We start from the raw sequence: 55213 nt of genomic DNA on the forward strand, positions 1-55213 counted from the left end.
TTCTCGGCCACCGTCCGGGTAGGTGGCGAATGTTCAGGCGGTGCAGCCCGTGAACGGCGGGTCAGCCGCGGTCCGGGTCGGTGAGGAACGCGATCAGCCGCCGCTGGCGGCGGCTGGCCAGGCGAGGCCCGTACCAGTGCCCGAGCGGCCATGCGGCCACGGCGACGGCGGCGGCCAGCAGCAGGCCCGAGCCGAAGCGGGCGTCGCTGATGCGGCTGCCCCGGGCTCCGGGGGTGGCGGTCCCCCAGAGCAGCAGGCCCGGCATGGTCAGCACCACCGCAAGCAGCGGCACCAGACTGATCGGGATCAGCCGGAGGATCATCCACCGTACGAGCATTCGCCACCAGCGGCGCCGCCGCGCCCACCGGTACCGGAGTGGCAGCACGTGGAACGGGAACCACACCCCGACCCAGCTGGCGAATCCGAGGGCACCCAGGGGCACCGTCGCGATCCACAGTACGGTCAGTGCGGCCGCGACCAGCTCGTGCGAGTAGACGCCGACCGCGATGGCGGTCACGGCGCACAGGGGAGTGGCCAGGAGCCACAACACGATGTTCCTCGCATACCACAGGCGCCGTAGGGCGGCCGGGTCGTCGAGGGCTGCGATGCTGCGCGCCGGGTCGTCGCCGAGCACGTTGGTCGTCAGCACGTCGGAGTAGATCCAGAGACTCATGACCATCGCGAACGCGACCGGCCCGTGGAACCGGAACAGCCAGTTGACCACGCCGGTCGGCAGCAGCGTCCAACACGCCGTCACCAGCAGACCGCTGGACAGCACGACGCCGGGGATCTCGTACGGCCGGCGCAGTGCCCGGCGCAGCTCCTCCCGTACCGCCTGAGGCAGGGTCGCGGGCAGCGAAACAGGTTTCCCAGCGCTCACCGCCACTCCCACCGGCATTGCGCCCACTGTCGCCGGTGATGTCCAGTATCGCCCGGTCACCTGCCGCGATCGCTATGGTGCCGCCGCGAGCCGGCGCAGCTGGAACGCGAAGGCGGCCTCGCCGATACCGATGATGACTCCGCTGATCCCCGTCATGATCACGATCGTGGTGAGGGACAGGCCCGGCCAGAACAGGAACACGAATCCGATCGCGATCGAGACAATGGCGAGGATGATCAGCCATGCTCTGGCCGCGGTGGGGGCTTGCAAGGCGATCGTGAGCTCGGCCACGCCGCTGAGGATCCAGGCGAAAGCGATGATGAAGGCGAGGACGAGGACGCCCTTCGCGACATTCCGCAGGCATGCCACGCCGCCGACCACGAAGATGATGCCGATGGCGGCCGACAGCACCTGCCGCCCGATCGCCCGGCCAGACAGGAACGCACCGACGATGCGCGCGGCGCCCACGACCAGCAGCCAGATTCCGACCAGGACGCCGATGGTGCGCAGTGTCGCCGCCGGCCAGGTCAGGACGGCGACCCCGAACAGCAGGGTCGCGAGGCCGAGCACCAGGACCTGCCAGAACGGCACGGCGGGTTGCTCCTCGGTGACCGGGGGCCCCGCGTTTCCCTGGGCCGCCGCGGCCCCGTCGCGGTGCAGAGGATGCTTGGTCATCGTCCACTCTCCTGGGCCGTATCTGGCCGGGTGGCACTACCCGCGGGCCGGAAGACCCAACATGCCGGTGAGGTGGAGCGGGACAGCGCGATCTCTCACCCTTCGCGGGGGAGGCGGGTCACCCCCGGAACGGCCACAATTACAAATGGGTCATAGGGCCCGTACAGGGCGCCTCGGTCAAGGAGGGCGATCAAATGTCGGCTTATCCGCTGTTGAACGTGTTCTTGACGATGCTCTGGTTCTTTCTGTGGGTCCTCTGGATCTTTCTGGTGTGCTCGGTCATCTTCGACATCTTCCGCAGTCGTGATCTCGGTGGGTGGGCGAAGGCCGGCTGGACGATCTTCGTGATCGTGCTGCCGCTCCTGGGAGTGCTCAGCTATCTGGTCGCGCGAGGCGACAAGATGTACGCCCGGCAGGCCCGCGACGTGCAGGCCCGCGACGAGCAGGCCCGCGCTTTCATCAAGGACGCGGCAGGCGCCGGAACCGCCGACGAGCTGGCGAAGCTCGTCGAGCTGAAGCAGCGTGGAGCCATCAGCGAGGCCGAGTTCGAGCGGGGAAAGACGAAGGTTCTCGCCGCCTGACCCGCATCGGGCCGGATCCGTCTGTTCTGCGGAGAACTCGATGCGCGAAGCGTGTCGCGGTCACTCCACTGACGCGGCAACCAGCGACGTACCGCCGGCGGACGGACACCGGCGGTACGCCCGGGTGGGTACTTACGTGTCCTCACGCCGGCGGGCACGGACATGACACCTGTGCCTTCCCACGCCGCTGCCCCTTCTCCACGCCGCTGCGGCGCTCTGGCGCCCGTCCGGCGCCGTACTGACATGTCCGAGCGAGTCTGGGAGTCCGCTGGTGACGAGGATGCTGATCCACCCCGGTCACACACAACCACGACGGTCGGACCGGCTACGGGCCGCGGGCTCGGTGGCCTGGTCGCTCATCGGGGTGGCGCTGCTGGTCGTCGCGGCGATGCTCGTGCTCATGGTGCTCCGGCCGATCGTGCTGCCGCTGCTGGTCGCGCTGTTCCTGGCGATCGCGTTTCTGCCGGTCGTCGACGCCCTTGCCCGGCGCCGCGTGCCCCGGGTGATCGGTGCCGCCGCCGCCCTGCTCATCGTGGTCCTGCTGGGTGCCGGCGCGACCCTGCTCGTCGTCTGGGGGATAGCGAGCCAGCAGTTTCAGGTCAGCCAGGACCTGAGCGACGCCGTCGGCGGGCTGCACGGCATCCTCGCCTCGAAGGGAGTAGACGGCAACGTCGCCGAGGCGGCCCAGCAGTCCGTACGCCACGTGGCCGGCACCCTCGTCGCCGGCCTGCTGCCCGCAGTGGGCAACCTGCTCGGTGCCACCGTCAACGTCGTACTCGGCATGTTCGTCGCGCTGTTCGTCTGCTTCTTCCTGCTCAGAGACGGTCATGCCCTCGCGGCCCACGTCGCCGGGTGGATCCCGCTGCCCGCGCCCCTGGGCCGGAGCCTGCTCTCCCAGTCGGCCACCGCGATCCGGCGCTACCTGCTCGGGCTGACCCTGTTGGGCGTCTTCAACGCCGTCCTCGTCGCGGCCGGCGCCCTGATCCTGCATGTCCCACTCGTGGGCGCGATCGCGGTGACCACCCTTCTCGGCACGTACGTGCCGTACGTCGGCGCCGCGGTCGCGGGCGCCTTTGCGGTGCTGATAGCGCTGGGCGCCGGCGGGCAGTCGACCGCCCTGTGGATGACGCTGGTCGTCTTCCTCGCCAACGGCCTGCTCCAGAACCTCGTGACCCCGATCGCCTACGGCGCCACGCTGCACATCAGCCCGCTCGTCGTCCTGCTCGCCACGGTGCTGGGCGGTGCGCTGGCGGGAGTGGTCGGGCTCGCGCTCGCCACCCCGGTGGCCGCGGTCGTGGCCCGCGGCATCGACCTGCTGAGGGAGTCGCGCCGGGTGGCGGTCACGGGGGACGGGCCACCACCGGCCGACTCCCGTCCGGCCGCGCCATCGGGCTCGCAGGAGTGATCAGCCCGCTTGTGGAGTTCTCGCTCTGCCGTACGCGTCGGTGCGCCCCCAGCGCCCCGGAATGTCGAGCAGGGCCAGGTACGGGATTGTCGCGGGTACGGTCGGCGCCACGGCAAGGCTCTCGTCCTTGGGTTCCAAGCCCAGCATGGTCCGGATCAGCAGCAGCGGGGCGCCGGTCGACCAGGCCTGCGGACTGCACGCGGTCGGGTACTGCACCGGGTACTTGGTGCGCTCCCGCTCGTACCCGCCGAACGCCTCCGGCAGTCGGCCCTCGAAGAACGTCGCGGCGTCCAGGATGCCGGCGGCGATGCGCGCGGCTTCGTCGCGGTAGCCGTAGCGCCGAAGTCCCCAGGCGATGAACGAACAGTCGAACGGCCAGACCGTGCCCACGTGGTAGCCGATCGGGTTGTACCGCCCCTCGCCCTGGGCGAGCGTGCGGACTCCCCAGCCGGAGAACAGCCGCGGGCCGAGCAGGTGCGCGACCACCGCGTCGGCCTTCTCCTCGTCGACGATTCCGCTCCACAGCAGGTGGCCGATGTTCGACGACAGCGCGTCGACCTGGCGGCCGTCGGCGTCGAGCGCCAGCGCGAAGTACTCCCCGTCGGCCACCCAGAAGTCGGAGTTGAACCGGCGCTTCAGGTCGGCCGCATCACGTTCCAGCTTGTCGGCGAGCGTCGGATCGCCCCAGAATTTCCGGGCCAGGCGGGCGCCGCGCAGCTTCGCGTCGTAGGCGTAGCCCTGCAGTTCGCACGTGGCGCGGGGGAAGCCGGGAATCCGCCCGTCATGGTAGGAGATCGAGTCCCACGAGTCCTTCCAGCACTGGTTCTCCAGGCCCGTCTCCTCATTGCGCCGCTGGTAGGAGATGTAGCCGTTGCCCATCAGGTCCGCGTACTCGTCGATCCAGCGCAGCGCCGCCCGCGCCTCGAACTCCAGGTCGCGCACCAGGTCGGCGTCGCCGGTCCAGCGTTCGTACTCGTCGAGCAGCACCACGAACAGCGGCGTGGCGTCGGCGGTGCCGAAGTACGGCGAGTGCGGCCGCTCGTTGAAGGCGATCGTCTCGCTGTACCGGATCTCGTGCAGGATTCGGCCGGGGTCTTCGTCGCGGAAGTCGTCCACCCGGCTGCCCTGACGTGAGCCGAGTTCCTTCAGCGTCGTCGCCGCGAGCTCCGGTGTGAACGGCAGCGTCTGCAGGCTGGTCAAGATGCTGTCGCGGCCGAACATGGTCATGAACCAGGGAAGGCCGGCCGCCGGAAGGCTGCGACCGGAGGAAGTCAGCGGGGTGAAGCGAAGCGCGGCAAGATCGACGAGGCTGCGCCGGTAGGTCCGGATCACGTCCATCGAGCCGCACTCCAGCTGCGGCGCGTCGCGTAGCCACGCCTCCACGTTCTCCCGCCGTTCGGCGGCGGACGACTTCGGGTCACCGTCCTCGCGCAGCTGAAGGGCCCGTCCCCGGAAAGCGATCAACTTTGGTACGACCTGCAGTTCGGTCGCCCATTCCTGGTCGGGCTCGAGGTGCACGGTGAAAGTCAATCCCCGCTCGTCGAGCTGGGCGGGGGCACTGGCGGAGATGACCGTCTCCCGGCGGTACGTCTCGCGCTCGTAACTCAGCGTCAGCCGCTGGTCCTCGACCTTGGCGTGGCAGACGCCCTTCTTCGGTATCGCGTCCTTGACCTCGAAGATGCCGGCGAAATCGCAGGCCGCCTCCAGGCGGATGGTGAGGTCGACCGGGCACTCGTCGTGGTTGATGACCGCGAGGTTCTCCCAGAAGCCCAGCGACACCCAGCGGTGACGGATCACCGAGAGCTTGGCGTCGACATAGACGGTGCCCGTGCCGGGCACCAGGAAGAAGCGTGACTCGTAGTACTGCAGGTCGTCGACGGACAGCGGATTGAGCCGCTCGCCGTCGACGGTCAACACCCACGTCGACAGGAAACGCGTGTCGTACGAGAAGAATCCGGTCGGATCGGTGAGCGACGCCTCGATGTCGCCGCGCCCGTCGCTGATGATGAACGTGTTTCCACTCAGGATCCGCACCTGGTCATCACTCATCGCTGCCACCAATCCCGGCGGTCGCCCGCCGTTGCCCCAAGCCCTGCGGCCCCGGCAGGAGCCGCTCGATCAGCACGACCAACTCAAGGTCGCCGTCGGCGGCCAGCACGCCCCGCAACAGCGCCGACAGCACGTAGTCGTCACCGACCGCGATCCGGTCGAACAGCTCCCGGTCCGCACGCAGATAGCAGTCGGCCTCGGTCATGTCCCGGGAAACCGAGACGTCGCCATCCGAGATGGACAGCAGCCAGTGCTCGCTGCACGCGCCCTGCATCAGATCGAAGCGGATCGTCCCGTTCGCTCTCTTGAGCAGCGGTATGTGCGTGCGCTGGACGAGGTCGTCGAAGAACTCCTCGGTGGGACTTGTCATGGCAACAAGCTGACCTGGTCAGGTTATGTCCGGCATCACCCGAGGAGGAGGAAAAGCAGTCCCACCCGTGGGAGCGTCATCCGGTGACGATGCTCGACACGGTCATGGCCGCGAAGTACAGGATCACCGCCTCGCTGACGATCCACGAGTGCGTGTTCGTCCAGTCGCGGATCCTGGACTGTACGGCGAGCGCCCGGTCGCCCAGCAGGAGCAGCATGAGCAGCGGCAGTGCGACCAGCAGCAGCGTGAGCAGGATGAACGGGGCGGAATGCCACAGCGGACGAGCCTGTGCGGCGAGCGTGCCGGCGACCGTGAACATCGTGGCGATGTCGGTCGGCATCAGCAGGAACAGGAGGAAACCGAGCCCGAACGCGAACCCCGGGGACGCCGTCTGCAACGTGCCCATCCAGCGCGGCGGATCGGTGCGGGTCCGGCGCCCGTACACGAGAACCGCCAGGATGGCGAGTAGGGCGAGGACCACCCAGTCGACGACCCGCCTCGCACCACCGCCGCCCCCGGAGGCTGAGTCGATCACGAGTCGCGCCAGCCAGTACGCGACCGAAAGGCCGATCACGACGGCGAGGGCGACTCCGGAGAGGAACGCCGACGAGGCCGGCTTCGGGTTCTTGCCGGTCGCCAGGAGGAGGGCGCTCACCAGCTGTGGCCCGGCGACCATCACCACGGCCATCGGTAGGAGCGTCAGGAGACTCACGTCACCGTCCATTGGACTCCAGGTAAACCGGCGGCGAGCCGCTCCTCGGCGGCCTGAGGCGCCGTGTCGCGCCCGGCCGGGTCGCCACCGACCGCCGCCGTCGCGTCGCAGCGCACAGGATGGTTGGTCATGTGGCTCGGCACTACCCGCCGGACCGGACGGCGAACATGCCGAGGGAGGCGGCTGACCTGCCGGGCCGCCCGAGGGTCAGGCGGCCGAGCCGCGGCGCTCCTGCTGGGCGTCGTAGCGGGACCGGGCGGCGAGTACGTCGCCGAGGTGGGTGGTCGCCCACGCTTCGAGCCCGGCGACCAGGTCGAGCACGCTGCGGCCGAGGTCGGTCAGGTCGTAGTCGACCCTCGGGGGCACCGTGGCGTGCACGGTACGCGTCACCAGCCCGTCGCGTTCCAGTCCGCGCAGCGTCTGGGTGAGCATCTTCTGGCTCACCCCTTCGATGCGCTGCGCGAGTTCGCTGTACCGCTTCAGCCCGTCGGCGAGCATGAGGACGACGAGGACGCTCCACCGGTCGCCGATCCGGTCGAGGACCTGCCGGCTTCCACAATTCTTGGCGTACGGACTAGGTTCCACCTGTTTACTCTCCATCAGAAAGTAACAAACTTCAAGGTGCCTACTCTCCAACGGGAAGTAGATCGGACGGGTTCCCGTTGCTGCCAGACGCAAGCTCGTTCAACAGACCGTGAGGGAGTTCCCATGTCCATCGTCGTCACCGGCGCGACCGGTCACCTCGGCCGTCTCATCGTGGAGTCGCTGCTGCGCCGCGGCGTCCCGGCCGACCAGATCGTGGCGCTCGGCCGGGACGTGGCCAAGATCGACGACCTCGCCGCGCGCGGCGTGGTGGTGAAGCGCGCCGACTACAACGACGTCGAGTCGCTGCGGGCGGCGTTCGCCGGCGCCGACAAGCTGGCGTTCGTCTCCGGCAGCGAGGCCGGGCAGCGGGTGCCGCAGCACCGCAACGTCGTCGCCGCGGCCAAGGACGCCGGCGTCGGGCTGGTCGCCTACACCAGCATCGCCAACGCCGACACCTCGAGCCTGCTGCTGGCCGTCGAGCACAAGGCCACCGAGCAGGAGATCATCGCCTCCGGCCTGCCGTACGTGTTCCTGCGCAACAGCTGGTACATCGAGAACTACACCCCGCAGCTGCCGACCTACCTGGAGCACGGCATCGTCGGCGCGGCCGGCGACGGCAAGGTCAGCGCCGCCACCCGCGCCGACTACGCCGAGGCCACCGCGGCCGTTCTCACCACCGACGGCCACGCCGGCAAGGTGTACGAGCTGGGCGGCGCGCCGTTCACCATGGCCGACCTGGCCGCCGAGGTGTCCCGGCAGAGCGGTAAGCAGGTCGGCTACACCGACCTGCCGGTGGAGAAGTACACCGAGGTGCTGGTGAGCCTCGGTCTGCCGGAGCAGTTCGCCGCCGTCCTCGCCGACGGCGACCGCGGCCTCGCCAAGGGCGAGCTGTACGTGGCGGGCGACGACCTCGAGAAGCTCATCGGCCGGGCGCCGACGTCCCTCGCCGACGCCATCCGCGCCGCGCTCTGATCTCCATCGCCCGTGCCCTCTCCAGCTCGGGGAGGGCGCGGGCGGGAGGGCGCGGGCCGGACCGGCTCAGAAGCCGAACAGTCCGGCCGGGTTGGTGACCATCAGCTTGTGCCGGCGGTCCTCGTCCGGTGCGATCTCGGCGATCAGGTCCACGAGTACGCCGTCGTCCGGTGCCGCACCCCTGATGTTCGGGTGGGGGAAGTCCGTACCCCAGACGACCCGGTCGGGCGCGTGCGCCGCGAGCAGCCGGGCGAGCGCCACGGCGTCCGCGTACGGCGCCCCGGGCTCGGCCGACAGCTGAGCCGACAGCCGGTCGGCGCCGCTCAGCTTGACCCACACGCCGCCGGTGTCGAGCAGTCCGAGCAGCGATGCGACGTGCTCGCCGTCGAGCCCGTCACGGAGGTCGACGCGGGCCATGTGGTCGATGACGACCGGCGCGTCGATCGACCTGATGAAGTCGGCGTGGTCGGTGATCCCCGTGCCGGCGACATGCACGGACACGTGCCATCCGTACGGTCCGACGAGGCGGAGGATGGCGTCCATGGTCTCGCGCGACGGCGCGCCCCCGAGATGCGGCAGGAAGTTCAGGCGTACGCCGCACACGCCGGTCGCGTCCAGCCGGGCGATCTCGTCGGGGTGGGTCGCGGGCGTCACCAGGGCGACCCCCCGGTAGCGCCCGTCGGACGTCTCCAGAGCGTCGAGCAGAGCCGAGTGGTCCGTACCGTGGCAGGCGGACTGCACGATGAGCGCCCGGTCGAGGCCGAGGAAGTCGTGCAACCGCCGCAGCCGCTGGCGGGGGACGTCCACCGGCGTGAAGGTGCGGTCGGGGGCGAACGGGAAGAGCTCCGCCGGGCCGAAGACGTGGCAGTGCGAGTCACAGCTCAGCGCCGGCAGCGTGACGTCCGGCCGCTTCGGGCTGTCGACGGGCGGCGGGCAGTTGGGGCTTGTCTCGTTCATGCGGTTCCCTTTCAGTCGCACCGGGCGGTCATGCCGCCGTCGACCACGATCTCCGTACCGGTGACGAACCGGGCCTCGTCGGAGGCGAGGAAGAGCGCGGCATAGGCGGTGTCCCGGCCGTCGCCGGCGAAGCCCAGCGGAATGCGGGCCAGACGCTGCTCCAGCAGAGCCGTCACATCCCCGCCGGCCCGCTGATGCGCGAGCCGGGCCTCGACCATCGGGGTGTGCAACTGTCCGGGCACCACGGTGTTCACGCGGATCCCGTCGGGGGCGTACTGCACCGCGACCACGCGGGAGAGCTGGATGACCGCGGCCTTGGCGGCGGCGTAGCCCACCTGCGCGGAGCCGGTCCAGCGCAGGCCCGAGGTCGAGGCGATGTTGACGATCGCCCCGGACCGCTGCTCCTGCATCACCGGGAGGACGTGCCGGCAGGTGAGGTACGCGGTGGTGAGGTTGACGTCCAGCTGGGCCGCCCAGGCCTCCTCGGTGAGTTGGGTCGGGCCGCCGGGACGCGAACCACCGACGTTGTTGACGAGCACGTCGACGTGCCCGAGGTCGCGCCGGGCCTCCTCGACCAGCGCGGCGACCGAGTCGCTGTCCGTCACGTCGCAGACGTGGGGCTGGACCCGGCCACCCTCGCCCCGGATCGCCTCGACCGTCGGGGCGAGGGCGCCCGCGTCACGGTCCACCGCCACGACGGTCGCGCCCTCCCGGGCGAAGATGACGGCGATCGCGCGACCGTTCCCCCAACCGGGGCCGACGCTGCCGGCCCCGGTGACGATGGCGATCTTGCCCGCGAGCCGGCCCCCGCTCATGCCCGTACCTCCGCCGCCGGTGCCCCCGCCGCCGGTGCCGTTGTTTCCCGGTCGGCGGGCGTGAGCCGCATGGCGACGAGGAACCGCGAGACCAGGTTGTAGGCGCCCACGGTCGCCGTCAGCTCCAGGATCTGTCGCTGGTCGAAGTGCTCGCCCAAGGCGTCGAAGACCGGGTCGGGAACCTCCACGTCGCGGGTCATGGAGTCGGCGTACGCGGCGGCCGCCCGCTGTGCGGGGGAGAGGACGCCTGAGTCGCCGCCGTCCCGCAGTGCAGCCGACCGCAGGACCGCCAGGTGCTCGTCGCCCAGCCCGCCGCGGCGCGCCAACGGCTCGTGGGCCGCCCACTCGTACTCCGCGCCGTTGATCACGGCGACCCGCAGGATCACGAGTTCTCTGATGTCGTCGGGCAGGGTCGACTCGGTACGGATCGCGCCGAGGAGCGTGTTCCAGCCGTCGGCCACCGGCGGGCTGTGCAGCAACAGCCGGTCGAGCGGGGTCAGGGTGCCACCCCGCCGCGCTCGCATCCGGTCGGCGGTCTCGCTGTCATCTGCTGCGTAGGGCAGCCGGGGCATGTCTCTCTCCTGCTGAATCGGTGAACGGGGCTACTGGGGCGGGCCGCTATGCCGCGGCGCCGACCGGGGCCTTCTCGGGGAGCGCCACCGTGGCCTCGCCGTTCAGTTCGGCGCGGGCGTGGGGCACGTCCAGGACGCCTTCCCAGCGGCTGACCACGAGGCTGCCGAGGATCTGGCCACCGAGGCTGACCAGACCGCGCATGGTCGACAGGAACCGGTCGATGCCGAGGATGAGCATGATCCCCACGACCGGGACCGCCCCGGTGGTCGACAGGGTCGCGGCCAGGATGATGAAGCCGGATCCGGCGACGCCGGCGCTGCCCTTCGACGTGATGAGGAAGACGGCGAGCAGCCCGATCTGCTGCCACAGCGAGAGGTCCACGCCGAACGCCTGCGCGATGAACAGGGACGCGAAACCGAGGTACAGGCAGACGCCGTCGCCGTTGAAGGCGTACCCGGAGGGGACGACCAGGCTGACGATGGGCTTGGGGCAGCCCAGCCGCTCGAGCTTCTCGATCAGCCGGGGCATGACGGCCTCGTAGTTCGCCGTACCCAGCGTGATGAGGAGTTCGTCCTTGAAGTACGCGTACAGCTTGAGGATGCGCAGGCCGCAGAGGCGGGCGACGGCGCCGAAGACGATCAGCATGAAGAGGATCCCCACCGCCCAGAACAGCCCGATGAAGGCGCCCAGGCTCGACAGCGTCCTGCCGCCGAATTTGCCGACCGCGTACGCCATGGCGCCGAAGGCGCCGATCGGCGAGAAGTACATGACCATCTTCACGATGCCGAAGAAGACCTCGCCGACGCGCTCGACCGCCCCGATGATCGGCGCGCCGCGTTCGCCGAGGAGCTTCACGGCGATCGCGAACAGGACGGCCACGAACAGCACCTGCAGCACGTTGCCCTCGACGAAGGCGCTGACGACGGTCTTGGGGACGATGTTGACCAGGAAGTCGTACCAGTGTTCGTTGCCCGCGGCGCTGACGTAGCCCTTCGCGCTGCCGGTCAGGTGCAGATCGGACGGGTGGGCGTGGATCCCTCGGCCGGGGCCGACGAGGTCCATCGCCACCAGCCCGACGATCAGGGCGAGCGTGGTGACCACCTCGAAGTAGACCAGCGCCTTGATCCCGATCCGGCCGACGCTCGTCAGGTGCCCGGCGGAGGCGATACCGGTGACGATCGTGCAGAAGACCACCGGGCCGATGAGCATGCGGATCATTGCGATGAACGTGTCGCCGAGCGGTTGCAGCGACTCACCCGTCTTCGGGAAGGCGAGGCCCACCGCCGTTCCCAGCGCGATCGCCACGAGCACCGTGATGTACAGCCGGGAGGTGAATGCCTGCCTGGCCACACGGGCGGCCGCAGATGCCATGAGCTACCATCCTTGTGTTCGTCCTACGTACATTAGTTCGTCCGTCGCACATAGTGACATGGAACGCACCACGGCTGTCAAGAGCCGATCGGCGTACCCCTCAGGCGGTACGGACTGTGGAGGTGGGAAATGGCAGAGGGTTTGCTCCTCGTCCTGTCGGAGCAAGGCTCCGTCCCGGACGCGGAGTTCCACGACTGGTACGACGGCGAGCACGGCCCGGCCCGCATGGCGCTGAGCGGCATCCACACCGGGAGGCGGTTCCGCGCCACGGACGGGCAGACACCGACCTGGATGGCCGCGTACGACATCGATCTCGACGTCCTGGCCACCCCGGCCTACCGGGCGCTGCGTGACCGGCGGAGCCCGCGGGAGCAGGGCGTCATCGACCGGCTCGCGGTCCTGGACCGGCGAGTCTACGAACTGATCGACGAGCACGGTACGGCCGGGGGAGCGCCGCCGGTCGTCGTGTGCACCTCCATGTCGGTGCCCGCAGAGCGGGAGCCCGACCTGCACTCGTGGTACCTCGAAGAGCACATCCCGCTGCTGCACGCGATCCCCGGCTGGCTGCGCACGCGCCGGTACCGACTGGTCGAGGGGGACGCCCCGAGGTTCCTGGCGCTCCACGAACTGGCCGACCCCGCGCCGATGGCGACCGCCGCGTACCGCCACGCCACCAGTACGCCCAGGCGCGAAGAGCTGATCCGGTCGGTCACGGCGCGCGAGCGCCGCGTCTTCGCCTTCCACCGTGATTTCGGCGCAGCGTGACGTCGACGCAGCGTGATGTCGGCGCGCCGACCCCGGCCGTACTCGACCACGGTCGGCGGACCGGATAATGGCGTGAGCCCGGGGCGCCTCGGGCCGGAGCAGGCGGAGAAAGCGGGGGCGATGTCGCGAGAGGATCCGGACGTCATCGATTCGGTGGAGAAGGCATTCCGGCTTCTCCAGGCGTTCTCGGCGGAGCATCCCACGGTTACGGTCAGCGAGGCGGCCCAGCTCACGGGGCTCACCCGGGCCACCGCGCGCCGGATCCTGCTCACGTTCGTCCGGCTCGGCTTCGCCGAGGCCGTCGGGCGTGAGTTCCGGCTCACTCCGCACGTCCTGCGGCTCGGGTACGGGTACCTGAACTCGCAGCCGGTGGCAGAGCGGGCCCAGCCGCACATGCGGGCCCTCGCCGACAAGGTGCTGGAGTCGTGCTCGATGGCGACCCTCGACGAGGGCGAGATCGTCTATCTGGCTCGCGTACCGGCCGCCCGCAGCATGTCGATCACGCTGAGCGTCGGGTCCCGGCTGCCCGCGTACCCGACGTCGATGGGGCGGGTCCTGCTCGCGGCGCTCCCGCCGGAGCAGCTCCAGGCCTACCTCGACGGCTCCGAACTGCGAAAGCTCACCCCCCACACGATCGACGACGCCGACGCCCTGCGCGTGGAACTCGACCAGGTGCGGCAGCAGGGGTACGCGGTGGTCGACGGCGAGCGCGAGGAGGGGGTACGGTCGGCCGCCGCTCCGGTCCGCGACGCCTCGGGCGCCGTCATCGCGGCGATCAACGTGTCGGCGAACGCGGCGAGGGTGTCGTTGCGGAGCCTCCGCGAGGAGGTCGTCCCGCACGTGGTGGCGACCGCCGACGCCATCTCGCGGGACATCGGCTTCGGCGGTACCCGGGTGGTGTCATGACCGACAAGCCGGCGCGCGTCGCGGTTCTCGACGACTACCAGGGGGTGGCGCTGGACAGCGCCGACTGGTCGCCGCTGGCCGGTTCGGCCGACGTGACCGTGTTCCGGGAACACCTGCCGACCGAGGACGAGGTCGTCGAGGCGCTCCAGGAGTACCCCGTGGTGGTCGCGATGCGGGAGCGCACGCCGTTCCCACGCTCCACTCTGGAGCGGCTGCCGCGGCTGCGGTTGCTCGTGACGACGGGGGCCCGCAACGCCGCCATCGATCTCGAGGCGTGCCCGGAGCTGGGTATCACCGTGTGTGGTACCGGCGGGTCCGGCCTGGCGACCGCCGAGCTCACGTGGGCGCTGCTGCTGGCCTGCGCCCGGCGGCTCGACGTCGAGCTCGCGAACGTCCGCGCCGGTGGCTGGATGACGACCCTCGGTACTGAGCTTCGGGGCCGCACGCTCGGCGTACTCGGCCTGGGCCGGCTCGGCACGCAGGTCGCGCGGGTGGCCCAGGCGTTCGGCATGCGGGTCCTCGCCTGGAGCCAGCACCTCACCGACGTGCGCTGCCGAGAGGCGGGCGCCGAACGTGCCGCGTCCCTCGACCAGCTGCTCGCCGAGGCCGACTTCGTCACGATCCACCTCGTACTGTCCGAGCGCACCCGCGGGCTGATCGGGGCGGATCAGCTGCGGCGGATGAAGCCCACCGCCTGGCTGGTCAACACCAGCCGCGGTCCGATCTGCGACGAGGCGGCCCTGGAGCGCGCCTGTGCCGAGCGGTGGATCGCCGGCGCGGCCCTCGACGTCTTCGCCGACGAGCCGCTGCCGCCCGACCACCCGCTCCGTCGCCTGGACAACGTCCTGGCCACCCCGCACATCGGGTACGTCACGCAGGACACGTACCGGATCTGGTTCGAGCACGCCGTCGAGGACATCGCCGCCTTCCTCGCCGGAGAGCCGGTACGCGTACTCGCCGGCCCGTCGCGCTGAGGCATCAGTGGCAGATGTGGTACCGGCAGCCCCCGGCATCCGTGGTGGCGATGAGCCGGTGCGTCGGCCAGACTGGCGCAATGATCTCGGTCGAGGACTACCTGTTCTATGTCGACGAGGCGCTCGACGGAATGGTCGCCATCGTGACCGAACTCGGCGACGACCTGGCGAACCGGCGGCCCGCCCTGCCGGGCGCCAACTCTCCCTACGCGGTGCTCACCCACTGCCTCGGCGTGATGGAGTACTGGGCCGGCCAGGTGGTCGCGGGGCGCCGGATCACGCGCGACCGGGACGCCGAGTTCCGCGCCGCCGGTACGGTGGCGGACCTGGTGGATCGCACCCGCCGCGCCCGGCAGCAGCTTGAGATGGACCTGGCGGAGCTCGAACCGTTCGCCGCGCCGAGGGGAGCCCCGTCGGAGGATCTCGGCGCGTTGACGAGGACCCAGGGCGGGGCGCTGATCCACGTGTACGAGGAGCTGGCTCAGCACCGGGGCCAGCTGGAGGTTACCCGCGACGTGCTGCTCGGGCCGTGGGTGAAGCTCGCCTGACCCGCCGGATGATCAGCCGTGGTCCAATGTCGACATGGACATACTGTGGATCTTGGCGCAGGTGTTGTTGCCGGTACTGGCACTGGCGGTGTTGTTGCCGTTGCTGACACACCGGCGACCGGACCCGCAGCAGGCTCGGCAACTGGCCTCGATCGAACGCCAGCTTCAACTCATCATGGACCACCTGGACATCGCCGAGCCGCCGCCGACCTTTCCCGAGGTGGTGCGGCACCTGGAGGCCGGCAACAAGATCCGGGCCATCAAGTGTTACCGGGACGCCACCGGCGCCGACCTCAAGGGCGCCAAGGACGCGGTCGAGGAGATCGCCAGCCAGCGGGGTTTGTGAGTCGCGGAGCCTGTGCCCAGCGGCGCGAGTGCGCCACCCGTCAGTTTCCCAGCGCCGCGGCGACCGCGGCGGCGTTCTTCTCCCACCAGGCTTCCGCGCGCGGCATCCGGTCCTTGACCCCCTCGTCCCAGAGCCGCCGGAACACCGGGTCGGTCGCTGCCGCGGCCCGGGCGCCGGCGTGGCTGTCGCGTGCGCGCCTCACCGCGTACGGGACGAACTCGGCTCGCTGTTGCGCGGTCATCCCGTAGGCGTCGGCGAAGACCGCGACCCGGGCGGGATCTCAATGTGGAGGTGTCCCGACAGTACGGCCGCTTCGGCTCGTAGCCGCTCGGCGTGCTCCGGCCGACCGGCCCGGTCGTAGTCGCGCGCGGCGGCCTCACGCTCGGCCACCTCGGTGCGCACGATCTCTTCCACCTCTGCCTGCGTCAGCACCCGGCGCGGGGTCTCGGCCGCGCCGACGCCCACCGGGGTCTGCTCGATCGCCAGCCCCCGGACCGCGGGTGCCGCCACCGCTTCGGCGTTGTCGATCGCCGCCAGTGCCGAGCGCAGCGCCGCTACGGCGACGCGGTCGCGCGCCTTCATCGCGGCCGGCAGCGCCGCCCGTAACCGATCCCGCAGCGGTACCTCGATCGACATGGCCGTGACCTTAGCGGCCACTCTCCATGATCCTTAAGGGTTTTCCGGGTCAGCGGGCGCGGAGAATCCTTCTCAGATCATGGGGAGGCGCGACGATCAGCGGCCGCCGGAGACGGTGATGTCGCTGCCGGTGACGTACGACGCCGCGGGCGAGATCAGCCACGACACGGTGGCCGCGACCTCCTCGGAGCGGCCCATGCGACCGAGCGGGGTGCGCCCGGCGGCGTCCTCCGCGCCCGGGATCGCCGCCGCCATGTCGGTGGCGATGATGCCCGGCGAGACGCTGTTGACGCGGATCCCTTCGGCGCCGACCTCGTTCGCCAGGCCACGGGTGAACGTCAGCAGGGCGCCCTTGGTCGTCGCGTAGGGCACGAGCCCCGGCAGGCCGCCGGTCCGGGCGGCGACCGAGGCGACGTTGACGATGGATCCGCCCGCGCCGCCGCGCGCCGTCGACATCGCCCGTACGGCGTGCTTGGCGCAGACCATGGGCCCCACGACGTTGACCCGCATCAGCTGGGTCAGCTCGTCCGCGTCCCGCTCGTCGACGCGTGCCCCCTCGCCGAGCATCCCGGCGTTGTTCACCAGCGCGGTCAGCGGACCCAGCTCGTCGCGGGCCCGCTGGAACATCGTCGCGACCTCGTCGGGTGCCGTCACGTCGGCGCGTACGGCCACCGCCCGGCCGCCACCCGCTTTGATCGCGGAGACCACCGACCCGGCGCCGTCGGCGTCCCGCGCGTAGTTGACGAGCACGCCGTACCCGTCCCCGGCCAGCTTGACGGCGATCGCGGCGCCGATACCCCGGCTGGCGCCGGTGACGATCACCGCGCCCTTTCCCTGCTCGGTCACTGTCATTTGTAGATCTTCCCCTCCTCCTCATGATCGCGGAGACTCTTCCGTGCTCCGACCCGGAAAAGTTCCCGGGATCATGAGTGGAAGACCATGGCCCGCGCCTTGGCCGCCCGCACCTCGGCCGAGAGCGTGTCGATGTCGTACGCGCCATGGTGGCGTCGGCCGTTGATGAAGAACGTCGGCGTACCGGAGACCCCGCTCAGGTCGGCCGAGTCCACGTCGACCGCGACCCTGGCCGCGCCGGTCCGGTCGCGCAGGTGCTCGGTGAAACGCTCCACGTCCAGGCCCAGCTCCCGGGCGTACCGGACGAGGTCCCGCGCGGTCAGCCCGCCCTGGTGCGCCAGCAGTACGGCGTGCATCTCCCAGAACTGTCCCTGGTCCGCCGCGGCCTCGGAGGCCTCGGCGGCGAGCTGGGCGTGCGGGTGCACGTCGGTGAGCGGGAGGTGGCGCCAGACGTACCGCACGTCGCCGTGCCCGGTGAGCAGGTCCCGTACCACCGGCTCGGCCTGTCCGCAGTACGGGCACTCGAAGTCGCCGTACTCCACCAGGGTGACCGGTGCGTCGTCGCGCCCGCGGACGTGGTCGCGCCCGGGGTCGACCGGGGCCGCGAGGTCCACGATCGGTTCGGCCGCACCGAGCAGCGCGCGGAAGCGTCGCGGCGGCGACAGCAGCGCGGCGGCGCGGAAGACCACCCAGGTCAGTACCGAGGAGACCAGCGCGGCGGTGAGCACGCCGAGCTTGGCCTGCTCCAGCGCCACGCCGTTGAAGGCGAGGTCGGCGATGAGCAGGGAGACGGTGAAGCCGATGCCGGCGATGGTGCCGGCCCCGGCGACCGCGGCCCAGCCCACCGGCGGCCGCAGCCGGCCACGGCTGAGCCGGCTGACCATCCAGGTGGTACCGAGGATGCCGGCCGGCTTGCCCAGTACGTACCCGAGCACGATGCCGAGCGTGATCGGTGAGGTGAACGCGGCCGTCAGGAAGCCGGCGTTGATCGCGATTCCGGCGTTGGCGAGCGCGAACAGCGGCACGATCAGGTAGCTGGTCCACGGGTGGTACAGCTGCGCCAGCCGCTCGTTGGGGGAGATCGCCGAGGAGAGGCCGAGGCTCGCCGTACGGGCCAGCTGCGGCGTGGGTTGCTCGCGGAACAGGCGGAACAGGTCGCTGGCCCGGACGAGGTCGTCCCGCGCGGCCGGGTACGCGTACGTCAGCAGGCCCATCACCAAGCCGACCACGATCGGGTCGATGCCCGACTCATACACGGCGACCCAGGCGGCCACCCCCAGCAGCGCGTAGACCAACCCGGCCCGTATCCGCGCGGCGCGGACGAACAGGATCACCACGAAGATGCCGAGCGCCACCAGCAGCGCGAGGGCGCGCACCCGCTGGCTGTAGGCGACCGCGATCACGGCGAGTGCGATGAGGTCGTCGACCACGCTGACGGTGAGCATGAACGCCCGCAGCCGGTCCGGGAAGCGCGGACCGACCAGGGCGAGCATGCCCAGTGCGAAGGCGGTGTCGGTGGCCATCGTGGTACCCCAGCCGTGCGCCGACGGCCGGCCTGCGTTGACCGCGAGGTAGATCGCGACCGGTACCACCATCCCGCCGACCCCGGCGAGCACGGGCAGCGTCACCCGCCGCCGTTCGCGTAGCTCACCCATGTCGAACTCGCGGCGCGCCTCCAGCCCCACCACCAGGAAGAAGAACGTCATCAGCCCGCTGTTGACCCAGTGGCGCGCGTCCTGCGACACGGACCAGTCGCCCAGGCTCACCGACAGCGGGGTGTGCCACACCGTCGCGTACGAGGACGGGTGGAGGTTCACCCACGCCAGGGCGGCCAGCGTGGCGGTGAGCAGGACCGCTGCGCTGCCGGTCTCGGTACGCAGGAACTGGCGCAGCGGGGTCTGGATGCTCTTGGCCCAGTTCGTCCGCCCCAACCACGGCCTCGCGGAAGCCTGCCCGGTCATCCTGGAATTGTCCCGCCGTCTGACCGAGCAGGCGTCGTCACGCGCCGAGCTACCATCCGCGTATAGAGGGCGACCGGTCTCCAAAGGCGGGAGCTTGTCATGACTGTCCTCGATGTACTGATCGCCGCGCTCGCGCTTGGAGCGGGCGGGTTCGCTGCGAGCGCCCGGATCGTCAAGCAGTACGAGCGGGGCCTCGTCTTCCGGTTCGGGCGGGTGCTGTCGGCGGTACGCGGCCCAGGTCTCACCGTCGTCGTGCCGGGGGTCGACCGGCTGCGGAAGGTGAACATGCAGATCGTCACGCTGCCGGTGCCGGCGCAGGACGGCATCACGCGTGACAACGTGACGGTCAAGGTCGACGCGGTGGTGTACTTCAACGTCGTCGACCCGGTCCGGGCGATCGTGAACGTGCAGGACTACCGCTTCGCCGTGTCGCAGGTCGCGCAGACCTCGCTGCGTTCGGTGATCGGCAAGAGCGACCTGGACGACCTGCTGTCCAACCGGGAGCGGCTCAACCAGGGCCTGGAGATGATGATCGACAGTCCCGCGCTGGACTGGGGCGTCCACATCGACCGGGTGGAGATCAAGGACGTCTCGTTGCCGGAGTCGATGAAGCGTTCGATGTCGCGGCAGGCCGAGGCCGAACGGGAGCGGCGGGCCCGCATCATCACCGCCGACGGGGAGTTGCAGGCGTCGCACAAGCTCGCGCAGGCCGCGGCCACCATGGCCGACACCCCGACGGCGCTGCAACTGCGGCTGCTGGAGACGGTCGTTGAGGTGGCGGCCGAGAAGAACTCGACCCTGGTCCTGCCCTTCCCGGTCGAACTGCTGCGGTTCCTGGAGAGGAGCGCGGGGGAGCCCGGCACAACGTCCGAGAAGTCGTGGTCTCCGGCCCCGGCTGAGACCACGACTTCCGAGAAGCTGTGACGATCTTGGAGCGCGATTACGGCGGTTGCAGCGGGGGAGTTCCCCGCGGTGCGTCGTTCCCTGATCGCTGCGGTGGCGGCCGTCGCAGCGGTGTTTCTCCTGGTCTCCACGTGTGACCCGCCGCCTCGGGCGGCTGCGACGGACTGGACCACGTACCACCGCGACAACGGCCGGTCCGGGGTGGCGTCAAGGCTACCGCCGCTCGGCGCGCTGAGCAGGGACTGGGAGGTCCGGCTGGACGGCGCGGTCTACGGCCAGCCGCTCGTGGTGGGGGACCGGATCTTCGCCGCGACCGAGAACGACACGGTGTACGGGCTGGACGCGGCCACCGGGCGGGTGCTGTGGTCGACGCACCTCGGGACCCCGGTACCGCTGTCGAAGCTGCCCTGCGGCAACATCGACCCACTGGGGATCACGAGCACGATGGTCTACGACCGGGTGACGCGGCTGGTGTTCGCGCTGGCCGAGACGACCGGGGGCGCGCACGTGCTGGTCAGCATGGACGCCGCGACGGGCCGGGTACGCCAGCGGCGGGCGGCCGAGCCGCCGACCGGCGACCGGCTCGCCCACCAGCAGCGGGGCGCGCTCACGCTGATGGGCGGCCGGGTCTACATCCCGTACGGCGGGCTGTCGGGCGACTGCGGCGACTACCGGGGCTCGGTGGTCGCCCTGCCGGTCACCGGCTTCGGCCCACCGGTCAGCTACCACATCCCCACCACCCGTGAGGGTGGCATCTGGGCGCCCGGCGGCGGCGTCGCGGTCGGCGACCGGTTGCTGTACTCGGTCGGCAACGGCGAGTCGAAGACCGGGTACGACGGCAGCGACTCGGTGATCGCCCTCGACCGCGACCTGCGCCTGGTCGACCGGTTCACGCCCACCACCTGGGTCGAGGACAACGCCGCCGACGCGGACCTGGGCTCGATGACGCCGGCCCTCGTCGGCTCCTACGTGTATGCCAACGGCAAGCGCGGCGTCGGGTACACGCTGCGGCGCGACCGCCTGGGCGGCCTCGGTGGGCAGGTGGCGCAGGCGTACGTCTGCCCGGCCTTCGGCGGCGCCGCGGTCAGCGGGAACACGGTCTTCGTACCCTGCTTCGACGGCGTACGGGCGGTCACGGTCGACGCCGCCGGAAAGATCACCGTCGGCTGGCAGATGGTGATGTCCGGCGGCGGCTCGCCGGTGGTCGGTGCAGGCGCGGTCTGGGCCGTGGACACCGGGCCCGGAACCCTGTACGCGCTCAACCCCGCCACCGGCGACGTCCGCCAGCGGATCGCCGTCGGACCCGTACCGCACTTCGCCTCGCCGACGCTGGCCCACGACCGCGCCTACGTCGGCACGATGACCGGCGTGGTTGCCGTCGGGTGGACGTGAACCTAGGGCACCTTCACGTCCCGACGCCGTAGCCGCCGCGCCAGCGGCTCGGCGGCACGGGCGAGCAGCGGGCCGGCGACGGCGAGGATCAGCACGTACGCCGCGGCGAGCGGGCCGAGGCGCGGGTTGACCCCGGCGGCGACGGCCAGCCCGGCGATGACGATGTTGAACTCGCCGCGGGGGATGAGCGCCGCACCGGCCCGGAGCCGTCCGGTGGTGGCGGTGCCGAGGCGGGCGGCGGCGATCCAGCCGGTGAGGAGCTTGGTACCGATGCCCGCGACGGCCAGCAGCGCCGCGATCCCGGCGACCGGAGGCAGGTCGCCCGGGTTGGTGTGCAGTCCGAAGAAGACGAAGAACACCGCGGCGAACAGGTCCCGCAGCGGGCTGAGTAGCTCCCGCGCGGTGTGCGCGAGGGGGCCGGACAGCGCGATGCCGACCAGGAACGCCCCGACGGCGGCGGAGACCTGCAACTTCTGGGCGACCCCGGCGACCAGTACCGTCAGGCCCAGGACCTTGAGCAGGACCACTTCGTCGCTCGGGCTGGCCACGAACCGTTCGACCGCCCAGCCGAAGCGCAGCGCGACCAGCAGGATCACCCCGATGGTCAGGGCCGAGACGGCCAGCGTGATCGAGCCGCTCACCAGGCCGGCGCCGGCCAGCAGGGCGGTGAGGATCGGCAGGTACACGGCCATCGTGAGGTCCTCGAAGACCAGCAGCGACAGCACCGCCGGGGTTTCCCGGTTACCGAGCCAGCCCAGATCGCCGAGGACCTTGGCAGTGATCCCGGACGAGGTGACGTAGGTGACGCCGCCCATCGCCACCGCGGCCACCGGTCCCCAGCCCAGTACGAGCGCCGCGATCACGCCGGGTGCGGCGTTCAGGACCAGGTCGATCAACCCGCCGACGGCGGACGAGCGCAGGGTGCCGACCAGTTCGCCGGCGGTGTACTCCAGGCCGAGGGTGAACAGCAGCAGGATGACGCCGATCTCGGCGCCCGCGGAGATGAACTGGTCGCTGGTGGCCAGCGGCAGGATCCCGCCCTGCCCGAAGGCGAGCCCGGCCAGCAGGTACAGCGGGATGGGGGAGATGGAGAACCGCACCGAGACGGCGCCGAGCAGGCCCAGGCAGAGGATGATCGCGCCCAGTTCGATCAGCATCACGGATCCGTGCATGGGCGCTCCTATCCGTCAGCCAGGATCGCGGCGACCGCCGAGGTGCCCTCGGCGGTCCCCACCGCCACGACCACGTCACCGGCGCGAAACACGAAGTCGGGCCGGGGGCTGGCGATGACCTCCCGGTCGCGGACGACCGCCACGATCGATGCGCCGGTACGGGTACGGGTGCGGGTGTCGCCCAGGCTCCGTCCGTCGTACGCGGAGCCCGCCATGATCGGGATCTGCTCGCTGACCAGCCCCTCGACCTGCCGGTGCAGTTCGGCCAGGCGCTCCACGATGCGGGCCGCGCCGAGCAGTTCGGCCAGCGCGTTCGCCTCCTCCGGGTTCAGTACCACCGCCTCCGAGGCGCTGTCGGGATCGTCGCGGCGGTAGATGACCAGATCCCTCCGGCCATCGCGGTGGGAGACCACGCCGACACGGCGTCCGCGGGCGGTGGTGAAGACGTGCTGCAACCCGATGCCGGGTAGCGGCGTGCGCTCAAGGTCCACAGCGATTCCTTTCCAGTTCACGTGGTGGCCGGTCCGGGCGCCCGGCGCCGGACCGGGACGGATCAGACGCGGCTGAGCACTCCGTACGCCGCTCCCATGACCCCGGCTGCCTGGAGGACCATCAGGCCGATCATTCCCAGGGCGGGTTCGTTGCGGCGGAGCATATCGACCAACAGCCACATAGCGGCGGCGACGGTGGCGAACGTGAGAACAAAAAGAATGATCATGAAATCCCTCACGGAGATGGCGAAGCGCAGCGTCGGACGCGCCCACGGGCGGGTCCGAGTGCGGAGGTCATCAGGAACGTGATCGTGGAAAGCTTTCCACGATCACCGTGAGGGTGGGGCTCTCCCACGCGAGGTCGACGCGCCTACCGCGGCGGGCAGGGTCCACGTCCACGACGTCGTCCGGGACCGGACACCGGGCGGGAGCAGGGCGGCCAGCAGGGCGGCCAGCGCCAGTACGAACAGCAGCGCACCGCCGTGGCCACGGCCGGCCATCAGGCGGGGGTGCCCCGGCCGCTCGCCGGCCAGGACGGCGGTGCCGCTCGGGTCCGCGACCATGACGGCCGCCGGCGAGGGGGTGTCGAGCCGGCCGGGCCGGTCGGCGTCGGCGGCACGGCAGATCGCCGCGCCGAACGCCAGCACGAGCGCCAGCAGTACGGCGGAGATCCGCCACCCTGCCCGCTCGCGCCCCACCATCGGTCCCTCCGTCACCGCCGTCGTTTGATCGAACCCTACCTGGTGGCGACCACGGATCGTGTCGGTGGAACGATGATCGCTACGGTGGGTATAAGGCGATTGGCCGCTGATGCCGACCCGATCAGGACGGAGAACTCCGACATGCGCGCAACCATGATCTACGGTCCCCGCGACATCCGGCTGGAGGAGGTACCGGATCCCGCCGTCCGGTACCCGACCGACGCGGTGGTCCGGGTCGTGGCCTCCTGCGTGTGCGGCTCCGACCTGTGGCCCTATCGCGGCGTGCGCCCCACCGACGAGCCGCACCGGATCGGGCACGAGTTCGTGGGCGTCGTCGAGGAGGTCGGGGCCGGGGTCCGTACCGTGAAGCCCGGAGACTTCGTCATCGCGCCGTTCGCGATCAGCGACGGTACCTGCCCGCACTGCCGCAACGGCATCACCACCTCGTGCCAGAACGGCGGTTGGTGGGGCGCCGGCGACGAACCCGGATCGTCCGGCGACGCCGGTCAGGGTGAGCGGGTACGGGTACCGCTGGCCGACGGCACGCTGGTCGCCACGCCGGAGCAGCCCGACCCGGCGCTCGTACCGAGCCTGCTGACCCTGTCCGACGTGATGGGTACCGGTCACCACGCCGCGGTGTCGGCCGGGGTGACGAAGGGCAGCACGGTCGTGGTCGTCGGGGACGGTGCGGTCGGCCTGTGCGCCGTCCTGGCCGCCGGCCGGCTGGGCGCCGAGCGGATCATCGCCATGTCGCGGCACGCCGATCGGCAGGCGGTGGCGCGGGCGTTCGGGGCCACCGACATCGTCGCCGAGCGCGGCGAGGAGGGCGTCGCCTCGGTCAAGGACCTGCTCGGCGGGATCGGCGCGGACGCGGTCCTGGAGTGCGTCGGCACCAAGGAGTCGATGGAGCAGTCACTGAACTCGGCCCGGCCGGGCGGGTACGTCGGCTACGTCGGCGTACCGGCGGGCGGCCCGGAGTTGCCGATCGAGAAGATGTTCGGCAGCAACGTCAATGTCGCCGGTGGGGTCGCCCCGGTCCGCACGTACCTGCCCGAACTGCTCACCGACGTGCTGAACGGCACGATCGACCCGGGCCGGGTCTTCGACCTCGAACTGCCGCTGGACCAGGTGGCGGAGGCGTACGCGGCGATGGACGAACGCCGGGCGATCAAGACGCTGCTGCGCCCCTGAAGTGGCTGCCCTGCGTGGGTCGCGGACGAGTCATGCGTCCACGACCCACGACAGGTCACATCTTGCGCGCGCCTGCCTTGATGGCCTCGCGAATGCGGGTGTACGTGCCGCACCGGCAGATGTTGCGGAGCTCGTCGACGTCCGCGTCGCTGACCTCGTGCCCCGCCGCACGGGCCTGCTTGACCTTGGCGACGGCGGCCATGATCTGACCGGGCTGGCAGTAGCCGCACTGGGCGACGTCGTAGTCCAGCCAGGCCTCCTGCATCGGGTGCAGGTCCTTGCCGACGGTCGCCGGCAGGCCCTCGATGGTGGTGATCTCGTCGGTGGGCTTGATGTCGGACACCTGCACCGAGCACGGATTGAACGCCTTGCCGTTGATGTGGCTGGTGCACGCCTTGCAGACGTCCAGCGCGCACCCGTACTTCGGGCCGGTGACGCCGAGCAGGTCGCGTAGCACCCACAGCAGCCGGACGTTGTTCTCGGCTTCGACGGTGACCTGTTTGCCGTTGAGCTTGAAAGTGTGACTGGGCATCGGGTTCCTTTAGAAGGTGTGGTCGAGGCCGTCGGTGGGCGACTGCGGTGTGGACGGCTCCAGCGGCAGCGGCTCGAAGCCGAGGGTGCCGTGGTTGATCGGGAAAGAGGTCGGCATGGCTCCGGTGGCCCGGGCGTACGCGCAGGCGATGGCGGCGACGGCGGGCGCCACCGCCAGTTCTCCGGCGCCACTGGGGGTGTCGCTGGTGTTCGGCATGATGATCACCCGTAGGTCCAGCGGCGAGTTCCACTGCCGGGTGTAGAAGTAGTTGTCCCAGCTGCCTTCCAGCGGAATGCCGTTCCTGACGTGCAGGCTGGAGGTCAGTACCAGTGCGATGGCGTCCTGCACACCGCCGATCATCTGCGCTTCCAGGCCGCGCGGGTTGATGGCGAAGCCGGCATCGACGACCACCAGCGCCCTGGTCACCCGGGGGCCGGTCACGCCCTCACCGCGGATCGGCCGGTTCACCGTCTGCGGCCGGCAGTCGATCTCAGCCAGTACCGCCACCGCGCCCCGGTACTCCGAATGCAGCCCGATGCCCTGGGCGGTTCCGGCCGGCATCGGCTTGCCCCAGTTGCCGGCCTCGGCCGCCTTGTTCAGCACCGCGAGCAGCCGCTGATCCCGCAGGAACTCGCGGCGGAACCGGACCGGATCCTTGCCCATCTTCGCGGCGAGCTGGTCCACGACGAGTTCCTGCGCGCACACCACGTTCGGCGAGTAGATGTTGCGCATGCTGCCGGTGTTGAACTTGAGCGGGACCTCGTTGAGCACCTGGGTAGTGACCCCGAAGTTGTACGGGGAGGACTGGGTCAGCTCGAAGATCGTCTCGGCGAAGCTGAGGTTGCCCCCGACCGGCAGGTGCGCGGCGGTCGCGGTGATCATCTCGCCGAGCCCGTGGCCGAAGTCCGTCTGGACGCTGGTGTGCCGCTGCTCGTAGCTGAGCACGTTGCCCAGCGCGTAGTTCACCCGGACCCGGGAGATCGACATCGGGTGGGTGCGGCCCTGGCGGAAGTTGTCGGTACGCGACCACGACAGCTTCACCGGCTTGCCCATCTTCTGCGAGATCTCGGCCGCCTCGGCCGCCACGTCGTGGAACAGGTGCCGGCCGAACGAGCCGCCACCCTCGACGACGTGCACCTTCACCGCCGATACCGGCAGCCCCAGCCGCGCGGCGATCTGCTCCTGGGCGACGATCGGCACCTTCAGGCTCGCCCAGATCTCGGCCCGGTCCGGCCGGACGTCGGCGATCGCGTTGTCCGGTTCGAGGGGGCTGTTGCTGGCGAACGCGAAGGTGAACTCGGCGTCGATCGTCTTCGACAGCAGCGGTGGCACGGTCATCGGCACCTGGGCCGCGCGGAGCTTGGCCTTGACGGTGTCGTCGGATTCGCGGTCGACCGTACCCGGGCCCCAGGTCACGTCGAGCGCCTGGATCGCGTCGATGCACTGGCCGAAGGTGTCGCCGCGGACCGCCACGCCGTGGGTGATCGCGACGACGTCGGTGATGCCCGGCATGGCCCGGACGGCGGCGGCGTTGTTGACCGACACCACGGTGCCGTTGATCGTCGGCGGTCGGGCCACCATGGTCGGCTTGGCGTTCGGGACCTGTAGATCCATCCCGAACTTCTTGCGGCCCGTGACGATGTCGTGAGCGTCGATCCGGTTCTGCGGCTTACCGAGGATCGTGAACGTCGACGGCGACTTCAGCGTGGCGGAGACCGCGGTCGTCTGCCGGCTGGCCGCCGCCGTCGTCAGCGATCCGTAGCTCGCGGTCCGGCCGCCGGGGCCGGTGACGACACCGTTTCGGGTGCTCAACCCGGATGCCGCCACACCCCACTGCGCGGCGGCCGTCTCGACCAGTCGCTGCCGGGCGATCGCGGCCGCCGTGCGGACCGGGACGTACATGCTGCGCATCGAGTTGGAGCCGCCGGTGAGCTGGTTCATCATCAGTTCGGGACGCGCGTCCGCCAGGGTGACGGAGACCTTCTCCAGCGGCAGGTCCATCTCCTCGGCGACCATCATCGCGATCGCCGTCGTCATACCCTGGCCGACCTCGGCACGGGGTACGGCGAAGGACGCGGTGCCGTCGGTGTTCACCTGGACCGAGATCAGCCCGGAGGTGGGTGCGGCGGCGAGGTTCTGCAGGTCGCCGAGGTCGAACAGCTCCTCCGGCTGGGGCAGCGTGGGTACCGACGCGTAGGCCCGCTGCGGGTCGGTCGCCTCAGCCGCCCAGCTGACGGCCACCGCCAGGGTGGGCGCGGCGACGAGGTACCCGAGGAAGCGACGGCGTCCGAGCCCGCCGGGTTTGTCAGCCGACCCGTCGGCTGGGCCGTTCGGCGAACGGCGTAGTTCGGCCATGGAGGCTTCCTCTCCGAAACCCGTGGTTAACCATTGCTGGGAAGGCAGTGTGCCATCGATCACATCCGGCAGGCATGGCCAGCGTGCATACATTCATCCCAACCGCGTTGTGCACGTTGCACAGCGAATGGGCCGGCGCGGTCAGCGGATCAGCCGTGCGGGGTCGGCGGGAACAGCCGGGCTGCGCGTAGCGCGAGCCCGAGTTCGACCTGGAAGGCGGCGGCGGTGAGGTCGCGCCCGGTGATCTGGTGAATCCGGTGCAGCCGGTTGAGCACAGTGTTGCGATGGCAGTGCGCCAACTCGGCGGTACGCCTGATGGAGCCGGCCGCGGCCACCCACATCTCCAGGGTGTCGAGCAGGAGTTGGCGTTCGGCGGCGGGCAGCGTCATCAGGGGCGCCAGCCACAGCTCGACGAGTTGCCGGGCCAGCTCCGGGGAGCTGAGCAGCAGCGCTTCCGGCAGCCGCTCCGCCAGCGACGCGACCTCGACCCGGTCCGCCGGCAGGGTCCGCCGGGCGAGCGTCGCCTGCCGGTACGCCACGTCCACATCCGACAGCCGGGACACCACGCCGGACAGGCCGGCGGGGGTGCGCACCGCGCCGCGGAGCACGCCGAGCACCACGTCCAGGGCCACGGTCCCCAGCGCGAGCAGCCCGACGAGCGTGTGCGCACGCAGCTGCCAGACCGAGTCGACCCGGGCGCCGGCCAGCCGCCGCTCGAGCAGAGTGGCGGCCCGGTCGTCCTCGTCCTGGACCTCGACGGCCACTACCGCATACCGCCCGTCCACCGGGACGCCGAGGGTCCTCGCCGCCTCGTAGGCGAACGCCAGGTCCTTCGCCCGGCCGTGCAGCAGCCCTTCCCACAGGGCGGCCCTGCGCTGTTCGTCGGCCCGGACGAGATGCCGCTCGGCGCTGTGATAGGCCACCGCGACCCTGGACGACGTGCTGTCGACGACCTCCCACACCTTGCCCGCCACGTCCAGCAGCGCATCCATGTCGACCATGCCCTGCTCGCGCGCCTCGTCGATCAGCGCCTCCCACACCAGCCGCCCGCCGAGGCGGAACGACCGCAGCACGTCATCCAGCGGCATCCGCTGTTCGGCCCGGCGCCGGCCGGTCGCGTACGCCGCATCGAAGTAGTCGTCGATGTGGAAGTAGTCGTCGACCGCGGACCGGTCCGGCCGGTGCTCCATGCCGGCGACCAGTTGCAGGACCCGGGTGATGTTGTCGTGGCACGACTGCCACAGGTCATCCGCCGGAACCGAGTTCACCTCGAGGTAGCCGGGGTTCTGCTCGTAGATGGTGCGCACCAGCCGGTCGGTCACCGCGGGCACCCGCAGCAGCACGCTCGCGGCCAGCGACTCGGCGGTCCGCGCCCCGTCACGACGTTCCACTTCGCTCATGGTCGGCCCAGCATCGCACGCCGCGCCGACGTCGGTGACGCCCGACGGCTACCTCGACCCCGTCACCTTCGTCGCGGTGACGAGACCGTCGCCGGCCGGGGAGCCCTCGACGGTCACCGGCGTACCGGGGGCCAGGTCACTGAGCGCGCCGCCCTTGGTGACCTGTACCGACGTCGAGCCGTTGGTCCGCACGGTGACGACGTTGCCGTCCGCGGTCTGCACGTACACCGTTGTGCCGTCGACCAGCTTGACGGTGCCGGTGGTGGCGCCCGGGCCGGCGGCCGATGAAGCGCCGGTACGGGCGCCGCCGTTGCGGGCCGCGCCGTTCTGGCCGAAGGCGCCGCCCGCGAAGTTCGACGCGCCGCCCGCGAAGTTCGGCGCGCCGCCGCGACCCGACCCGCTCGCCGGCGTGCCGAAGTGCTTCTGCACCTGCGCGCCGGCGAGGAACCCACCGGCCGCGAGGACCAGGCCGGCGAGCACGGCCGTGGTACGCGTGGCGTACCGGCGCGGTGCCCGCGCCGCCAGTTGGTCGCTCAGATCGTCGGCGAACGGGTCGCTGGCAAGGTCAACGGCGTCGACAGGGTCGACGGGGTCAACGGGCGAGTGCAGTTCGACCGTGTCGTACACGGCGTGCCGTCCGGGGCTGTCCAACGGGATCGTGTCCTCACTCATAACGAAGCGCCTCGATCGGTCGAAGTCCCGCCGCCCGGCTGGCCGGGTAGCTGCCGAAGAACAGCCCGATCGCGACGGACACGCCGAGCGCGAGCGCCACCGAGGCGGGCACGATGACGGGCTTGATGCCGACGATGGTGAACTGGCTGCCCGCCACCGCGGCGGCGACGCCCAGCAGCCCGCCGATGAGGCTCAGTACCGTGGCCTCGACCAGGAACTGGGTGAGGATGGCACGTCTGGGCGCCCCGAGCGCCTTGCGGATGCCGATCTCGCGGGTGCGTTCCGTGACCGTCACCATCATGATGTTGGTGATGCCGATGCCGCCGACCAGCAGGCTGATCGCCGCGACCGCGCCGAGCAGCACGGTGAACGTCTTCGCGCTGTCCTGGCGGGCCGACAGCAGTTGGGACTGGTTGAGAATGCGGTACGGCGGGCTGGCCGGGTTGGTGACGTGTAGCTTCTGGTTGAGGATCGCGCTCACCTCGGCCTGGGCCGCGTCGACCGCGTCCGGCCCGGTGGCCTGGACCAGCAACTGGTTGAGCGGGCCGTAGCCGGTCAATGACTGCTGTACGGCGGTGATCGGCGCGATGGCGATGTCGTTGGGGTCGTTGAAGCCCGTACCGCCCTTGTCGGCCAGGACCCCGACGACGGTGAACAGCGTGCCCGAGACGGTGAGCTGCTTGCCGACGGGGTCCTCCCGGTCGAACAGCGCCGCGGCGGCGGTCGAGCCGAGGACCACGACCCGCCGGGCCTCCTTGACGTCGTCGGGGGTGAACGGCGTACCGCTGGCGACCGTGTTGTTGGCGGCCGACAGGTAGGCCGGGGTGGTGCCGATGAACTGCCCGAACGTGTGGTCGACGCCCTCGTACGCGGCGTCGGGTGAGCTGGTCACGACCGGCGAGACGCTCTTGACGTCGGGGGCCGCGTTCCGGTCGGTCAGCGCGTCGACCAGGTCGGGCGTCAGCGCCGTGTTCTGGACGGCGCTCGTCGCCTGCCGTACCCCGCCGCTGCTCACGGTCAGCGTGTTGGTACCCAGCCGTTCGATGCTCTGCTGGATCGCCCGGGACGAGCCGTTTCCGACCGCCACGAGCAGGATCACCGCGGCGACACCGATGAGGATGCCGAGGACCGTCAGCCCCGAGCGCAGCTTGTTGGCCAGCACGCCCCGTACGGCGAAGCGGACCGTCTCGACCGGGTTCATCCGGACACCGCCGCGCTCGCGTCGCGGGGCAGCACCTCGTCGCGGCGCAGGACCTCGTCGTGCACGATCTCCCCGTCAACCAGCCGGATCAGCCGCCTGGCGTGGGCGGCCACGTCGGCCTCGTGGGTGATCAGCACGATCGTGCGGCCGCTGCGGTTGAGCCGGTCGAGCACCGCCAGCACGTCCTCGGAGGAGCGGGTGTCGAGGTTGCCCGTCGGCTCGTCGGCCAGGACCAGCGCCGGCGCGGTGACCAGGGCCCGCGCCACCGCGACCCGCTGCTGCTGGCCGCCGGAGAGCTGGTTGGGCTCGTGACCGGCCCGGTCGGCCAGCCCCACGGCGCCCAGCGCCGCGAGGGCCCGGTGGCGGCGCTCGGCGGCCTTCATCCCCGCGTACGCCAACGGAAGCTCCACGTTGGACAGCGCGGTCATCCGGGGGATGAGGTTGAAGGCCTGGAACACGAAGCCGATGCGCCGGTTGCGGACCAGGGCCAGTTGGCGGTCGTCGAGGCGGCTGACGTCGACGCCATCGAGCAGGTACCGCCCGCTGGTCGGGATGTCCAGGCAGCCGAGGATGTTCATCAGGGTCGACTTGCCCGATCCGGACGAGCCCATGATCGCCACGTAGTCGCCCCGCTCGACGGTGAGGCTGACCCCGCGCAACGCGCGTACCTGTGTCTCGCCCGCGCCGTAGACCTTCACGAGGTTCCGCACGTCGAGTACGGGGTGGGGGAGCGCGGGATCGGGGACAGCGGTCATCCGGCACCGCCGGTCCGGCTACCGCCGCCGGTAGCTCCGCCGCCTCGGTTGCCCCCGCCGCCGGTGCCGGCGCCCGGGAAACCGCCGCCGTTGAGACCGCCGCCGCCGAACCGGCCGTTGCCGCCACCGGCGCCGGTGCCGGTACTGGTCGGCAGCGTGAGCGCGACCTGCTCACCCGGATCCAGCCCCGAGGTGACCTCCACGAACTGGTCGCCCTGGACGCCCACCTCGACCTGCCGGGTCTCCCGTTTGCCGTCGGCGGTCACGACGTCAACGGTGTGCCGCTGGCCGGTGCCGCGCACGGCGGCCGCGGGTACCCGTACCGCATCGTCGGCGGACTGGGCGACGGTCACCAGGACGGTCACGGTCTGCCCGATGCGGACCCCGTCGGGCAGCGAGTCGAGGTCGACGGTCACCGCGTACGAGTTGACGCTGTTCTGGGTGGTGGCGGTCGGCGAGATCGTCGACACCTTGCCGGTGACGCGGGTGCCGGACAGGGCCGCCCAGGTCACGTTCGCCACCTGGCCGGTCTTCAGCTTCGTCGCGTCCGCCTCCGCGAAGGACGCCGAGACCTGCATCTTGGACAGGTCGGCGATGCGGATGAAGCCGGTCGTCGCGGATCCGGTCGACGCGGCGGCGGAGCTTCCCGAGCCGCCGTTGGCCCCGCCCGCGCTGCCGCTTCCCGAACCGCCGTTGGCCCCGCCCGCGCTGCCGCTTCCCGAACCGCCGCTTCCCGTGTTGCCACTGCCGGAACCGCCCGACGCGGAGCCTGAACCGCTGCCGGAGCCGCTACCGGAACCGCCCGACGAGCCGGATGATCCGCCCGAGGAGCCGCCGACCGTACCGTTGACGGCGATCACCGTACCCGCCATCGGTGCGGTCAGGGTCGTACCGTCGACCGCCCGCTGGGCCGAGTTGACCGCGTTCTGTGCCTGCGTGACCTGCGCCTGCGCGGAGGCGATCGGCGCCGGGTCCGGCGGTGCGGCCGAATGCGCCCGGGCCAGGCTCTGCTGAGCGGAGGCCAGGTTGGCCTGTGCCGCGCTGAGCTGCTCCTGCGCCGCCGTGGGGCTGACTTTGGCCAGTACCTGGTCGGCCGTCACCGCGTCACCCACCTTGACGTCGATCTCGGTGACCGTGCCTCCGGTGACGAAGTTGGCGGCCGCCGTCGATGCGCTCTGCACCGTGCCGGTGGCCGACACCGACGCGGTCACCGGTCCCTGGGTCACCGGCACCACCCGGCTCGCCGTACCCGACGCCGACGCCGCCGGGTCAGCGGCGGAGACCGTGCGGTAGGACAGGACCGCGGCGACCGCCAGCAGCAGTACCAGTACGGCGTTGAGGACCAGCGCTGGCCGGCGTAGTCGCAGCCGTCGCAAGGGTGACGGCAGGCGTCGCCAGAGGGGCACGGCGGCAAGGGACATGGCGGCCATGGTGCCGATCACCCCTCAGAGCGCCGTTGGGGTTTCCTCATAACTGGCTGGGAGCGGAGAGTCCGGGACTGGAGAGTTCTGTGGGCAGTCCGCCGGAGCCGGTAACAGGACGCGGAAGCGGGCGCCGGTACCGGGGCCGGTGTGCAACTCGACCCGGCCGTCGTGGGCGGTGACGATGGCGGCCACGATGGCCAGGCCGAGGCCGGCGCCGCCGTGGCGGCGCGACCGGCTGGGGTCGGCGCGGTAGAGGCGCTCGAAGACGTGGCGGGCCTCGTCTCCGGCCATGCCGGGCCCGGTGTCGGCGACCTCGATGACGGCGGCCGATCCGTTGGCGGCCGGGGTCGTACCGACGGCTGCCACCGGTTCACCCTGGACCGGGGCGTCGCCGGCGCGGCCGATGCGGATGGTGACGCCGGCCGTGTCGGGGGTGTGCTGCAGGGCGTTGGCCAGGAGGTTGGTGACGACCTGGCGGATGCGGGGTTCGTCGCCGGTGACGGTGACGGGTTCGAAGGTGTCGCGGGTGTCGTCGAGGGCGGCGAGGCGGACGTAGCGGGTGGGTACGCGGACGTGGGCGTCGCGGACGGCGTCGGCGGCGACGGCGAGCAGGTCGACCGGATGCCGCTGCAGGGGGCGTTCCTCGTCGAGGCGGGCCAGCAGCAGCAGGTCGTTGACGAGTAGCCGCATCCGGCTGGCCTCGGCCTCGATGCGGCTCATGGCCTCGTCCAGGGCGGGTCCGGGCGGGGCGCCGCCGCGCCGGTACAGCTGAGCGAAGCCTTGGATGGAGGTCAGCGGCGTGCGGAGTTCATGGGAGGCGTCGGCGAGGAACTGACGCAGCCGCCGTTCGGAGGCGGTACGGTCGGCCAGCGCCGCCTCGATGCGCACCAGCATGGTGTTGAGCGCGGTGCCCAGCCGTCCGGGTTCGGTATGGGGGTCGGTGTCGGGCACCCGCCGCGACAGGTCGCCACCGGCGATCTCGGTCGCGATCTGTTCCATCCGGGTCAGCGGGCGCAGCCCGATGCGGACCACCGCCGCGGCGGCGAGCGCGATCAGCACCAGCACCAGCCCGGTGACCGCCGTGTCCACGAGGATCAGCGTCTGTTCGGTGACCTCGATGGCGTGCAGGGACACCGCGTGCGCCGCGTAGCCCTGGCCGTTCGCGACCGCGACGACCATCACCCGCCAGGCGCCCTCGGTACCGTCGACGGTGTACGGGCGGGCGCCGGCCTTGGCCTTCAGCGCGGCGAACCCGCCCAGCTGCGGCTCGTCCGCCGAGGTGGCCGGGGAGGCGGACCGGAGGGTGCCGTCGGCGTTGTACAGGTACACCCGCGATGAGCTGCCGAAGCCCGCCCCGGCTCGCAGCGCCCGGTTCTCGCCGCGCGGCGGAAGCAGGTTCAGCCGGGACACGGCGCGCGCCTGGAGCCTGAGTTGGGCGTCGACCCGCCCGACGAGCTGCGAGTGCAGCAGGGCCAGTCCGGCGACGTCGGCGACGACCAGGGCGACCGCGGCGAGAATGGCCGTGGTGACAACCATGCGGCGCAGCAGGGTCCACCGCTGCCAGGGCCGCAAGCTACGACTCATCGTCCCGTGGCAGTCGCAGCGAGTACCCGACGCCGCGGACGGTGTGGATCAACGGCGGGTCGAACTTGTCGACCTTGCGGCGGAGGTAGTAGACGTAGGACTCCACGATCCGGCCGTCGCCGCCGAAGTCGTAGTTCCACACCCGGTCCAGGATCTGCGCCTTGCTGACCACCCGGCCCGCATTGATCAGCAGGTACCTGAGCAGGTTGAACTCCGTGGGCGAGAGCTCGATCAGCTTGCCGCTCCGGCGCACCTCGTGCGCCTCGTCGTCGAGTTCGAGGTCGGCGTAGCCCAGCGAGCCGTTGTCAGCGGCCGGCTGCGACCCCGCCCGGCTGCGCCGCAGGATCGCGCGGATCCGCAGGACGACCTCTTCCAGGTTGAACGGCTTGGTGACGTAGTCGTCGCCGCCGGCCGCGAGCCCCGAGATCCGGTCCTCCACCGCGTCCCGCGCGGTCAGGAACAGGACGGGTACCGGCTTGCCGTTGGCCCGCAGCCGCTGGGCCACCTCGAAGCCGTCGAGATCGGGCAGCATCACGTCGAGGACGACGAGATCGGGGTCGAACTCGGCGGCGGCCAGCAGCGCCTCGCGGCCGGCACCGGCGACGCGGACGTCGTAGCCGGTCAGTCGCAGGGTCGCGGACAGCAGTGCGCAGATGTTGGCCTCGTCGTCGACGACGAGTACCCGGCCGGTGTGATCCGTCAATGTCGCTCGCCTCGTGCCTGACACTCCGTAGGTTCTATCGGTTCGACCTGCACAGTGGCTGACAGCAATCTGGGAAAGTGCTGACCGTGGTCGCTGTCAGCCGGTGACGACCAGCTCATCGCCTTCCTGGAGGCCGGATCGGATCTCGGTGTACTGGTCACCGCGCAGCCCGACGGAGACGGTCCGGTGCACGTCGTGCCCGCCGTCGCGGACGGTCACCGTGGCGCTGTTGCTGCTGTCGGATGACGGGTGGACCGCCGCCGAGGGGGCGTACAGGACGTCGGAGGCGGACGCGGTCACCACCGCGACGTCGGCGCTCTGACCGAGCAACAGATCGGCCGGTACCTCGTCGAAGGCCACCAGTACGCCGTAGCGGACCAGCCGGCCCGAGGTCGTGCCGGCCGGGTCGATCTGCGAGACCTTGCCCGTGACCTGGATCCCGTCGCGGTTGGGCAGCGTGACGGTGGCGGGCTGGCCCACGGCCAGGTGTGCGACGTCGGCCTCGGAGAACCCGGCCCGCACCACGGTGTCGGCGACCTCGCCGAGGACGATGAACCCACTGGCGCCCGGCGTCTGGTCGGCGCCGACCGTACCGGCGACGGACAGCACCCGGCCGGCCACCGGCGCCGTGATGGTCGTACCCGCCAGCTTGTCCTGGGCCAGCCGCAGCGCCAGCCGGGCGTTGGTGAGCTGTTGCTGCGCCGACAGCAGGCTGTCGCCGGATCCGGCGCGGCCGGCGGAGGAGCCGGATCCGGCGGCCGGGCCGGTGCAGGGGCGCCCCCCGCCACCCGTCGGGGTCGGCCCGCCGCCCGGTGCGGCGGGCCGACCACTCGGCCGGGCCGGCGCACCGGAGGGGAGCGGCGCGCCGGGCTCGGATCGGGTGCTGCTCGGCTCAGCTGGCGGCGACGGAGTGGCGGACGGGCCGACCGACGTCGACGGGCTCACCGGAGCCGGGCTGACGGCCTCGGCGTGGTTGGTATAGGCCGCGAGCGCCGCCTGGCAGGTCGACGCCCCGGGCGTGGCGGTCTGCTCCGCGCGGGTCAGCGCGTCGACCGCCGAGTCCACGCCGGCCTGGGCCGCGTTGACCTCGTCCTGGACGGCCGAGGCGTCCATGCGGGCGAGCACCTGGCTGGCGGTCACCGAGTCTCCCGGCTTCACGTCGATCTCGGTCACCACACCGCCGGTGCTGAAGCTCAGCCCCCGGGTCTGCGCGGCCTGCACGGTGCCGGCGGCCGACGCGGTCAGCTCGACCACGCCCCGCCGTACCCGTACCGTCGGCGACGCGTTCGCCGCCGGTGTGCCGCGATCGGCGTACGCGACGGTCGTGACCGCCACAGCGCCGGCGGCCACCGCGCCCAGCGCGAGCCACAGTGCCGCGCGGCGCCCACGGAGGCGTACCGGTAGCCGGGATCTCATGGTGCGCCAGTGTGATCGTCCCGGCTCGCCGTTGGCTCAGGCGTACCTCAGAGAAGCCTCAAAGCGCCGGCTGCGAGGCGACTCCCAGCCGATTCCGAGGTCGGTCTGACGCAATCCCCAGCAGGTGTGGTTTTGCTGTGCACGTCGTACGCCCTCGGCCATCAATCGGAGGTCACGGTGCGAAACCGGGTACGTGCTGCCGCTGGGCTGCTGGTTCTGGCCGGCGTGGGCGCGGTGGCTGGGTGTGGGTCCGGGTCACCGTCCTCGGCGGGCGCCCCTGCCGGCGGCTCTGGTCGGGCCGGTATCCAGGCGTACGTGGACTGTCTGAGCCGGCACGGCGTCACCCTGCCGTCGGCCTTCCCGCGCGGGAACCGGCCCAGTGCCCGGCCCAGCGGGGCACCGAGCCGCCAGCCCGGCCGGTTCGGTGGTTTCGGCAACGGGGACCAGCCGCCATCCGGCGTCGACGCGGCGACCTGGCAGCAGGCGCAGCAGGCGTGCGCGTCGCTGCGGCCCAGCCCGGGCACCCGGTCCGGTAACCGCGACAACGGGGCCATCACCGCGTACCGCAACTGTCTGTCCGATCACGGGGTGACGATGTCGGCCGGGCCGGGCGGGCTCGACCAGGCCGACCCGAAGGTGACGGCGGCCATGAAGGCGTGTGAGCCGTTGCGGCCGAGCGGACGCCCGGTGCCGAGCCCGACGAGCTGATCAGGGCTTGCGGCCGACCGCGCCCAGTACCGCCAGCTCCGGCCTGTCGTCGGCCTCCTCCTCCGGGTCGGGGTGCCAGTCGAGGATGGACACGACCCCCGGGTCGACGATCTCGAGCCCGTTGAGTATCGACGCCACCTGATCGGGCGTACGCAGGTAGAACGGGGTGGGGGTGCGCTCGTAGAGCCTGCGAAGGCTCTCCTCCTCGGTGTCGTACCCTCCGGACGGGGCGACGTGCGACACGGCGAAGTAGCTCCCGGACACCAGCGCGTCGCGGATGCTGGCGACGATGCCGGCCGGATCCTCGTCGTCGGAGACGAAGTGCAGCACCGCGTTCAGCAGTACGGCCACCGGTTCGGAGAGGTCGAGCAGGTTGAGGGCCTCGGGGTGGTTGAGGATGTCGGCCGGCCGGCGCAGGTCGCCCTCGATGGCCGTGGCCCGCGGGTTGTCGGCCAGGATGGCCCGTCCGTGCGCGACCGCGACCGGGTCGATGTCGACGTACATCACCCGGCTGTCGGGCGCCGCTGCCTGAGCCACCTCGTGCACGTTGCCCAGGGTCGGTATTCCCGAGCCGATGTCGAGGAACTGGCGTACGCCGGCCGCGGCCAGCCAGCGGACCACCCGCCCCAGGTATGCGCGGTTGGCGTGGGCCATCGGGACGAGCCCGGGCATCATCGCCTCCGCCTGGTGCAGGAAGTCCCGGTCGACGGTGAAGTTGTGGTAGCCACCCAGTGCGTAGTCGTACACGCGGGCGGCGTTCGGCACCGTGACGTTGACGCCCTCCGGAACCCAGGTCGGCAGTTCCACTCCACGCTCCTCACGTCGTCGCAACGGATCCAGTATTGACGCAAGTCGCTGTCTTCAATATCCACCGTGCGGCCGAACCGCTACCGGGAGCGGTCCAGGCCGTCGAGCAGTGCGCGCAGCCCGAAGTCGAAGTCGTAGTCGGGGTCCGGCTTGTCGCCGTACTCGCTGAACCTCAACACCGTCGGGTACTGGCGGGCCGGCAGGACGTCCAGCAGCGTGCTCAGCCCGGTCGGCTCGCCCGCCGCGCGGTGGTGGGCGGTCCCCGCGGTGAACAGCGCCGAGCAGACGACGAAGTGCACCACGGTGAAGTACGTCTGGACGGCGAACCGCGCGTCGCAGCCGTCGGAGTCCATGGCCCGCCAGAACAGTTCGCGGATGCGCATCGCGTTCGGGCCCAGCAGCGGCGACCTGGCAATGACGAGGACGACCGCCTGATGGGTGAGCAGCACCCGGCGGAGGTCGTGCGCGAGGTGCTCGACGGCGTCGCGCCAGCCCAGCGCCTCGTCGGGCTCGGTCAGCTCCCCGAGGACCCGGTCCGCCACCTCCACCAGGAGTTCCTCCCGGCTGGTGACGTGCCGGTACAGCGAGGCGGGGCCGGTGCCCAGTTCGTCGGCGAGCCGGCGCATGGTCAGCTCCGGCAGCCCTTCGGAGTCCAGGACCGCGAGTGCGGCCTCGCAGATCCGCTCGATGGTCAGGCCCCGGCCGCGCGCCCGCAGCCGCCGCTGGTAGCGGGCTCGCCACCAGGCGGGTGAGCCGGGCCGCGCCGCATTGACCGTTGCGAACATCGATCGCTATCTTAGCGAATCATGTTCGCATTGCGGGGATGAGGCACACCGTCCACTGCGTCCTCTTTGTTGACCATGGAGGCCCCCATGCAACGTAGTCGTCTGGTCCGCCGCGCCGTCGTCGTCGCGCTGGTCGCCGGTTCGGCCGCTGTCGTCCCGGCCGCGGCCGGACCGGCGCACGCGGACACCGGCCGGGTGGAGACCCCCGTCTCGACGAGTTCGCCGATCAGCAGCGTGGTGGAGTCGGTGGTACGGGTCAAGGTACCGCTGCCCGCGTCGGCCGGCCCGCACCCGCAGGCCTGCGACTGGCTGTCCTACCTGCGGTTCCGGCACGCGAACGGCCCGGCCCGGTCGGCGGGTGCGGACAAGATCCTCATCGCGCAGCCCGGCATCCTGGAGGGCGCCGGGGCGTTCGACAGCCTCGCGCGCGACACCATCGTGCAGGCCGCCGGCTCGGGCCGGTACCTGGAGTTCTGGGCCCTCGACCGGCGGTCCAACTGCCTGGAGGACTCCACCGGCCTGCGGGCCGGCCTCGCCGCCCGCGACCCGCACGTCGCGATCGACTACTACTACCGCCACAAGGAGATCGACGGCCGCACCTTCGCCGGCTACCTGGGCAACGGCCAGGTCGGCTGGCTGGCCCGGGTCGGGCTGGAGCAGACCGTCCGCGACCAGTACGACCTGATGGTCGCGGAACTGCCCGACCAGGGACTGCGCAAGCAGAAGGTGCTCTGCGGCGGGCACTCCCTGGGCGGCGTGCTCACCGGCTTCTTCGCCGAGTGGGACTTCGACGGCAACCCGGCCACCGTCGCGGACGCCGGCTACAACCAGTGCTCCGGCTACTTCGCCCTCGACAGTACGATCGCGACCTCGCTGAGCGACCTCAACGGCCTGCGCTCGACGCAGATGGTGCCGGACCCCGGCATCGGCTACGTGGCCATGCAGGCGGGGCTGGACACCGGGCTGCTGCCCCGTACGATCTCGCTGCCCGCCCTGATCAACGCCGAGACGATGAACGTCCTCGGCCTCGCGGGGCTGGCCGCCACCGTCAACCCGGGCGGGCGCTCCGACCTGGTGACCTACCTTCCGTCGAACGTCAACCTCGACACCACCCAGCGGCTGCTGTTCTCCAAGGACCACCTGACCTTCCTCACCGGCACGCCGTCCACAAAGGACTTCAACCTCACCAACCAGGTGGCCCTCGGTGCGCTGCTGGACGACAACTCCCAACCGCTGGCCTTCCTCCAGACCAGCGCCGGCTTCTTCGACGGCGGCCGGATCGTGGACAAGGACTTCCCGGTGCCGTACGACGTGACCCGGGTCGCCGAGCTGCGGCAGCTTCAGGGCCAGTTCGGTACCAGCCGCAAGGCGATCCCGGACTCCCCGCACGGGCCGCTGTACACCTGGCGCAACTACAACCGGGTCGGCGCGCCGGACGACCCGGCCTACGCCGGCCGGGACGGTGCGCCGTTCACCACCGAGGCGCGGGAGGTCACCGACATCCAGGAGCTGGCGCGCAGCCTGTCGGAGCACCCGCTCGACTTCACCGAGCACTACTTCCCGACCAAGCTGGTCACCGACATCTACCAGGCGAGCTCGCCGCAGATCTCCCGGCACGTGGTGCACACCGGCGGGATCGAGGCCAACCCCACCATCAACCTGCTCGGAGGGGAGGGGCTGGTCGTCGGCAACGGCACGCCGGCGCACGGTACGACGGTCATCGCGCCCGGGTACCACCACCTCGACGTGCTGACCGCCGCCCCGGACCAGAACGGCGGCCGGCCCGAGCTGGTCTCCGTCAACCTCGCCGCGTTCGCCCTGTCCCGGTGATCAGGGGAGGGGGCGCTGGCCGAGCTGCTTGAGGGAGCCGCGTACCAGGTGCTTGGTGGAGACGGTGACCAGGCAGGTGACCGACCGGTCGCCGAGCTGCCACTGGTTCTTGTCCGGACCCCACGCGAGTGAGGTGATGTCCGGGCGGGCATCCAACGCGTTCAGGGGCATACCGAGGAAGCCGGCGACCACCTGATCGCATCCGTCGAACCGCATCCGGTCCAGGGCCTTGTCGGTCACGGGGTAGATCAGGTCCGGTGGGTGGTACGTCCCGGCGTACTCGGCACTGTGCGCGATGCCGCAGTCGACCGGCAGGGCATCGTCCACCGGGTTGTAGAAGCCGTCGGCGTCCTTGGTGCCCACCTCGTTGAAGCAGCGCATCGCCAGTGGCCGGTCGCCGCTGAGGGCCCCCTTGAGGCTGCCGGACCGGCCCCGCACCTCGCCCTGCATGCTTGCGAGCTCCACCAGCGAACAGGAGAAGAACCTGGAGCCCCCGTCCCACGTCGAATTCGTGGGCGGCGAGTAGTGCAGGAACAGCCGGCCGTCGTGCCAGTCGCCACCGAGGTAGTCACGGGCGGCCCGGTCGCATTCGGCGTACGCCGCTCGAGAGTCATCGCTGTCGCGGGCGGGCGGATCGCCGGCGGCCGAGGCGGCGGCGCCGAACCGTCCCACATACACCACCTCGAGCGTGTGCGAGTCGGAGCAGTCGGCAGGCACGACGGGCAGGTTGGAGGTGTTCCCGGCGCCGATGTTTCCGATGTGGCACTCGAAGGCGACGGGGACCGGTACCTTCGGCTCGGGGAACGCCGACCAGTGGCCGGTGAGGTCGCCGTCCACACCGGCCGGCCGGCTACACGCGGTGAGTGCGAGCAGGCACAACGCCACCACGCCGCCGGTCCAGCGCGCCCGCCAGCTCGTCATCGCCGTCTCCCCATGGTCGAGATCCCGCCGCATCGTAGACCTCGGCCACGGGCATCGTCGGTCCCGCATCAGGCCCCGCGTGAACTCCGCGCAGGGTGTCAGTTGACCGCCTACTTGGACACCAGGGCGGCGGCGGCCCAGTAGGGCTGGTTGAGTGGATTGGACGGCACGACCCGGACCGTGTACCGGCCGGACACCGGCGGCACGAAGAGCATCTCCGGGTCGGCGTTCGACGTCGCCCGTGCCACCTCCCTGCCGGCGCTGTCGTACAGGTACAGGTCGTAGTCCGCGACGCTGGCCGACCAGCCGACGGCGACCTGCAGGTCGTGACCGGCGGCGTACCCCGACGGCACGTCGACGGTGAGGGTGACGTCGTCGCAGCGCATCACCTGATTGCACACCGGGTCGCCGACGTACGTCGACAGGTTGGGCATCAGGTACGGGCCGCCGTTCCAGGTGCTGGACGAGTTGGTCGGCGACACCGTGGCGGCACCGGTCGTGGCGGCCTCTGCCCTGGTCGCGCCGGCGAGGGCGACGAGGAACACGGCGGTGACGGCGGCCAGTCGCCGGGGCACCCGTGCGGACATGCGCGGTGGTCTCATACATCCTGCCTTTCGCCGCGGAGCGGCCCACGCTAACCGGTATGAATATTTATCGGATTCCCCGGAAGGGTGTAACGGATCTCACCATCCGGATCATCCGCCCTGGCCCGAACGGGTGAGTGGCCAGGCCGGATACCGGTCTTCATGCTTCAGCGGTGACCATCGCCGGGGGTGGTCGGCAGGATAGGACCGGCGCACGGTAGGGGGAACGGGTCAGGCCTTGGCGACCAGTACCGTGACCAGGGTGTCGCCATGGCAGCCGGACACCTCACGCAGCGTCCAGCGGCCCTTCAGGCCGCGACCCGAGTAGTTCGACTCGGCGTCCCGGTCCTCGACCTCGCCGGCGCTCAGGTCGAGGCCCGCTGACGGGTACGCCTGCTGCATGAACGCGAGGGTGTCGCGGAACCTGCCCGGCGCCACCGCCGTCACGATCTGCCGCCCACCTGAACGCTCCTCGTAGCCGGTGACGACCGCTTTCGGCGGTATCGGAACCTCGTGGGGGAAGGCGGTGGGCACCGGCGCCGGGCTGGCCGTACCCGCGCAGCCGACCGCCCCGGACCCGGCGGCCTCGGCAGGCAGCGGTTTTCCCTTGGTGACGCCGCCGCAGCCGGTGAGGGCTGCGGCGGCGACCAGCGCGCCGACGAGTGTGGCGAGTTGCTTCACGTCCAGGACCTCACCGTGGAGACGTTGCGGGGGAGGCCGCGTCGTTGGCGGCGAACAGCGTCTTCCCGCCGCTCTGCCGGGCGATCGTGGCGAGCGAGTCGAAGTTCTGCGCGCCACCGGTCGCGCACGCTGCGGTGCAGCCGTCGGCGTACCCGACCAGGATCCGGCCCTGCTTGTCGATCTGCACGTCCATGAAGTCGAGCAGGTTGCGATCGTTGCCGCAGGTGGTGCCGCCGGTGCAGATGGAGCCCTTCTGCACCGGGTCGTTCGGCGTGGCGTCGGTCAACGACCACGTCTTGCCGGCGTCGTACGTGGCGGCCACGTACAGGTGCCACTCGCCCGTGAAGTTCGCGGTGTCCTGGTAGTTGCCGCCGGTCGGGGTACCGATGAAGGCGAACGCGGCGCGATCGCCGTCCCCGGCCACCATGGCCGGGAACACCGTGTTCCTGATGCCCAGCGCCGCGCCGACGTCCTGGTCGTTCTCCCAGGTCGCGCCCTTGTCGTGGGAGATCGCGACGCGCGGGTGGCCGTCCGCGTTCTGGTATCCGAAGTAGACGGTGCCGTCGGCGCCGATGCCGACCGCCGGGTCGCTGTCGGCGGGCGCGCTGGTCGGCACCTTGCGCACCTGCCAGGTCGTGCCGTTGTCTGAGGAGACCGCGACCGCCTGGTTGGCGCCGCAGCCCTTGTTGGGCACGTAGACCGTGCCGTCCGGCGCGACCTTCACGTGGCCGTGCAGGCCGCCGCAGTCCAGCAGGGTGTACATCGGTACCGCCGGGCCGAACGTCAGACCGCCGTCCCGACTGGTCGAGCAGAGCGCGTCGGCGATGTCCTGCGAGCAGTAGTAGACCGCGTTCGGGTACAGCGGGGTGCCGCCGACGCCGTTCGCCGAGTACCTGCCGCCGCCGATCGTCTGGTGGTCGACGCCCGAGTTGAGGCCGCCGCCCTGCGACGGCGTCCAGGTCTCGCCGTCGTCGTCGGTGAAGCAGGTCAGGGACGCCTTGCCGGCCAACTGCGACTCGAACGTACGGCCGGTGTCGTGGTCGGTGAACAGGATCGGGTCCAGGGACCTGACCGCGGTGCACTTCGGCAGGCCGGCGCTCTTGTTCTCCCAGGTGGCCTTCGCCGTGTCGTCGAAGCTCACCCGGTACGTGTCGGTGTACGCCTGGTACATGACCTTGCCGGTCTTCCAGTTCACCCCGATCGACGGTTCACCGGCGTTGTGCGCCTGCGGCAGCGAGTCCGGGGCCGGGTAGTTGGTGAACGAGGTCGCGCCCGTCGGGCCGGGCGCCGGGGCAGCCGGCTTCGCGACCAGTTCTGCCTTCGCGGTGTAGCCGTCGCCGAGGGGGTTGAACGGCACCACCCGGACCGTGTACGTGCCGGCGACCGGTGGTACCACCAGGATCTCCGGATCCGCGTTCGACGCCGCCTGCGCCACCTCGGCGCCGGCGCTGTCGAGCAGGTACACGTCGAAGTCGGCGGCGGACTTCGGCCAGCCGACCGTGATCTTCAGGTCGTGGTCGGCGTCGTACCCGGCCGGAACGTCGACGTCGAGCGTGTAGTCGTCGCAGACGGTCGCGGCGTTGCACGCCAGGGTGCCCGTGGTGGCCGTGGCGTTGGGTACCGCGAACGGGCCGCCGTTCCAGGTGAGGTCCGGGCTGGCGGTGGAGACCGTTCCGCTGGTAGGAGTCGCGGCGTCGGCCGGGGTGGTGCCGAGCGCGACGACGACGAGCATGGTGGCGACGGCGACGACGGATCGTGGCGCGCGTCCGGCCATACGGGCCCGTTTCATGGCATCCCTACCTTCCGCGGCCGAACGGCCGCGCTAACCGGTGTGAATGTTTATCCGTGGGGGTACGCGCGGTGCAACGGCCGTGACCGTTCTGACAGTCATCGATCCCCCGAACGGGTGAACGCGCCGACGCCGGTCCGCTGCTGCGGTAACCGCCGGTCGCTGACCCTTTAGTCCCGTTTGCCGGGGCAGCGGCGCTGGTGACTGGAATTTCGTCGGTGGTCGTCGGCAGGATGGTGGCCGTGACGACGACCGCGCGACCGCCCGGTGCCGTGCTGGACGCGGTGCTGGAGCGGCTGACCTACGTCAACGAGGAGACCGGGTACACCGTGGCCCGGGTCGCCACCGACCGCTCCTCGGACCTGTTGACGGTGGTCGGCGCGCTGCTGGGCGCCCAGCCGGGGGAGAGCCTGCGGCTGGTGGGCCGGTGGTCGTCGCACCCCAAGTTCGGCCGGCAGTTCGAGGTCGAGTCGTACACCACCGTGCTACCCGCCACCATCCAGGGCATCCAGCGGTACCTGGGCTCCGGCCTGGTCAAGGGCATCGGACCGGTCTTCGCCGAGCGGATCGTCGCCCACTTCGGCCTGGACACGCTGCGGGTGATCGAGGAGGAGCCGGCGCGCCTGATCGAGGTGCCCGGCCTCGGGCCGAAGCGCACCGCGAAGATCACCGCGGCCTGGGACGAGCAGAAGGCCATCAAGGAGGTGATGGTCTTCCTCCAGGGCGTGGGGGTCTCCACCTCGCTGGCCGTGCGCATCTACAAGCAGTACGGCGACGGCTCGATCTCGGTGGTCAAGAACGAGCCGTACCGGCTGGCCGCCGACGTCTGGGGCATCGGCTTCAAGACCGCCGACACCATCGCCCGGGCGGTGGGGATCCCGCACGACAGCCCCGACCGGGTCAAGGCCGGCCTCCAGTACACGCTGTCGGAGGCGACCGACAACGGGCACTGCTACCTGCCCGAGCCGCAACTGATCGCGGACGCGGCCAAGATCCTCGACGTGCCCGCCGTTCTGATCGGCACCTGCCTCGACGAACTGGTCGCCGAGGAGGGGGTGGTCCGGGAGGAGGTGCCCGGACCCGACGGGCCGGTGCCGGCGGTCTACCTGGTGCCGTTCCACCGGGCCGAGATGTCGCTGGCCGGCAGCCTGCTGCGGTTGCTGAGCGAGCCCGTCGACCGGATGCCGCACTTCGCCGACGTCGACTGGGGCAGGGCGCTGGCCTGGCTGCACACCCGGACCGGCACCGACCTCGCCCCCGAGCAGGAGGAGGCCGTCCGGCAGGCGCTGACCAGCAAGGTCGCCGTGCTCACCGGTGGCCCCGGGTGCGGCAAGAGCTTCACCGTCCGCTCCATCGTCACCCTCGCCGCCGCGAAGAAGGCCAAGGTCACGCTCGTCGCGCCGACCGGGCGGGCGGCCAAGCGGCTGTCCGAGCTGACCGGCCACCCGGCCGCCACCGTCCACCGGCTGCTCCAGTTGCGGCCCGGCGGAGATCCGTCCTACGACCGCGACAACCCGCTCGACGTCGACCTGCTCGTCGTGGACGAGGCGTCCATGCTCGACCTGATCCTCGCCAACAAGCTGGTCAAGGCCGTACCGCCCGGCGCGCACCTGCTGCTCGTCGGCGACGTCGACCAGCTGCCCTCGGTCGGCGCCGGCGAGGTGCTGCGCGACCTGCTCACCGCCGACGCCATCCCACGGGTCCGGCTCACCCGCGTCTTCCGGCAGGCCCAGCAGTCCGGCGTGGTGACCAACGCGCACCGCATCAACGCGGGGAAGCCGCCGCTCACCACCGGCCTGAGCGATTTCTTCCTGTTCCCGTGCGACGACACCGAGGCCACCGCGGCGCTGACCGTGGACGTCGCCTACAACCGGGTGCCCGCCAAGTTCGGGTTCGACCCGCGCCGCGACATCCAGGTCCTCGCGCCGATGCACCGCGGGCCGGCCGGCGCCGGGGCGCTCAACACCCTCCTCCAGCAGCGGCTCACCCCCGGCCGGGAGGGGCTGCCCGAACGGCGCGCCGGCGGCCGGGTCTTCCGCATCGGCGACAAGGTCACCCAGATCAGAAACAACTACGACAAGGGCGCCGCGGGCGTCTTCAACGGCACCCTCGGCGTCGTCACCGCACTCTCCACGGAGGACCAGACGCTGGAGGTCCGCACCGACGAGGACGAGACCATCACGTACGACTTCGACGAGCTGGACGAGCTGGCTCACGCGTATGCGATGACCATCCACCGCTCGCAGGGCTCGGAGTACCCGGCCGTGGTGATCCCGCTGACCACGAGCGCCTGGATGATGCTGCAACGGAACCTGCTCTACACCGCGGTGACCCGGGCCAAGAAGCTCGTGGTGCTCGTGGGCTCCCGCCGGGCGCTCGCGGCCGCGGTGCGTACCGTCGGGGCGGGGCGGCGGCACACCGCTCTGGACCACCGGCTCGGGCGACGACCGGGCCGGTGACGCCCGGTGGCGTCGCGGCGCCAGGACCTTCTGAATACGCGCTTGCGCCGTGATGTCACCGTGATGGTCGTGCGGACGGGGCCTGTCGCGGTGCGTGAGCCGTCTCCCCGGCCGCTGCCGGGGAGACCACCCTCGGCACCGTCGTAGCCCTGGAGAATTGAAGATGTCAGTCCCCAAGTTTTCCGGCCGCGCGCCGCGCCGGTTCGTGCCGGCCACCGCCGTCGGCATGGTCGTGGGCGGGATGATCGCCGCCGTCGTGCTGGTCGTCAGCCTGGTGGGCGTGTTCGGCGGCTTCGACAAGACCACCGGCGGCGAGATCGGCGTGGTCCGCAACGGCGGCTGGTTCGACAACAACCGGGTACGCCAGGTCATCCAGCCGGGCTCCGGCATGACCTGGACCGGCCTCTGGTCGGTCACCCACAAGTACCCGGCCCAGCAGCGCTTCTACACCATCACCGCCGACGCCGGCCGGGGTGAGCGCACGGGCGTCGACGTGGTGCGCACCCCGTCCAGCGACGGCGTCGACCTGGGCATCGAGGGGACCATCTACTTCACCCTGAATCTCGACCCCAAGACGATGACGGAGTTCGACAACAAGTTCGGCACGCGCCAGTTCCGGGGCATCGACGGCAACCTGCGGTACCCGTACGAGAGCGACGAGGGCTGGAGCACCTTCCTCGACGCGATCGTGCGGCCGGTCATCGACAACGACCTGCGGATCCAGATCAGCAGCTTCCGCTGCGCCGAGCTCGTCTCCAGCTGCGCGCTGGTGCAGAACGGCAATGTGACCGGGGCCAACCCCGGCGCGGCGGTGGTCGCCAACGGCGGCCAGAACAACACGAACATCGCGAAGGTCCAGGACGCGGTGAACAACAGTCTGCCGCGTGACCTCCGGGAGATGCTGGGCGGCGACTTCTTCGAGGGCATCAAGTTCAACCTGTCCCGCATCACGCTGCCGCAGACCGTGCAGGACGCGGTGAACAAGGCGCAGGCCGCGTACGCCGCGGTGAGCGAGGCGCAGGCCCGGGTGGTCCAGGCGCAGGCCGAGGCGGACGCCAACAAGAAGCGCCAGGAAGGCTACAACGCCTGCCCGACGTGCTCGCAGATCGACATCGTCAAGGCGCTGCCGCCGGGGCTCACCACGTACGCGCCCGGCGCCAACACCGCCATCCCGACCAGGTAGCGGAGTCCGCCGTGCGTGCGCTCGCCCTGCTCCTCGCGCTCACCGTGGTGCTGCTCGTGATCGTCTGCGTCGGCGTGGTGGCCACCACGCTCGGCCGGCGCGCCCAACGCAGACGGCACCGGCAGGCACGGTGGCGGCTGCGCCACTACGAGGAGCGGGGCGAGACCGTCGTCGCGGTGAGCCTGTCGGCGGCGGCCGGCCCGCTCCTCGACGAGCACGTCGTCGCGCGCATCCCGGACGGGGCCGCCGACTGGACCGAACGGTTCCTGCTCGCCAAGGAGGTTGCCGAGGAGCGGGCGTACCACCTCAACTCCGCCGGCGACGATGCGATCGGGAACGGTGCGACGCGATAGCGTGCAGCCATGGCCGTAACGCTGCACGTCGTCCTCGTCGTCGCCGCGCTCGGCTGCGTGGTGCTGATGGCGCGCGCCCGGCGGTCGGCCCGCTCGACCGACGCCGCCGAGCCGGAGCCCGGGAACGACGAGTAGGTCTACCGTCCGTGACCGGCGGCGAGGATGCGCTGGCGTACCCGGCGCGCCTCGTCGCCGTACCGTGGGTCTGCCGTGAGGTTTTCGAGCAGGCTGAGAGCCTCGTCGGTACGGCGGGCCTCGGCGAGGCGGCCGGCGAGCCACAGGTTCATGCGGGGGAGGACAGTCGCCTCCCGGCGCAGCGCGGCGGTCAGGTCGTCGCCGGCATAGCGGCGGCTCAGGTACTCGTACAGGGTGAGCGTCGCCCGATCGTCACCGGCGGCGGCGATCTGTCGCAGGTCCTCGACCCGGTTGGTGTCGACCAGCAGCCGCATGAGGCGCACGAAAGCGCACCGGTGCCCCTCGTCCGTCATCGCGCGCAGCGCGTCGTCGCGGCCCTGGGCCAGCAGCAGGTCGGCGCGGCGGTGGCAGGTGCGGTGGGCGTCGGCGAGGGGGCAGACGTACAGGTCGGACAGGTAGGTCCAGTCGGCGTACCGGTCGTCGTCATCGCCGGGGTACGGCTGCGGTTCGCCGCCGGCCAGCCGGGCGTACTGGGCCGATGCCAGGAACCGGGTCAGTACCTCTACGGTGCCGGGGGTGAACTCCCGGCCGTCGAAGGCCTCGGCGGCCGGAACGAAGACCATGGCGGCGCCCTCGCCGAGGATCACGTCCTCCGGTACCGCGCAGGTGGAGCCGGAGAAGTAGTGCTTGACCAGGCCGTGCTCCGGCAACGTCTGCACCTCGAACAGGCCCAGCTCGTCGTCGGGGCGCAGCATCGCCTCCTCCCACAGTTCCCGCCGCGCCGCCTGCTCGGGCGACTCGCCGGGCTCGCGGTGCCCGCCCGGCAGACCCCACCTGTCCGGGAAGTTGGGCGCCTGGCTGTCGCGCAGTTGAAGCAGCAGCGCCCCGGACCGGTCCACGAGCAACACGAGGGAGATCTGAATCAGGGGGTCGGTCACGAGGTCACCTTATGCCGCGGCCGCGGCGATCCGGGGTAATCCGTTGGTCCGTGGTGGGCGGTGCGGCCTAGGCTGCGACCGTGGCGCATCTGATCTCGGTCAACCTCGCGGTTCCCCGGCCCAACCCCGCCAAGGGAGTCGGGATAACCGGCATCGACAAGCGGCCGGCGACCGGACCGGTCGAGGTGCGCGCACCCGGCCCGAAGGGCACCGGGCTCGGCAGTGGCCTGGTGGGGGACCGGATCTTCGACACCGCCCACCACGGTGGAGACGATCAGGCCGTGTACGCGTACGCCCGGGAGGATCTCGACGCCTGGGAGGCGGAGCTGGGCCGGACGCTGCCCGACGGGGTGTTCGGCGAGAACCTGACCACCACCGGGCTGGACGTCACCGGGGCGCTGATCGGTGAGCGCTGGCGCATCGGTGACCAGGTCGTCCTGGAGGTCGCCGTGCCGCGGATCCCGTGCGGCACGTTCGCGCAGTGGATGGCAGAGCAGCGGTGGGTCAAGCGCTTCACGGTCCGGGCGATCCCCGGCGCGTACCTGCGGGTGGTCACCGCCGGTCAGATCCGCGCCGGGGATCGGATCGTCGTGGTCGACCGGCCCGGGCACAACGTGACGGTGGGCGTGACGTTCCGGGCCCTGACCCGCGAGCCCGAGCTGCTGCCCCGGCTGCGCGAGGTCGACGCGATGCCGGCGGACGTGAAGGCGCTCGCCGCCCGCCGCGCGGCGCCGTACCCCGGCGAATGACATCGGCCGGCGCCGTACCCCGGCGAATGACATCGGCCGGCGCCGTCCCGCGTTATCCGCGCGGGTGACGCCGGCCGTCCGTCGTCGGAGTCGTCAGACCCGGAACCGCCCCACCGCAGCCTGCAGCTCGGCGGCCAGGTTGGCCAGTTCGGTCGCGGCCTGGTCGGCCTCGGTCAGGCTGGCCGTGGTGGTCTGCGTGGCGGAGGCCACGCCACCGATGTTCCCGGCGATGTCGGCCGCGCCGTGGGCGGCGTCGGCGACGCTGCGGCTCATCTCGCTGGTCGTGGAGGTCTGCTGCTCCACCGCCGAGGCGATCGTGACCTGGTAGTCGTTGATCTTCTCGATGATCCGGCCGATCTCGCCGATCGCCTCGACCGCGTTGGTGGTGTCCGCCTGGATGGCCTCGACCCGGCGGGAGATGTCCTCGGTCGCCTTGGCGGTCTCCTGAGCGAGGTCCTTGACCTCGCTCGCCACGACGGCGAAGCCCTTGCCCGCCTCGCCGGCGCGGGCCGCCTCGATGGTGGCGTTGAGGGCCAGCAGGTTGGTCTGCTCCGCGATGGAGGTGATCACCTTGATGACGTTGCCGATCTCGGCCGAGGACTCGCCGAGCTTGGACACCGTCTGGTTGGTCGACTCGGCCACGCCGACCGCCTCCGAGGCGACCCGCGCCGCACTGTGGGCGTTCTCGGCGATCTCGCGGATCGAGGCGTCCATCTCCTCGGCGCCGGCGGCCACGGTCTGCACGTTGCTCGACACCCCGCCGGCGGCGCCGGCCACCACGTCGGCCTGGGAGGCGGCCTCCTTGGCGCTGACGCCGATGCGCGCCGTCACCCCGGCCAGCTTCTCCGAGGTCGCGCCGAGGGTACGGGCGCCGGTGGTCAGGGTCTCCACGATCGAGCGGATGCCGTCGTTGGCGCGGTTGACCGACGTGGCGATCCGGCCCAGTTCGTCACGGGAGTACACCTCGGCCCTGCGGGTCAGGTCACCCTCGCCGATGGCGTTCAGCGCGTCGACGACGCTGCCGAGCTGGCGCCGCGACATCCGGGCGAACCAGATGCCCACCGCGAAGGCCAGCAGCAGGCCGAAGGTGAGCGAGCCGATGAGCAGGTTGCGGGCGGTGTCGTACCGGTCGGCGGCGGCCGCGATCAGCGCGTCGGCCTCGTCGTGCTCGGCCTTCTGCATGGCGGCCAGGGCCTGGTCCATGGCGGCCTCGTTACCCACGAACCCTTCGGTGATCTTGTCCGGCGCCGGCATGGTCCAGCCGGGCGGCGGCGCCTGCTGGAAGAAGATGACGTCGCGAAGCGTGCGGTGATCGTTCCAGGCGCGCTCGAACTTGTCGATCCCCGCCAGCCGTGCCGGGGAACCGGCGGCGAGCCTGCGGTACTCCGCGACCGCCTGCTTGACCTGCGCGTCGGCCCGCTGCAGGCTCTCCTTGCCCTGCGCCTGCAGGCCGCCGACCTGGTTGACGAGCAGGAACAGGCCCCGGAACATGGTGCCGAAGCCGCCCCGCAGCTCGCTGAGCTGCTGCATGCTGTTGACGTGGTTCGTCTTCATCGTCTTGAGGTCGTCGTCCGCCGCTGACATTCGCGTCAGTGACAGCGTGCTGACGGTGACGGCGACGAGCGCCATGACCACGACCGGGATCGCGGACTTCGCGGTGGTACCGCGGTCGGCGAACCAACCGGCGATGGGATTGCGGCGGACCGTGATGTCCGCCGTTGAGATCATGCTGGCCATGGTCTTTCGCACCTTCCCCGTCGTCACGCTCACCGGCAGCCCGGCTCGTCGGGACTCATCGGCAGGGCACCGGCCAGGCTGAGTGAAGTTGCACGCGGTTATCTTTTGCACGACGTGCGCCGATGGTTGCGTCCGCGCCAGCCGGGTAAGCGAAACACGTGCACCCGTCACCGGAGGAGATCCACATGCAGACCCGTTACCTCGGCCCCGACCGGCTCGCCGTCTCTGCTATCGGCCTCGGCTGCATGGGCATGAGCGAGTTCTACGGCACCGGCGACGAGCGGGAGTCGATCGAGGTCATCCACCGGGCCCTGGACCTCGGCGTCACCTTCCTGGACACCGCCGACATGTACGGACCGTTCACCAACGAGCGGCTGGTCGGCCGGGCGATCGCCGGGCGGCGCGACGAGGTCGTGCTCGCCACCAAGTTCGGCAACGAGCGGCGCGAGGACGGCTCCTGGGTCGGGATCAACGGCCGGCCCGAGTACGTGCGAGCGGCCTGCGACGCGAGCCTGCAGCGGCTGGGCACGGACCACATCGACCTGTACTACCAGCACCGCGTCGACCCCACCGTCCCGATCGAGGAGACGGTCGGCGCCATGGCGGAGCTGAAGCGGGAAGGCAAGATCCGCCACCTCGGGCTGTCGGAGGCCGCGCCCGAGACGATCCGGCGCGCACACGCGACATCCCCGATCACGGCGCTTCAGACCGAGTACAGCCTGTGGTCGCGCGACCCGGAGGACGAGATCCTGCCGACCGTACGGGAGCTCGGCATCGGGTTCGTCGCGTACAGCCCGCTCGGCCGGGGCTTCCTCACCGGCAGTATCCAGCGCCCGGAGGACCTCCCGGCGGACGACTTCCGCCGCAACCACCCGCGGTTCCAGGGTGAGAACTTCCAGCGCAACATCGACGTGGTCGCGAAGATCCGGGAGATCGCCGCCGAGAAGGGCTGCACGCCCGCCCAGTTGGCGCTGGCCTGGGTACTGGCGCAGGGCGAGGACATCGTGCCGATCCCGGGTACCAAGCGCATCACGTACCTGGAGGAGAACGTGGGCGCCCTGAACGTCACGCTGACGCGTGAGGACCTGGCCCGTATCGAGGAGGTCGCGCCGAAGGGCTTCACCGCCGGCACCCGGTACGCCGACATGAGCACGGTCAACCGCTGAGTGGATGGTGGAGCGGCCGCTGTCCGCGTTGAGGCGGCCGCACCACCTCGCTCACCATGTCGCCGCCATCGCCGGGTCAGGTGACCCCGACTATCGAATGGTGACCACGGCCGCGGACTCGGCAGGCAACTCCACCGCGCCGGGGGTCACCGTCGCGCCGCCCTCGGTGGCCAGTAGTACCGTCCCGACCCGGCCGGGGACCGCGATCCGCTGCCGCCGGTCGGCCAGGTTCGCCATCACCACGCAGCCACCCCGCCGGACGGTCAGGTACCGGTCGCCGGTGGCGACCTCCACCCGGTCCAGCCACGGGTCGGACAGGTCGGGGACCGCCTTGCGCAGCGCGATGAGTCGCCGGTACAGCTCCAGCAGCTCCCGATGGTCGGGCTTGTCCGGCTCCGACCAGTCCAGCGTGGAGCGCTGGAACGTCTCGGGCGCCTGCGGGTCGGGTACCTCCCCGGCCGGCCAGCCGTGCGCGGCGAACTCGCTCCGCCGCCCGTTCGCGACCGCCGCGGCCAGCTCCCGCTCCGGATGGCTGGTGAAGAACTGCCAGGGCGTGGTGGCGCCCCACTCCTCACCCATGAACAGCATCGGGGTGAAGGGGCCGGTCAGCAGCAGCGTCGCCCCGACCTTCAGCAGCCCGGTCGACAGCGTGGCCGGCAGCCGGTCGCCGACGGCCCGGTTGCCGATCTGGTCGTGGTTCTGCAGGTACGCGACGAACCGGTGGCCGGGCGTACGGGACCGGTCCACCGGGCGGCCGTGCCGGCGCCCCCGGAAGCTGGACCAGGTACCGGCGTGGAGGAATGCGTTCTCCAGTACGGCCGCGGCGCCCTCCAGCGAGCCGAAGTCGGCGTAGTAGCCCTGGCGCTCGCCGGTGAGCGCGGCGTGCAGCGCGTGGTGGACGTCGTCGTCCCACTGGGCGTGCAGGCCGTACCCGCCGGCCTCGCGCGAGGTGATCACCTTGGGGTCGTTCAGGTCGGACTCGCCGATCAGCGACAGCGGCCGGCCGAGGTGGGTCGAGAGCGACTCCACCTCGACGGCGAGCTGCTCCAGCAGGTGTACGGCACCGTGGTCGACCAGCGCGTGCACGGCGTCCAGGCGCAGCCCGTCGAGGTGGTAGTCGCGCAGCCACATCAGGGCGCTGTCGATGACGTACCGGCGGACCTCCTCGCTGTCGGGGCCGTCGAGGTTGATCGACGCGCCCCACGGGTTCGCCGCCTGGCCGAGGTACGGGCCGAACGTCGGGGTGTACGCGCCGGACGGACCGAAGTGGTTGTAGACCGCGTCGAGGATCACGCCGAGGCCGCGGGTGTGGCAGGCGTCCACGAAGCGCTTCAGGCCGTCCGGGCCGCCGTACGGCTCGTGCGGCGCGTACCAGCACACGCCGTCGTAGCCCCAGTTGTGCTCGCCGTTGAAGGCGTTCACCGGCAGCAGTTCGACCAGGTCGACGCCGAGGTCGACCAGGTGGTCCAGGCGATCGATGGCGGAGTCGAAGGTGCCCCCCGGCGTGAACGTGCCGACGTGCAGCTCGTACAGGACGCTGCCGGGGAGCTGGCGACCGGTCCA

General features: G+C 71.0%; 57 protein-coding genes (1 of these 57 cut by a window edge). 19 read left to right on the top strand and 38 right to left on the bottom strand.

The window, feature by feature from the left end; translation table 11 throughout:
• Window positions 1-61 precede the first annotated feature (61 nt).
• On the bottom strand, window positions 62-880 hold the full coding sequence (locus tag Pme01_RS12170) for a hypothetical protein (RefSeq protein ID WP_168115596.1): 819 nt from the start codon (window positions 878-880) through the stop codon (window positions 62-64).
• Window positions 881-952: 72 nt separating this feature from the next.
• On the bottom strand, window positions 953-1555 hold the full coding sequence (locus Pme01_RS12175) for an HdeD family acid-resistance protein (RefSeq protein WP_168115595.1): 603 nt from the start codon (window positions 1553-1555) through the stop codon (window positions 953-955).
• Window positions 1556-1749: 194 nt separating this feature from the next.
• Between Pme01_RS12175 and Pme01_RS12180 the strand changes: the two genes are divergently transcribed.
• Together Pme01_RS12180 and Pme01_RS12185 are read left to right on the top strand one after the other, a co-directional pair.
• Window positions 1750-2136, top strand: coding sequence for an SHOCT domain-containing protein (locus Pme01_RS12180; RefSeq protein ID WP_168115594.1), 387 nt, complete (start codon window positions 1750-1752; stop codon window positions 2134-2136).
• Window positions 2137-2416: 280 nt separating this feature from the next.
• Entirely contained in the window at window positions 2417-3541 is a 1125-nt protein-coding gene (locus Pme01_RS12185) for an AI-2E family transporter (protein WP_239088192.1), read from the top strand.
• Here Pme01_RS12185 and Pme01_RS12190 read toward each other — a convergent pair whose 3' ends face one another.
• The 5 genes from Pme01_RS12190 to Pme01_RS12205 all read right to left on the bottom strand — a co-directional run bounded on the left by Pme01_RS12190 (window position 3542) and on the right by Pme01_RS12205 (window position 7272).
• Window positions 3542-5590, bottom strand: a complete 2049-nt coding sequence (locus Pme01_RS12190; protein ID WP_168115592.1) for an amylo-alpha-1,6-glucosidase — start codon at window positions 5588-5590, stop codon at window positions 3542-3544.
• The gene (locus Pme01_RS12195; RefSeq protein WP_168115591.1) at window positions 5583-5960 is read right to left on the bottom strand and encodes an SCP2 sterol-binding domain-containing protein; all 378 of its coding nucleotides are present in this window, start codon (window positions 5958-5960) and stop codon (window positions 5583-5585) included. Before Pme01_RS12195 ends, Pme01_RS12190 begins: the two co-directional genes overlap by 8 nt.
• 76 nt (window positions 5961-6036) lie before the next feature.
• Entirely contained in the window at window positions 6037-6672 is a 636-nt protein-coding gene (locus Pme01_RS12200; RefSeq protein WP_239088185.1) for a GAP family protein, read from the bottom strand.
• Entirely contained in the window at window positions 6669-6803 is a 135-nt protein-coding gene (locus Pme01_RS31455) for a hypothetical protein (protein ID WP_275408519.1), read from the bottom strand. The genes Pme01_RS12200 and Pme01_RS31455 overlap by 4 nt, the downstream gene beginning before the upstream one ends.
• A gap of 76 nt (window positions 6804-6879) precedes the next feature.
• Window positions 6880-7272, bottom strand: a complete 393-nt coding sequence (locus Pme01_RS12205; protein ID WP_168115589.1) for a winged helix-turn-helix transcriptional regulator — start codon at window positions 7270-7272, stop codon at window positions 6880-6882.
• A gap of 108 nt (window positions 7273-7380) precedes the next feature.
• Here Pme01_RS12205 and Pme01_RS12210 point away from each other — a divergent pair, with 108 nt between their 5' ends.
• Entirely contained in the window at window positions 7381-8229 is an 849-nt protein-coding gene (locus Pme01_RS12210) for an SDR family oxidoreductase (RefSeq protein ID WP_168115588.1), read from the top strand.
• A gap of 66 nt (window positions 8230-8295) precedes the next feature.
• Here Pme01_RS12210 and Pme01_RS12215 read toward each other — a convergent pair whose 3' ends face one another.
• Genes Pme01_RS12215 through Pme01_RS12230 form a run of 4 tightly spaced genes read right to left on the bottom strand, consistent with a single transcriptional unit; the run spans window position 8296 to window position 11945 of the window.
• A complete protein-coding gene (locus Pme01_RS12215; protein WP_168115587.1) occupies window positions 8296-9186 on the bottom strand; it encodes an amidohydrolase family protein in 891 nt (296 codons plus the stop codon).
• Window positions 9187-9197: 11 nt separating this feature from the next.
• Window positions 9198-10001: an SDR family NAD(P)-dependent oxidoreductase gene (locus Pme01_RS12220; RefSeq protein ID WP_168115586.1), complete on the bottom strand. Its 804-nt coding sequence runs from the start codon at window positions 9999-10001 to the stop codon at window positions 9198-9200.
• Window positions 9998-10573 carry a carboxymuconolactone decarboxylase family protein gene (locus Pme01_RS12225; RefSeq protein WP_168115585.1) on the bottom strand — a complete coding sequence of 192 codons (576 nt, stop codon included), beginning with the start codon at window positions 10571-10573 and terminating at the stop codon, window positions 9998-10000. The genes Pme01_RS12220 and Pme01_RS12225 overlap by 4 nt, the downstream gene beginning before the upstream one ends.
• A 46-nt stretch (window positions 10574-10619) precedes the next feature.
• Window positions 10620-11945, bottom strand: a complete 1326-nt coding sequence (locus Pme01_RS12230; RefSeq protein WP_168115584.1) for a cation:dicarboxylate symporter family transporter — start codon at window positions 11943-11945, stop codon at window positions 10620-10622.
• Between the two features lie 129 nt (window positions 11946-12074).
• Here Pme01_RS12230 and Pme01_RS12235 point away from each other — a divergent pair, with 129 nt between their 5' ends.
• The 5 genes from Pme01_RS12235 (at window position 12075) to Pme01_RS12255 (ending at window position 15484) form a co-directional block, all read left to right on the top strand.
• Entirely contained in the window at window positions 12075-12710 is a 636-nt protein-coding gene (locus tag Pme01_RS12235; RefSeq protein ID WP_168115583.1) for a hypothetical protein, read from the top strand.
• Between the two features lie 120 nt (window positions 12711-12830).
• Window positions 12831-13616: an IclR family transcriptional regulator domain-containing protein gene (locus Pme01_RS12240; RefSeq protein WP_168115582.1), complete on the top strand. Its 786-nt coding sequence runs from the start codon at window positions 12831-12833 to the stop codon at window positions 13614-13616.
• A complete protein-coding gene (locus Pme01_RS12245) occupies window positions 13613-14590 on the top strand; it encodes a D-2-hydroxyacid dehydrogenase family protein (protein ID WP_168115581.1) in 978 nt (325 codons plus the stop codon). The genes Pme01_RS12240 and Pme01_RS12245 overlap by 4 nt, the downstream gene beginning before the upstream one ends.
• Window positions 14591-14670: 80 nt before the next feature.
• Window positions 14671-15138, top strand: coding sequence for a mycothiol transferase (locus tag Pme01_RS12250; protein ID WP_168115580.1), 468 nt, complete (start codon window positions 14671-14673; stop codon window positions 15136-15138).
• 34 nt (window positions 15139-15172) lie between these two features.
• Window positions 15173-15484 (top strand): hypothetical protein, encoded by a 312-nt coding sequence (locus tag Pme01_RS12255; protein ID WP_168115579.1) that lies wholly within the window; start codon window positions 15173-15175, stop codon window positions 15482-15484.
• A gap of 40 nt (window positions 15485-15524) precedes the next feature.
• On the opposite strand, the gene Pme01_RS12260 is transcribed toward Pme01_RS12255, so the two are convergent.
• The 4 genes from Pme01_RS12260 to nhaA form a co-directional block, all read right to left on the bottom strand.
• Complete coding sequence (locus Pme01_RS12260) at window positions 15525-15725, bottom strand: hypothetical protein (protein WP_168115578.1); 201 nt, start codon at window positions 15723-15725, stop codon at window positions 15525-15527.
• Window positions 15722-16120 carry a GatB/YqeY domain-containing protein gene (locus Pme01_RS12265; protein ID WP_168115577.1) on the bottom strand — a complete coding sequence of 133 codons (399 nt, stop codon included), beginning with the start codon at window positions 16118-16120 and terminating at the stop codon, window positions 15722-15724. Before Pme01_RS12265 ends, Pme01_RS12260 begins: the two co-directional genes overlap by 4 nt.
• Window positions 16121-16216: 96 nt before the next feature.
• Window positions 16217-16972: an SDR family NAD(P)-dependent oxidoreductase gene (locus tag Pme01_RS12270; protein ID WP_168115576.1), complete on the bottom strand. Its 756-nt coding sequence runs from the start codon at window positions 16970-16972 to the stop codon at window positions 16217-16219.
• 71 nt (window positions 16973-17043) lie between these two features.
• Window positions 17044-18933, bottom strand: coding sequence for a Na+/H+ antiporter NhaA (gene nhaA, locus Pme01_RS12275; RefSeq protein WP_168115575.1), 1890 nt, complete (start codon window positions 18931-18933; stop codon window positions 17044-17046).
• 99 nt (window positions 18934-19032) lie between these two features.
• Between nhaA and Pme01_RS12280 the strand changes: the two genes are divergently transcribed.
• Together Pme01_RS12280 and Pme01_RS12285 are read left to right on the top strand one after the other, a co-directional pair.
• Window positions 19033-19857, top strand: a complete 825-nt coding sequence (locus Pme01_RS12280) for a slipin family protein (protein WP_168115574.1) — start codon at window positions 19033-19035, stop codon at window positions 19855-19857.
• Between the two features lie 48 nt (window positions 19858-19905).
• Window positions 19906-21228: an outer membrane protein assembly factor BamB family protein gene (locus tag Pme01_RS12285; RefSeq protein WP_168115573.1), complete on the top strand. Its 1323-nt coding sequence runs from the start codon at window positions 19906-19908 to the stop codon at window positions 21226-21228.
• A gap of 2 nt (window positions 21229-21230) precedes the next feature.
• Here the strand turns inward: Pme01_RS12285 and Pme01_RS12290 are convergent, their stop codons facing one another.
• The 4 genes from Pme01_RS12290 to Pme01_RS12305 all read right to left on the bottom strand — a co-directional run bounded on the left by Pme01_RS12290 (window position 21231) and on the right by Pme01_RS12305 (window position 23592).
• Window positions 21231-22400, bottom strand: a complete 1170-nt coding sequence (locus tag Pme01_RS12290) for a cation:proton antiporter (RefSeq protein ID WP_168115572.1) — start codon at window positions 22398-22400, stop codon at window positions 21231-21233.
• An 8-nt stretch (window positions 22401-22408) separates the two neighbouring features.
• Complete coding sequence (locus Pme01_RS12295; RefSeq protein WP_203935581.1) at window positions 22409-22897, bottom strand: cation:proton antiporter regulatory subunit; 489 nt, start codon at window positions 22895-22897, stop codon at window positions 22409-22411.
• A gap of 56 nt (window positions 22898-22953) precedes the next feature.
• Window positions 22954-23130: a hypothetical protein gene (locus Pme01_RS12300; RefSeq protein ID WP_168115570.1), complete on the bottom strand. Its 177-nt coding sequence runs from the start codon at window positions 23128-23130 to the stop codon at window positions 22954-22956.
• 90 nt (window positions 23131-23220) lie between these two features.
• A complete protein-coding gene (locus tag Pme01_RS12305; RefSeq protein WP_168115569.1) occupies window positions 23221-23592 on the bottom strand; it encodes a hypothetical protein in 372 nt (123 codons plus the stop codon).
• A gap of 141 nt (window positions 23593-23733) precedes the next feature.
• Here Pme01_RS12305 and Pme01_RS12310 point away from each other — a divergent pair, with 141 nt between their 5' ends.
• A complete protein-coding gene (locus tag Pme01_RS12310; protein WP_168115568.1) occupies window positions 23734-24783 on the top strand; it encodes a zinc-dependent alcohol dehydrogenase family protein in 1050 nt (349 codons plus the stop codon).
• Window positions 24784-24838: 55 nt separating this feature from the next.
• On the opposite strand, the gene Pme01_RS12315 is transcribed toward Pme01_RS12310, so the two are convergent.
• From Pme01_RS12315 to Pme01_RS12360, 10 genes are all read right to left on the bottom strand, one after another.
• Window positions 24839-25315 carry a (2Fe-2S)-binding protein gene (locus Pme01_RS12315; RefSeq protein ID WP_168115567.1) on the bottom strand — a complete coding sequence of 159 codons (477 nt, stop codon included), beginning with the start codon at window positions 25313-25315 and terminating at the stop codon, window positions 24839-24841.
• Window positions 25316-25324: 9 nt separating this feature from the next.
• Window positions 25325-27670, bottom strand: a complete 2346-nt coding sequence (locus Pme01_RS12320; protein WP_168115566.1) for a molybdopterin cofactor-binding domain-containing protein — start codon at window positions 27668-27670, stop codon at window positions 25325-25327.
• A 149-nt stretch (window positions 27671-27819) separates the two neighbouring features.
• Window positions 27820-29061 carry a PucR family transcriptional regulator gene (locus Pme01_RS12325; protein WP_168115565.1) on the bottom strand — a complete coding sequence of 414 codons (1242 nt, stop codon included), beginning with the start codon at window positions 29059-29061 and terminating at the stop codon, window positions 27820-27822.
• A gap of 57 nt (window positions 29062-29118) precedes the next feature.
• Window positions 29119-29742, bottom strand: a complete 624-nt coding sequence (locus Pme01_RS12330; protein ID WP_239088186.1) for a DUF5666 domain-containing protein — start codon at window positions 29740-29742, stop codon at window positions 29119-29121.
• A complete protein-coding gene (locus Pme01_RS12335) occupies window positions 29735-30943 on the bottom strand; it encodes an ABC transporter permease (RefSeq protein ID WP_168115564.1) in 1209 nt (402 codons plus the stop codon). Before Pme01_RS12335 ends, Pme01_RS12330 begins: the two co-directional genes overlap by 8 nt.
• Window positions 30940-31698 (bottom strand): ABC transporter ATP-binding protein, encoded by a 759-nt coding sequence (locus tag Pme01_RS12340; RefSeq protein WP_168115563.1) that lies wholly within the window; start codon window positions 31696-31698, stop codon window positions 30940-30942. The genes Pme01_RS12335 and Pme01_RS12340 overlap by 4 nt, the downstream gene beginning before the upstream one ends.
• The gene (locus tag Pme01_RS12345) at window positions 31695-33119 is read right to left on the bottom strand and encodes an efflux RND transporter periplasmic adaptor subunit (RefSeq protein WP_203935575.1); all 1425 of its coding nucleotides are present in this window, start codon (window positions 33117-33119) and stop codon (window positions 31695-31697) included. Before Pme01_RS12345 ends, Pme01_RS12340 begins: the two co-directional genes overlap by 4 nt.
• A gap of 24 nt (window positions 33120-33143) precedes the next feature.
• Window positions 33144-34706 carry a sensor histidine kinase gene (locus Pme01_RS12350; RefSeq protein ID WP_168115561.1) on the bottom strand — a complete coding sequence of 521 codons (1563 nt, stop codon included), beginning with the start codon at window positions 34704-34706 and terminating at the stop codon, window positions 33144-33146.
• Window positions 34696-35409, bottom strand: a complete 714-nt coding sequence (locus Pme01_RS12355; RefSeq protein ID WP_168115560.1) for a response regulator transcription factor — start codon at window positions 35407-35409, stop codon at window positions 34696-34698. The genes Pme01_RS12350 and Pme01_RS12355 overlap by 11 nt, the downstream gene beginning before the upstream one ends.
• Window positions 35410-35505: 96 nt before the next feature.
• Window positions 35506-36825, bottom strand: a complete 1320-nt coding sequence (locus Pme01_RS12360; RefSeq protein WP_168115559.1) for an efflux RND transporter periplasmic adaptor subunit — start codon at window positions 36823-36825, stop codon at window positions 35506-35508.
• Between the two features lie 315 nt (window positions 36826-37140).
• On the opposite strand from Pme01_RS12360, the gene Pme01_RS12365 reads away from it, so the two are divergent.
• Window positions 37141-37533: a hypothetical protein gene (locus tag Pme01_RS12365; RefSeq protein ID WP_168115558.1), complete on the top strand. Its 393-nt coding sequence runs from the start codon at window positions 37141-37143 to the stop codon at window positions 37531-37533.
• Here the strand turns inward: Pme01_RS12365 and Pme01_RS12370 are convergent, their stop codons facing one another.
• Both Pme01_RS12370 and Pme01_RS12375 read right to left on the bottom strand, forming a co-directional pair.
• Window positions 37534-38340 (bottom strand): SAM-dependent methyltransferase, encoded by an 807-nt coding sequence (locus Pme01_RS12370; RefSeq protein WP_168115557.1) that lies wholly within the window; start codon window positions 38338-38340, stop codon window positions 37534-37536. It lies immediately after the preceding gene.
• A gap of 80 nt (window positions 38341-38420) precedes the next feature.
• Window positions 38421-39125 carry a TetR/AcrR family transcriptional regulator gene (locus Pme01_RS12375; protein ID WP_168115556.1) on the bottom strand — a complete coding sequence of 235 codons (705 nt, stop codon included), beginning with the start codon at window positions 39123-39125 and terminating at the stop codon, window positions 38421-38423.
• An 87-nt stretch (window positions 39126-39212) separates the two neighbouring features.
• Between Pme01_RS12375 and Pme01_RS12380 the strand changes: the two genes are divergently transcribed.
• Window positions 39213-40955: a hypothetical protein gene (locus Pme01_RS12380; protein WP_203935576.1), complete on the top strand. Its 1743-nt coding sequence runs from the start codon at window positions 39213-39215 to the stop codon at window positions 40953-40955.
• On the opposite strand, the gene Pme01_RS12385 is transcribed toward Pme01_RS12380, so the two are convergent.
• The 4 genes from Pme01_RS12385 to Pme01_RS12400 form a co-directional block, all read right to left on the bottom strand.
• Window positions 40956-41876 (bottom strand): septum formation family protein, encoded by a 921-nt coding sequence (locus tag Pme01_RS12385; protein WP_168115555.1) that lies wholly within the window; start codon window positions 41874-41876, stop codon window positions 40956-40958.
• Between the two features lie 110 nt (window positions 41877-41986).
• Window positions 41987-42463: a hypothetical protein gene (locus Pme01_RS12390; RefSeq protein WP_168115554.1), complete on the bottom strand. Its 477-nt coding sequence runs from the start codon at window positions 42461-42463 to the stop codon at window positions 41987-41989.
• A gap of 228 nt (window positions 42464-42691) precedes the next feature.
• The gene (locus Pme01_RS12395) at window positions 42692-43141 is read right to left on the bottom strand and encodes a hypothetical protein (RefSeq protein ID WP_168115553.1); all 450 of its coding nucleotides are present in this window, start codon (window positions 43139-43141) and stop codon (window positions 42692-42694) included.
• A gap of 10 nt (window positions 43142-43151) precedes the next feature.
• Window positions 43152-44930 (bottom strand): hypothetical protein, encoded by a 1779-nt coding sequence (locus Pme01_RS12400; RefSeq protein WP_168115552.1) that lies wholly within the window; start codon window positions 44928-44930, stop codon window positions 43152-43154.
• Between the two features lie 233 nt (window positions 44931-45163).
• Between Pme01_RS12400 and recD2 the strand changes: the two genes are divergently transcribed.
• The 4 genes from recD2 (at window position 45164) to Pme01_RS31460 (ending at window position 49060) form a co-directional block, all read left to right on the top strand.
• Window positions 45164-47389, top strand: a complete 2226-nt coding sequence (recD2, locus tag Pme01_RS12405; protein ID WP_168115650.1) for an SF1B family DNA helicase RecD2 — start codon at window positions 45164-45166, stop codon at window positions 47387-47389.
• A 163-nt stretch (window positions 47390-47552) separates the two neighbouring features.
• Window positions 47553-48572, top strand: coding sequence for an SPFH domain-containing protein (locus tag Pme01_RS12410; protein WP_239088187.1), 1020 nt, complete (start codon window positions 47553-47555; stop codon window positions 48570-48572).
• A gap of 11 nt (window positions 48573-48583) precedes the next feature.
• Entirely contained in the window at window positions 48584-48925 is a 342-nt protein-coding gene (locus Pme01_RS12415) for a hypothetical protein (RefSeq protein WP_168115551.1), read from the top strand.
• A 9-nt stretch (window positions 48926-48934) separates the two neighbouring features.
• On the top strand, window positions 48935-49060 hold the full coding sequence (locus Pme01_RS31460) for a hypothetical protein (protein ID WP_275408520.1): 126 nt from the start codon (window positions 48935-48937) through the stop codon (window positions 49058-49060).
• A gap of 2 nt (window positions 49061-49062) precedes the next feature.
• Here Pme01_RS31460 and Pme01_RS30920 read toward each other — a convergent pair whose 3' ends face one another.
• Complete coding sequence (locus tag Pme01_RS30920; protein WP_239088188.1) at window positions 49063-49998, bottom strand: NUDIX domain-containing protein; 936 nt, start codon at window positions 49996-49998, stop codon at window positions 49063-49065.
• Between the two features lie 80 nt (window positions 49999-50078).
• Here Pme01_RS30920 and Pme01_RS12430 point away from each other — a divergent pair, with 80 nt between their 5' ends.
• Window positions 50079-50747 carry an MOSC domain-containing protein gene (locus Pme01_RS12430; protein ID WP_203935577.1) on the top strand — a complete coding sequence of 223 codons (669 nt, stop codon included), beginning with the start codon at window positions 50079-50081 and terminating at the stop codon, window positions 50745-50747.
• Between the two features lie 93 nt (window positions 50748-50840).
• Here the strand turns inward: Pme01_RS12430 and Pme01_RS12435 are convergent, their stop codons facing one another.
• Complete coding sequence (locus tag Pme01_RS12435; RefSeq protein WP_239088189.1) at window positions 50841-52475, bottom strand: methyl-accepting chemotaxis protein; 1635 nt, start codon at window positions 52473-52475, stop codon at window positions 50841-50843.
• Between the two features lie 194 nt (window positions 52476-52669).
• Here Pme01_RS12435 and Pme01_RS12440 point away from each other — a divergent pair, with 194 nt between their 5' ends.
• Complete coding sequence (locus tag Pme01_RS12440) at window positions 52670-53650, top strand: aldo/keto reductase (protein ID WP_168115549.1); 981 nt, start codon at window positions 52670-52672, stop codon at window positions 53648-53650.
• Window positions 53651-53740: 90 nt separating this feature from the next.
• Here Pme01_RS12440 and treZ read toward each other — a convergent pair whose 3' ends face one another.
• A protein-coding gene (gene treZ, locus Pme01_RS12445) for a malto-oligosyltrehalose trehalohydrolase (protein WP_168115548.1) crosses the window boundary here: on the bottom strand, window positions 53741-55213 show its 3' portion. 261 nt of this gene lie beyond the right edge of the window; 1473 of the gene's 1734 nt are visible here — the last part of the coding sequence; its start codon lies beyond the right edge, outside the window; the stop codon is at window positions 53741-53743.

The organism is Planosporangium mesophilum, assembly GCF_016863255.1.
Lineage (GTDB): Bacteria > Actinomycetota > Actinomycetes > Mycobacteriales > Micromonosporaceae > Planosporangium > Planosporangium mesophilum.

Coding starts and splice junctions, on each gene's coding strand:
- Pme01_RS12400 (WP_168115552.1), bottom strand. CDS start 44,930: ATGAAACGGGCCCGTATGGCCGGACGCGCGCCACGATCCGTCGTCGCC.
- Pme01_RS12390 (WP_168115554.1), bottom strand. CDS start 42,463: ATGTCCGCACGGGTGCCCCGGCGACTGGCCGCCGTCACCGCCGTGTTC.
- Pme01_RS12315 (WP_168115567.1), bottom strand. CDS start 25,315: ATGCCCAGTCACACTTTCAAGCTCAACGGCAAACAGGTCACCGTCGAA.
- recD2 (WP_168115650.1), top strand. CDS start 45,164: ATGGTGGCCGTGACGACGACCGCGCGACCGCCCGGTGCCGTGCTGGAC.
- Pme01_RS12225 (WP_168115585.1), bottom strand. CDS start 10,573: ATGCCCCGGCTGCCCTACGCAGCAGATGACAGCGAGACCGCCGACCGG.
- Pme01_RS12260 (WP_168115578.1), bottom strand. CDS start 15,725: ATGACCGCGCAACAGCGAGCCGAGTTCGTCCCGTACGCGGTGAGGCGC.
- Pme01_RS12350 (WP_168115561.1), bottom strand. CDS start 34,706: ATGAGTCGTAGCTTGCGGCCCTGGCAGCGGTGGACCCTGCTGCGCCGC.
- Pme01_RS12360 (WP_168115559.1), bottom strand. CDS start 36,825: ATGAGATCCCGGCTACCGGTACGCCTCCGTGGGCGCCGCGCGGCACTG.
- Pme01_RS12195 (WP_168115591.1), bottom strand. CDS start 5,960: ATGACAAGTCCCACCGAGGAGTTCTTCGACGACCTCGTCCAGCGCACG.
- Pme01_RS12345 (WP_203935575.1), bottom strand. CDS start 33,119: ATGTCCCTTGCCGCCGTGCCCCTCTGGCGACGCCTGCCGTCACCCTTG.
- Pme01_RS12385 (WP_168115555.1), bottom strand. CDS start 41,876: ATGACGAGCTGGCGGGCGCGCTGGACCGGCGGCGTGGTGGCGTTGTGC.
- Pme01_RS12210 (WP_168115588.1), top strand. CDS start 7,381: ATGTCCATCGTCGTCACCGGCGCGACCGGTCACCTCGGCCGTCTCATC.
- Pme01_RS31460 (WP_275408520.1), top strand. CDS start 48,935: ATGGCCGTAACGCTGCACGTCGTCCTCGTCGTCGCCGCGCTCGGCTGC.
- Pme01_RS12240 (WP_168115582.1), top strand. CDS start 12,831: ATGTCGCGAGAGGATCCGGACGTCATCGATTCGGTGGAGAAGGCATTC.
- Pme01_RS12305 (WP_168115569.1), bottom strand. CDS start 23,592: ATGGTGGGGCGCGAGCGGGCAGGGTGGCGGATCTCCGCCGTACTGCTG.
- Pme01_RS12255 (WP_168115579.1), top strand. CDS start 15,173: ATGGACATACTGTGGATCTTGGCGCAGGTGTTGTTGCCGGTACTGGCA.
- Pme01_RS12330 (WP_239088186.1), bottom strand. CDS start 29,742: ATGAGTGAGGACACGATCCCGTTGGACAGCCCCGGACGGCACGCCGTG.
- Pme01_RS12310 (WP_168115568.1), top strand. CDS start 23,734: ATGCGCGCAACCATGATCTACGGTCCCCGCGACATCCGGCTGGAGGAG.
- Pme01_RS12280 (WP_168115574.1), top strand. CDS start 19,033: ATGACTGTCCTCGATGTACTGATCGCCGCGCTCGCGCTTGGAGCGGGC.
- Pme01_RS12265 (WP_168115577.1), bottom strand. CDS start 16,120: ATGTCGATCGAGGTACCGCTGCGGGATCGGTTACGGGCGGCGCTGCCG.
- Pme01_RS12290 (WP_168115572.1), bottom strand. CDS start 22,400: ATGCACGGATCCGTGATGCTGATCGAACTGGGCGCGATCATCCTCTGC.
- Pme01_RS12410 (WP_239088187.1), top strand. CDS start 47,553: ATGTCAGTCCCCAAGTTTTCCGGCCGCGCGCCGCGCCGGTTCGTGCCG.
- Pme01_RS12185 (WP_239088192.1), top strand. CDS start 2,417: ATGCTGATCCACCCCGGTCACACACAACCACGACGGTCGGACCGGCTA.
- Pme01_RS12235 (WP_168115583.1), top strand. CDS start 12,075: ATGGCAGAGGGTTTGCTCCTCGTCCTGTCGGAGCAAGGCTCCGTCCCG.
- Pme01_RS12175 (WP_168115595.1), bottom strand. CDS start 1,555: ATGACCAAGCATCCTCTGCACCGCGACGGGGCCGCGGCGGCCCAGGGA.
- Pme01_RS12215 (WP_168115587.1), bottom strand. CDS start 9,186: ATGAACGAGACAAGCCCCAACTGCCCGCCGCCCGTCGACAGCCCGAAG.
- Pme01_RS12380 (WP_203935576.1), top strand. CDS start 39,213: ATGCAACGTAGTCGTCTGGTCCGCCGCGCCGTCGTCGTCGCGCTGGTC.
- Pme01_RS12435 (WP_239088189.1), bottom strand. CDS start 52,475: ATGATCTCAACGGCGGACATCACGGTCCGCCGCAATCCCATCGCCGGT.
- Pme01_RS12180 (WP_168115594.1), top strand. CDS start 1,750: ATGTCGGCTTATCCGCTGTTGAACGTGTTCTTGACGATGCTCTGGTTC.
- Pme01_RS12190 (WP_168115592.1), bottom strand. CDS start 5,590: ATGAGTGATGACCAGGTGCGGATCCTGAGTGGAAACACGTTCATCATC.
- Pme01_RS12375 (WP_168115556.1), bottom strand. CDS start 39,125: ATGTTCGCAACGGTCAATGCGGCGCGGCCCGGCTCACCCGCCTGGTGG.
- Pme01_RS12220 (WP_168115586.1), bottom strand. CDS start 10,001: ATGAGCGGGGGCCGGCTCGCGGGCAAGATCGCCATCGTCACCGGGGCC.
- Pme01_RS12250 (WP_168115580.1), top strand. CDS start 14,671: ATGATCTCGGTCGAGGACTACCTGTTCTATGTCGACGAGGCGCTCGAC.
- Pme01_RS12440 (WP_168115549.1), top strand. CDS start 52,670: ATGCAGACCCGTTACCTCGGCCCCGACCGGCTCGCCGTCTCTGCTATC.
- Pme01_RS12205 (WP_168115589.1), bottom strand. CDS start 7,272: ATGGAGAGTAAACAGGTGGAACCTAGTCCGTACGCCAAGAATTGTGGA.
- Pme01_RS12270 (WP_168115576.1), bottom strand. CDS start 16,972: ATGACAGTGACCGAGCAGGGAAAGGGCGCGGTGATCGTCACCGGCGCC.
- Pme01_RS12230 (WP_168115584.1), bottom strand. CDS start 11,945: ATGGCATCTGCGGCCGCCCGTGTGGCCAGGCAGGCATTCACCTCCCGG.
- Pme01_RS12335 (WP_168115564.1), bottom strand. CDS start 30,943: ATGAACCCGGTCGAGACGGTCCGCTTCGCCGTACGGGGCGTGCTGGCC.
- Pme01_RS12320 (WP_168115566.1), bottom strand. CDS start 27,670: ATGGCCGAACTACGCCGTTCGCCGAACGGCCCAGCCGACGGGTCGGCT.
- Pme01_RS12245 (WP_168115581.1), top strand. CDS start 13,613: ATGACCGACAAGCCGGCGCGCGTCGCGGTTCTCGACGACTACCAGGGG.
- Pme01_RS12340 (WP_168115563.1), bottom strand. CDS start 31,698: ATGACCGCTGTCCCCGATCCCGCGCTCCCCCACCCCGTACTCGACGTG.
- Pme01_RS31455 (WP_275408519.1), bottom strand. CDS start 6,803: ATGACCAACCATCCTGTGCGCTGCGACGCGACGGCGGCGGTCGGTGGC.
- nhaA (WP_168115575.1), bottom strand. CDS start 18,933: ATGACCGGGCAGGCTTCCGCGAGGCCGTGGTTGGGGCGGACGAACTGG.